47 protein-coding genes and 2 pseudogenes (1 of these 49 only partly in view) are annotated in these 57,671 nt (G+C 71.2%); 27 read left to right on the top strand and 22 right to left on the bottom strand.

Features of this window, described 5'->3' with window-relative positions:
* Positions 1–21 precede the first annotated feature (21 nt).
* From ACIBAF_RS01050 to ACIBAF_RS01070, 5 genes are all read right to left on the bottom strand, one after another.
* Positions 22–2,253, bottom strand: coding sequence for a PQQ-binding-like beta-propeller repeat protein (locus tag ACIBAF_RS01050; protein ID WP_399460973.1), 2,232 nt, complete (start codon positions 2,251–2,253; stop codon positions 22–24).
* A 153-nt stretch (positions 2,254–2,406) separates the two neighbouring features.
* Entirely contained in the window at positions 2,407–3,093 is a 687-nt protein-coding gene (locus ACIBAF_RS01055; RefSeq protein WP_399460974.1) for a response regulator, read from the bottom strand.
* Positions 3,090–4,313: a sensor histidine kinase gene (locus ACIBAF_RS01060; protein WP_399460975.1), complete on the bottom strand. Its 1,224-nt coding sequence runs from the start codon at positions 4,311–4,313 to the stop codon at positions 3,090–3,092. Before ACIBAF_RS01060 ends, ACIBAF_RS01055 begins: the two co-directional genes overlap by 4 nt.
* Before the next feature lie 110 nt (positions 4,314–4,423).
* The gene (locus ACIBAF_RS01065) at positions 4,424–4,702 is read right to left on the bottom strand and encodes a hypothetical protein (protein WP_399460976.1); all 279 of its coding nucleotides are present in this window, start codon (positions 4,700–4,702) and stop codon (positions 4,424–4,426) included.
* Between the two features lie 32 nt (positions 4,703–4,734).
* Positions 4,735–5,532 (bottom strand): PspA/IM30 family protein, encoded by a 798-nt coding sequence (locus ACIBAF_RS01070; protein ID WP_079662831.1) that lies wholly within the window; start codon positions 5,530–5,532, stop codon positions 4,735–4,737.
* A gap of 297 nt (positions 5,533–5,829) precedes the next feature.
* On the opposite strand from ACIBAF_RS01070, the gene ACIBAF_RS01075 reads away from it, so the two are divergent.
* Together ACIBAF_RS01075 and ACIBAF_RS01080 are read left to right on the top strand one after the other, a co-directional pair.
* Entirely contained in the window at positions 5,830–6,423 is a 594-nt protein-coding gene (locus ACIBAF_RS01075) for a DUF3043 domain-containing protein (RefSeq protein WP_399460977.1), read from the top strand.
* Positions 6,424–6,506: 83 nt separating this feature from the next.
* Complete coding sequence (locus ACIBAF_RS01080) at positions 6,507–7,244, top strand: methyltransferase domain-containing protein (RefSeq protein ID WP_399460978.1); 738 nt, start codon at positions 6,507–6,509, stop codon at positions 7,242–7,244.
* Between the two features lie 117 nt (positions 7,245–7,361).
* Here ACIBAF_RS01080 and ACIBAF_RS01085 read toward each other — a convergent pair whose 3' ends face one another.
* Positions 7,362–7,574, bottom strand: coding sequence for a hypothetical protein (locus tag ACIBAF_RS01085; RefSeq protein WP_319346498.1), 213 nt, complete (start codon positions 7,572–7,574; stop codon positions 7,362–7,364).
* A gap of 114 nt (positions 7,575–7,688) precedes the next feature.
* Here ACIBAF_RS01085 and ACIBAF_RS01090 point away from each other — a divergent pair, with 114 nt between their 5' ends.
* Complete coding sequence (locus tag ACIBAF_RS01090) at positions 7,689–8,897, top strand: bifunctional adenosylcobinamide kinase/adenosylcobinamide-phosphate guanylyltransferase (RefSeq protein ID WP_399460979.1); 1,209 nt, start codon at positions 7,689–7,691, stop codon at positions 8,895–8,897.
* A gap of 27 nt (positions 8,898–8,924) precedes the next feature.
* On the opposite strand, the gene ACIBAF_RS01095 is transcribed toward ACIBAF_RS01090, so the two are convergent.
* On the bottom strand, positions 8,925–9,824 hold the full coding sequence (locus tag ACIBAF_RS01095) for a class I SAM-dependent methyltransferase (RefSeq protein WP_399460980.1): 900 nt from the start codon (positions 9,822–9,824) through the stop codon (positions 8,925–8,927).
* A gap of 161 nt (positions 9,825–9,985) precedes the next feature.
* On the opposite strand from ACIBAF_RS01095, the gene cobT reads away from it, so the two are divergent.
* On the top strand, positions 9,986–11,083 hold the full coding sequence (cobT, locus tag ACIBAF_RS01100; RefSeq protein WP_399460981.1) for a nicotinate-nucleotide--dimethylbenzimidazole phosphoribosyltransferase: 1,098 nt from the start codon (positions 9,986–9,988) through the stop codon (positions 11,081–11,083).
* Positions 11,084–11,156: 73 nt separating this feature from the next.
* Complete coding sequence (locus tag ACIBAF_RS01105) at positions 11,157–12,884, top strand: phosphatidylglycerol lysyltransferase domain-containing protein (protein ID WP_399460982.1); 1,728 nt, start codon at positions 11,157–11,159, stop codon at positions 12,882–12,884.
* A 717-nt stretch (positions 12,885–13,601) separates the two neighbouring features.
* Here ACIBAF_RS01105 and ACIBAF_RS01110 read toward each other — a convergent pair.
* On the bottom strand, positions 13,602–14,366 hold the full coding sequence (locus tag ACIBAF_RS01110; protein WP_399460983.1) for a hypothetical protein: 765 nt from the start codon (positions 14,364–14,366) through the stop codon (positions 13,602–13,604).
* A gap of 179 nt (positions 14,367–14,545) precedes the next feature.
* On the opposite strand from ACIBAF_RS01110, the gene ACIBAF_RS01115 reads away from it, so the two are divergent.
* Positions 14,546–15,403: an adenosylcobinamide-GDP ribazoletransferase gene (locus ACIBAF_RS01115; RefSeq protein ID WP_399460984.1), complete on the top strand. Its 858-nt coding sequence runs from the start codon at positions 14,546–14,548 to the stop codon at positions 15,401–15,403.
* Here ACIBAF_RS01115 and ACIBAF_RS01120 read toward each other — a convergent pair.
* Entirely contained in the window at positions 15,400–16,224 is an 825-nt protein-coding gene (locus ACIBAF_RS01120; RefSeq protein WP_399460985.1) for an endo alpha-1,4 polygalactosaminidase, read from the bottom strand. The genes ACIBAF_RS01115 and ACIBAF_RS01120 overlap by 4 nt on opposite strands.
* 327 nt (positions 16,225–16,551) lie before the next feature.
* Here ACIBAF_RS01120 and ACIBAF_RS01125 point away from each other — a divergent pair, with 327 nt between their 5' ends.
* From ACIBAF_RS01125 to ACIBAF_RS01155, 7 genes are all read left to right on the top strand, one after another.
* Entirely contained in the window at positions 16,552–18,099 is a 1,548-nt protein-coding gene (locus tag ACIBAF_RS01125) for a leucyl aminopeptidase (protein WP_399460986.1), read from the top strand.
* A 269-nt stretch (positions 18,100–18,368) separates the two neighbouring features.
* Positions 18,369–19,757, top strand: coding sequence for a dihydrolipoyl dehydrogenase (lpdA, locus tag ACIBAF_RS01130; RefSeq protein WP_399460987.1), 1,389 nt, complete (start codon positions 18,369–18,371; stop codon positions 19,755–19,757).
* Positions 19,758–19,824: 67 nt separating this feature from the next.
* Complete coding sequence (gene sucB, locus ACIBAF_RS01135; protein WP_399460988.1) at positions 19,825–21,594, top strand: 2-oxoglutarate dehydrogenase, E2 component, dihydrolipoamide succinyltransferase; 1,770 nt, start codon at positions 19,825–19,827, stop codon at positions 21,592–21,594.
* A gap of 197 nt (positions 21,595–21,791) precedes the next feature.
* Complete coding sequence (locus ACIBAF_RS01140) at positions 21,792–22,415, top strand: GntR family transcriptional regulator (RefSeq protein ID WP_334580792.1); 624 nt, start codon at positions 21,792–21,794, stop codon at positions 22,413–22,415.
* A 287-nt stretch (positions 22,416–22,702) separates the two neighbouring features.
* Positions 22,703–25,408, top strand: coding sequence for a pyruvate dehydrogenase (acetyl-transferring), homodimeric type (gene aceE, locus ACIBAF_RS01145; protein ID WP_399460989.1), 2,706 nt, complete (start codon positions 22,703–22,705; stop codon positions 25,406–25,408).
* 183 nt (positions 25,409–25,591) lie between these two features.
* Positions 25,592–26,593: a helix-turn-helix transcriptional regulator gene (locus ACIBAF_RS01150; RefSeq protein WP_399460990.1), complete on the top strand. Its 1,002-nt coding sequence runs from the start codon at positions 25,592–25,594 to the stop codon at positions 26,591–26,593.
* A 56-nt stretch (positions 26,594–26,649) separates the two neighbouring features.
* The gene (locus ACIBAF_RS01155; protein WP_399461324.1) at positions 26,650–27,171 is read left to right on the top strand and encodes a DUF4240 domain-containing protein; all 522 of its coding nucleotides are present in this window, start codon (positions 26,650–26,652) and stop codon (positions 27,169–27,171) included.
* Between the two features lie 25 nt (positions 27,172–27,196).
* Here the strand turns inward: ACIBAF_RS01155 and ACIBAF_RS01160 are convergent, their stop codons facing one another.
* On the bottom strand, positions 27,197–27,508 hold the full coding sequence (locus tag ACIBAF_RS01160) for a hypothetical protein (protein WP_399461347.1): 312 nt from the start codon (positions 27,506–27,508) through the stop codon (positions 27,197–27,199).
* 72 nt (positions 27,509–27,580) lie between these two features.
* The gene (locus tag ACIBAF_RS01165; RefSeq protein ID WP_399461325.1) at positions 27,581–28,372 is read right to left on the bottom strand and encodes a peptidoglycan recognition protein; all 792 of its coding nucleotides are present in this window, start codon (positions 28,370–28,372) and stop codon (positions 27,581–27,583) included.
* Between the two features lie 280 nt (positions 28,373–28,652).
* Between ACIBAF_RS01165 and ACIBAF_RS01170 the strand changes: the two genes are divergently transcribed.
* A complete protein-coding gene (locus ACIBAF_RS01170) occupies positions 28,653–29,837 on the top strand; it encodes a MarP family serine protease (protein WP_399460991.1) in 1,185 nt (394 codons plus the stop codon).
* Between the two features lie 32 nt (positions 29,838–29,869).
* Here the strand turns inward: ACIBAF_RS01170 and ACIBAF_RS01175 are convergent, their stop codons facing one another.
* Positions 29,870–30,367, bottom strand: a complete 498-nt coding sequence (locus ACIBAF_RS01175) for a GNAT family N-acetyltransferase (RefSeq protein WP_399460992.1) — start codon at positions 30,365–30,367, stop codon at positions 29,870–29,872.
* Between the two features lie 71 nt (positions 30,368–30,438).
* On the opposite strand from ACIBAF_RS01175, the gene ACIBAF_RS01180 reads away from it, so the two are divergent.
* On the top strand, positions 30,439–31,332 hold the full coding sequence (locus ACIBAF_RS01180) for a TIGR01777 family oxidoreductase (RefSeq protein ID WP_399460993.1): 894 nt from the start codon (positions 30,439–30,441) through the stop codon (positions 31,330–31,332).
* A gap of 161 nt (positions 31,333–31,493) precedes the next feature.
* Complete coding sequence (locus tag ACIBAF_RS01185; RefSeq protein ID WP_399460994.1) at positions 31,494–32,882, top strand: NAD(P)/FAD-dependent oxidoreductase; 1,389 nt, start codon at positions 31,494–31,496, stop codon at positions 32,880–32,882.
* A 110-nt stretch (positions 32,883–32,992) separates the two neighbouring features.
* Here the strand turns inward: ACIBAF_RS01185 and ACIBAF_RS01190 are convergent, their stop codons facing one another.
* Positions 32,993–34,510, bottom strand: a complete 1,518-nt coding sequence (locus ACIBAF_RS01190) for a regulator (RefSeq protein ID WP_399460995.1) — start codon at positions 34,508–34,510, stop codon at positions 32,993–32,995.
* A 243-nt stretch (positions 34,511–34,753) separates the two neighbouring features.
* Between ACIBAF_RS01190 and lipB the strand changes: the two genes are divergently transcribed.
* From lipB to ACIBAF_RS01210, 4 genes are all read left to right on the top strand, one after another.
* A complete protein-coding gene (gene lipB / locus ACIBAF_RS01195) occupies positions 34,754–35,554 on the top strand; it encodes a lipoyl(octanoyl) transferase LipB (RefSeq protein ID WP_399460996.1) in 801 nt (266 codons plus the stop codon).
* Positions 35,555–35,627: 73 nt separating this feature from the next.
* The gene (gene lipA / locus ACIBAF_RS01200; RefSeq protein WP_399460997.1) at positions 35,628–36,593 is read left to right on the top strand and encodes a lipoyl synthase; all 966 of its coding nucleotides are present in this window, start codon (positions 35,628–35,630) and stop codon (positions 36,591–36,593) included.
* Between the two features lie 279 nt (positions 36,594–36,872).
* On the top strand, positions 36,873–37,085 hold the full coding sequence (locus tag ACIBAF_RS01205) for a hypothetical protein (RefSeq protein WP_399460998.1): 213 nt from the start codon (positions 36,873–36,875) through the stop codon (positions 37,083–37,085).
* Positions 37,086–37,158: 73 nt separating this feature from the next.
* The gene (locus ACIBAF_RS01210) at positions 37,159–37,860 is read left to right on the top strand and encodes a DUF4191 domain-containing protein (RefSeq protein ID WP_399460999.1); all 702 of its coding nucleotides are present in this window, start codon (positions 37,159–37,161) and stop codon (positions 37,858–37,860) included.
* Between the two features lie 109 nt (positions 37,861–37,969).
* Here ACIBAF_RS01210 and ACIBAF_RS01215 read toward each other — a convergent pair whose 3' ends face one another.
* Entirely contained in the window at positions 37,970–38,440 is a 471-nt protein-coding gene (locus tag ACIBAF_RS01215) for an RDD family protein (protein WP_399461000.1), read from the bottom strand.
* Positions 38,441–38,637: 197 nt separating this feature from the next.
* Between ACIBAF_RS01215 and glnA the strand changes: the two genes are divergently transcribed.
* The 6 genes from glnA (at position 38,638) to ACIBAF_RS01245 (ending at position 46,896) form a co-directional block, all read left to right on the top strand.
* Positions 38,638–40,047 carry a type I glutamate--ammonia ligase gene (gene glnA, locus ACIBAF_RS01220; RefSeq protein WP_399461001.1) on the top strand — a complete coding sequence of 470 codons (1,410 nt, stop codon included), beginning with the start codon at positions 38,638–38,640 and terminating at the stop codon, positions 40,045–40,047.
* Positions 40,048–40,169: 122 nt separating this feature from the next.
* Positions 40,170–40,427 carry a hypothetical protein gene (locus tag ACIBAF_RS01225; protein WP_079662803.1) on the top strand — a complete coding sequence of 86 codons (258 nt, stop codon included), beginning with the start codon at positions 40,170–40,172 and terminating at the stop codon, positions 40,425–40,427.
* A gap of 155 nt (positions 40,428–40,582) precedes the next feature.
* Positions 40,583–43,630 carry a substrate-binding domain-containing protein gene (locus ACIBAF_RS01230; protein ID WP_399461002.1) on the top strand — a complete coding sequence of 1,016 codons (3,048 nt, stop codon included), beginning with the start codon at positions 40,583–40,585 and terminating at the stop codon, positions 43,628–43,630.
* A gap of 117 nt (positions 43,631–43,747) precedes the next feature.
* Entirely contained in the window at positions 43,748–44,668 is a 921-nt protein-coding gene (htpX, locus tag ACIBAF_RS01235) for a zinc metalloprotease HtpX (protein ID WP_399461003.1), read from the top strand.
* A 5-nt stretch (positions 44,669–44,673) separates the two neighbouring features.
* Positions 44,674–45,291 carry a hypothetical protein gene (locus tag ACIBAF_RS01240; protein ID WP_399461004.1) on the top strand — a complete coding sequence of 206 codons (618 nt, stop codon included), beginning with the start codon at positions 44,674–44,676 and terminating at the stop codon, positions 45,289–45,291.
* Between the two features lie 48 nt (positions 45,292–45,339).
* Positions 45,340–46,896 carry a recombinase family protein gene (locus tag ACIBAF_RS01245; protein WP_399461005.1) on the top strand — a complete coding sequence of 519 codons (1,557 nt, stop codon included), beginning with the start codon at positions 45,340–45,342 and terminating at the stop codon, positions 46,894–46,896.
* On the opposite strand, the gene ACIBAF_RS01250 is transcribed toward ACIBAF_RS01245, so the two are convergent.
* The 3 genes and pseudogenes from ACIBAF_RS01250 to ACIBAF_RS01260 form a co-directional block, all read right to left on the bottom strand.
* Positions 46,886–47,290 (bottom strand): hypothetical protein, encoded by a 405-nt coding sequence (locus tag ACIBAF_RS01250; RefSeq protein ID WP_399461006.1) that lies wholly within the window; start codon positions 47,288–47,290, stop codon positions 46,886–46,888. The two genes, ACIBAF_RS01245 and ACIBAF_RS01250, sit on opposite strands and share 11 nt — an antisense overlap.
* A gap of 91 nt (positions 47,291–47,381) precedes the next feature.
* A complete protein-coding gene (locus tag ACIBAF_RS01255) occupies positions 47,382–47,768 on the bottom strand; it encodes a VOC family protein (RefSeq protein ID WP_399461007.1) in 387 nt (128 codons plus the stop codon).
* Positions 47,769–47,857: 89 nt separating this feature from the next.
* Positions 47,858–48,049 (bottom strand): annotated as a pseudogene (locus ACIBAF_RS01260) (IS256 family transposase); the annotation flags it as partial.
* Between the two features lie 1,206 nt (positions 48,050–49,255).
* Here ACIBAF_RS01260 and ACIBAF_RS01265 point away from each other — a divergent pair.
* Positions 49,256–49,366: pseudogene (locus ACIBAF_RS01265) on the top strand (hypothetical protein); the annotation flags it as partial.
* A 49-nt stretch (positions 49,367–49,415) separates the two neighbouring features.
* Here ACIBAF_RS01265 and upp read toward each other — a convergent pair.
* From upp to ACIBAF_RS01290, 5 genes are all read right to left on the bottom strand, one after another.
* Positions 49,416–50,126, bottom strand: a complete 711-nt coding sequence (gene upp, locus ACIBAF_RS01270; protein ID WP_399461008.1) for a uracil phosphoribosyltransferase — start codon at positions 50,124–50,126, stop codon at positions 49,416–49,418.
* Positions 50,127–50,155: 29 nt separating this feature from the next.
* Positions 50,156–52,039 (bottom strand): HAD-IA family hydrolase, encoded by a 1,884-nt coding sequence (locus tag ACIBAF_RS01275; RefSeq protein WP_399461009.1) that lies wholly within the window; start codon positions 52,037–52,039, stop codon positions 50,156–50,158.
* On the bottom strand, positions 52,036–53,025 hold the full coding sequence (locus ACIBAF_RS01280; protein WP_399461010.1) for a pseudouridine-5'-phosphate glycosidase: 990 nt from the start codon (positions 53,023–53,025) through the stop codon (positions 52,036–52,038). Before ACIBAF_RS01280 ends, ACIBAF_RS01275 begins: the two co-directional genes overlap by 4 nt.
* A 39-nt stretch (positions 53,026–53,064) precedes the next feature.
* Positions 53,065–57,159, bottom strand: a complete 4,095-nt coding sequence (locus ACIBAF_RS01285; RefSeq protein WP_399461011.1) for an amino acid adenylation domain-containing protein — start codon at positions 57,157–57,159, stop codon at positions 53,065–53,067.
* Positions 57,160–57,550: 391 nt separating this feature from the next.
* Positions 57,551–57,671 carry the 3' portion of a CynX/NimT family MFS transporter gene (locus ACIBAF_RS01290; protein WP_399461012.1) on the bottom strand. Its footprint extends 1,145 nt past the window's final position, so 121 of the gene's 1,266 nt are visible here — the last part of the coding sequence; the start codon falls outside the window, past its right edge — the gene reads right to left on this strand; the stop codon is at positions 57,551–57,553.

Genomic DNA, 57,671 nt, shown 5'->3' on the forward strand with positions numbered 1-57,671 from the left:
CCGAACCCCGCCGGCCCCGGATCACTCCGACAACGGTTTCTGGTCGGGGTGGCCCGGGTCCAGCGTGAAGACGGTCCCGTCGGGGCTCAGCACCGCCAGGGCGCCCTGGTCGAGGAACACCTGTGCCGTGGCGAAGCCGGCTCCGACGACCTGCTCGGCCCGCGCGGGGGACTCCCACAGCAGGCTGCCCGTCGCGATGTCGAGGGCGGCGGCCCGTCCGGAGGCGCTGGCCGCGAACACCGTTCGTCCCCGCCTGTCAGCGACGGGTGTGCCGGGCTGCTGGAGGGTCGTCGAGATCTGCCACAACCGCTCGCCCGTCTCGTGCGCGTGGGCGGTCATCCGTCCGCTGGAGGCGGCGAAGCAGAGCACCCCGCCCACCAGGGCCGCTTCGCCGCGCGGGCTGCCCGTCAGCTTCCTCTTGCGGACGGCGCCGGTGTCCGAGTCGATCAGCATGACCTCGCCGTACGCCGCCTCCTGTGGGCTTCGGGGGTCTTTCGGGACACGCACCAGGAAGACCAGGTCGCCGTCGGCGGCGCCGACGTACTCGGCATCGCCGTCCGGCACGCCGACCTTCCGGGTCGAGCCGTCGGCGGGGTCGACCGCGTAGAACACGGTGCGTGTCGGTGTACCCGCGTCGCTGCAGCCGACGTACGGGACACTGTCGATGTCGTGCAACGCGCAGTGATAGGTGGGCCCGGCGGACACGGTCGCCGTCCAGCGGACGGCTCCGTCGCGCGGCTCGCGGGCGGTCACACGGGAGCCCTCGGCGGTCATCAGCAGACCGCCCACGACCGCGGAGGCACCGGGACCTCCCTGGTTCGACGTGCGCGACCAGAGCCGCTTGCCGCTGGTGGCGTCCAGGGCCACGACGGTGAAGATCTGGCCGTCGCCCGCGCTGTTCAGAACGGCCTGGGAGACCAGCAGCACGCCGTCGTGCACCCCGAGGACCACACTGTCGTACGCCTCCCGCGCCACGCCCGAGGCCGGGGAGTCGGCACGCCAGGCGAGCCGACCCGTCGCCCCGTCGAACCGGACCGGGAGCGTGCCGTTGCCGCCGCAGTACAGCGCGCCCTCGCCCATGACGCAGGAGAGCCAGGCGCCGCTGCCCGGGGCCCCGCCGCCCAGCGGCTTCGTCACGCCTGTCTCGGCCTTGAACACCGAGGTCCGCCAGGGCTTCCAGCCGTCGGGCAGGGGATCCGGGGCAGGGAGCTTGGCGGTGGTGGTGTCGGACCCCGCCGGGGGGTCGTTCCCCTTGAAGGGGTCGAACAGGAGGTAGCCGGTGAGCGTCACGGCCAGCAGGCCCGCCACCCCGGCCAGGACCGGCCACCGGCGCGGCCGAGGACGGCGGCCCGGGCGGGGTGCGGCGGCGGGCCGGCCCAGTTCCTCGCTCGCAGCGGGCGGGGGCGGCACCCGCAGGGCCACGGTCTGCGCGTCGCCCGCCGCGGTTTCGGGCAACGCCTGCGCGAACTCCTCGGCCAGTTCGCCGAGTCCGGGCCGGTCGGCGGTGTCCTTTGCCAGGCAACGGGTCAGGACCGCGCGCAGCGGCTCGGCGACCGCGTCCACCGCCGGTTCCTCGTGCAACACCCGCCACGCCGTGAGGTAGGGGCTGTCGGCGTCGAAGGGTCCGCGGCCGGTCGCGGCGAACACCACCAGCGCGCCGAGGGAGAAGACGTCCGAGGCGGGCCCGACCGACCGGGCGTCCCTGAACTGCTCGGGGGACATGAAAGGCGGGGTGCCGATCATGTGGCCGGTCTCGGTGAGGGTCTGGTTCTCGGCGGCGCGAGAGATGCCGAAGTCGATGACCCGGGGGCCGTCCTCGGCCATCAGGACGTTGGCGGGCTTCAGGTCGCGGTGCACGACCCCGGCCCGGTGGATGTCCCTCAGCGCCTCCACGAGCCCCAGGGCCAGCCGCCGCAGCTCCGCCCCCTTCAGCGGGCCGGTGCCGCGGATCCGGGCGGAGAGCGCGGGCCCGGGCACGTACTGGGTGGCCATCCAGGGCCGGACGGCCTCCGGATCGGCGTCCACGACCGGGGCCGTGAAGGCCCCGCTCACCCTGCGGACGGCCTCGATCTCCTGCCGGAAGCGGGCCCGGAAGACCTTGTCCTCGGCGTACTGGGCGTGCACGACCTTGATGGCGGCCTCACGCCCGGAGCGGGACCGGCCCAGGTAGACGACGCCCATGCCCCCGGATCCGATGCGGTCCACGATCCGGTATCCGCCGAGCGCCTTCGGGTCGTCCTTGTGCAGCGGCAACGCCCCGGTCCCCTTCCCCCGCCGAGCAGTTCGAATTCACAGGATAGGGAACGCATACGGGGGAAGAAGAGCGGCGCGCTCCGCGGGCTGCCGCTCGGCGACGCGCTTTGCACGGTTGACGACCGCCGGGAGGCCTCACGGAAACGGCCGGGCTCACTCCACCCGCGGGCGGACCAGTCCCGACTCGTACGCGATGACCACGAGCTGCGCCCGGTCGCGTGCGCCCAGCTTGGCCATGGCCCGGTTGACGTGTGTCTTCACCGTCAGCGGGCTGACCTCCAGGCGCTCGGCGATCTCGTCGTTGGAGTGGCCGCCGGCGACCTGCACGAGGACCTCGCGCTCGCGCACGGTGAGCGCCTCCAGGCGGGCGGAGCCGGCGGGGGGGTCGTGCTCGTCGTCCGCCGCGCCGCCCTGGGCCAGGAATCGGGCGATCAGGCCCTTGGTGGCGGTCGGCGAGAGCAGGGCGTCCCCACCCGCGGCGACCCGGATCGCGCTCAGCAGTTCCTCGGGCTCGCTGCCCTTGCCGAGGAAGCCGGAGGCGCCGGCCCGCAGCGACTGCACCACGTAGTCGTCGACCTCGAAGGTCGTCAGGATGACCACCCTGACGTGCGCGAGGGTGGGATCGGCGCTGATCAGGCGGGTCGCGGCGAGACCGTCGACGCCGGGCATGCGGATGTCCATCAGGACGACGTCGGCGCGCTGCTCCTTCGCCAGCCGGACCGCCTCCGCGCCTTCGGACGCCTCGCCCACGACCTCCATGTCGGACTCGGAGTCGACGAGCACGCGGAACGCGCTGCGCAGCAGCGCCTGGTCGTCGGCGAGCAGGACACGGATGGTCATGCGCTCTCTCCCGTGGTGGCCGTGCGGGTCTTGATCGGCAGGATCGCATGGACGCGGAAGCCGCCTCCGTAGCGGGGGCCCGTGGTGAGGGTGCCGCGCAGGGCGGTGACGCGTTCGCGCATGCCGAGCAGGCCGTGACCGCCGCCTTCCCGAGGGGACTCCTCGCCCTCGGAGCGACCGTTGTCGAGGACGGTGACCTCGATGTTCGGCCCGACGCGCACGACGCTGACCTCGGCCTTCGCCTCCCCGCCGGCGTGTTTCTGCACATTGGTGAGGGCTTCCTGAATGACCCGGTAGGCGGCCAGGTCGACCGCGGCGGGGAGCTTGGTCTCGTGGTCGGTGCGGGCCACCTCGACGTGGAGGCCGGCGTTGCGGAAGGTGCCGGCGAGCTCGTCGAGGCGTTCCAGGCCGGGGGCGGGTTCGGTGGGGGCCTCGGGGTCGCCGGACTGGCGCAGCAGGCCGACGGTGGCCCGCAGTTCGTTGAGCGCGGAGCGGCTGGCCTCGCGGACGTGCGCGAGGGCCTCCTTGGCCTGGTCGGGCCGCTTGTCCATGACGTGGGCCGCGACGCCCGCCTGGACGTTGACCAGGGCGATGTGATGGGCGACGACGTCGTGCAGGTCGCGGGCGATGCGCAGGCGTTCCTCGGCGACCCGGCGGCGGGCCTCCTCCTCGCGGGTGCGTTCCGCGCGCTCGGCGCGGTCCCGGATGGCCTGGACGACGGCCCGACGACTGCGGACCGCGTCCCCCGCGGTGGCGCCGATGCCGGTCCAGGCGAGGATGCCCAGGTTTTCCTGCGCGTACCAGGGCAGCGGTCCGGCGAGCATGGCGGCGCCGGTGAGGACCGTCATGGTGAGCAGGCCGGCCCGCAGGGTGGTGGCGCGGTCGGTGCCGGCGGCGACGGTGAAGAGGGCGATGACGGCGGACATCGCGACGGGGGCGCGGGGGTCGCCGGTGACGGACTCGATCACGGAGGCGGCACCGGTGAGGGCGAGGACCGTCATGGGGGCGCTGCGGCGGAAGACGAGGGCGACGGCGCCGAGGGTCATCAGCAGCAGGCTGAGCGGGTCCGGGCTGTGGATGCTCCAGCTGACGCTGTGCTCTCCGTGCGGGTCGACGAAGGAGCCCGCCAGCATGCAGAGCAGGACGCCTGCGGCGAGCGAGGCGTCCAGGGCCAGGGGGTGGGCCTTGAGCTGGCACTCGGCCCGGGCAAGGAGGGTCACCTTCTCGTTACCGTCGCTTTCCTTGCCGTGGCTGGGGGCTGGCGCCCCCGGACCCCCGCTTCGGCCCTGAAGGGGCCTCGTCCTCGAACGCCGGACGGGTCAGAGGAAGATCACCCCGGGATCAGGCCGTCGTCGCTGAGCATCTCCCGGACCTGCTCCAGGCTCGCGTCCGGGGCCGGAAGGATGAGTTCCGAGGGTTCCAGGGCGTCGTCCGGCAGGGGGTCGCCGAGGCGGCGGACGGCGGCCAGGAGGGCGCCGAGGGTGCGGTGGAAGCCGTCCTCGTCGCCGCTCTCCATCTCGCCCAGCAGCTCGTCGTCCAGCTTGTTCAGTTCGACGAAGTGGGAGTCGGCCAGCGTCCACTGGCCCTCCCCCATGATCCGTACGATCATGTCGCCCTCCTCGGCTCCGGGCCCGGCGCCGGTTACTGCTTGTCGAAGCGCGGGGTGTCCTGCGGCTGCTGCTGGGACTGCGACTGGCTCGTGCCACCTTCGATGGCCTGCTGTCCGGAGGACGAGCCCCCGGCGAGCTCCGCCTTCATGCGCTGCAGTTCCAGCTCTACATCCGTACCACCGGAGAGGCGGTCCAGCTCGGCCTGGAGGTCGTCCTTCGCCATGCCCGTCGGGTCGTCCAGGGCGCCGGAGGCCATGAGTTCGTCGAGGGCACCGGCACGGGCCTGGAGCTGGGCGGTCTTGTCCTCCGCGCGCTGGATGGCCAGGCCGACGTCGCCCATCTCCTCGGAGATGCCGGAGAAGGCCTCGCCGATGCGGGTCTGGGCCTGGGCGGCGGTGTAGGTGGCCTTGATGGTCTCCTTCTTCGTACGGAAGGCGTCCACCTTGGCCTGGAGGCGCTGGGCCGCGAGGGTGAGCTTCTCCTCCTCGCCCTGGAGCGTGGCGTGCTGCGTCTCGAGGTCGGTGACCTGCTGCTGGAGGGCGGCGCGGCGGGAGAGCGCCTCGCGGGCGAGGTCCTCACGGCCGAGCGCTAGGGCCTTGCGGCCCTGGTCCTCCAGCTTGGTCGACTGCGACTGCAACTGGTTCAGCTGGAGTTCCAGACGCTTGCGCGAGGTGGCCACGTCGGCGACGCCGCGGCGGACCTTCTGGAGGAGCTCCAGCTGCTTCTGGTACGAGTAGTCGAGGGTCTCGCGCGGGTCCTCGGCCCGGTCAAGGGCCTTGTTCGCCTTCGCGCGGAAGATCATCCCCATACGCTTCATGACACCGCTCATGGGCTTCGCGCGCCCCCTTCTGACGTCCAGCCTGAACCTCTGCGACAGAACCCACAGTACGGGCCCTGCATCTATTGACGCACTGTTCGGGGACGGATGCGCTCATCCCCAAGGACGACTGACCGCGCTCCTGCTCCGGCGTGAGGAGTAGGTGGCCTTCAGGGTGAGCGACCGATCACCCTGTGCCCCTTCCGCCTCACTCCTGCCCGGTCTGTCCCCTCTACAGACGACTGGTGTTGCCGGATCGTTCCCCTCCGGGCTGGGGTCCATGCCCCGAAGCGCTTACCCTTGGGTTTTGTGTTCCGTAGCCGTGCCAAGGAAGAGAAGGCCCCCGCCGACGCGGTGGTGACCGACTCCAAGCAGACCCGCGACCCGCAGGCCCCCAAGGGCAGGCCCACGCCCAAGCGCAGTGAGGCCCAGTCCCAGCGCCGCAGCGTCGCCAACACCTCGACGTCGCGCAAGGACGCCGCCAAGCGTCAGCGCGAGGAGCGCCGTGCCCAGCTGGACCGCCAGCGCCAGGCGCTGGCCGGCGGTGACGAGCGTTACCTGCCGGTCCGTGACAAGGGCCCGGTGCGCAAGTACGCCCGGGACTTCATCGACTCGCGGTTCAACGTGGCGGAGTTCTTCCTGCCGATGGCCGTGGTCATCCTCGTGCTGAGCATGGTGCGGGTGGGCTCGCTGCAGACCATCGCGCTGCTGCTGTGGCTGGTCGTGATCGTGCTGATCGTGCTGGACTCGTTCGTCACCGCTTTCCGGCTGCGCAAGCAGCTGGCGGAGCGCTTCCCCCAGCAGAACCGGCGGGGCGCGGTGGCCTACGCGCTGATGCGCTCGCTGCAGATGCGTCGGCTCCGGCTGCCGAAGCCGCAGCTCAAGCGTGGAGCACGGCCCTGAGCGCTGCGGCTTTCTCCGGGGGAGCGGCCGAGGCCTGGCTGAGCAGGCTGGGCGGGCTGCGTGACGTCGTACGACAGGAGCTGGTGGCCCGGCAGCTCGACGAGCAGATAGCGGCGCGCTACCCGGTCGGGCAGCGGCTGCGGGTCCTCGACGTCGGCATGGGCCAGGGCACGCAGGCACTGCGGCTGGCCCGGCTCGGGCATCAGGTGACCGGTCTCGAGCAGGACGCGACGATGATCGCCGCGGCCCGTGAGGCGCTGTGCGGCGAGCCCGAGGGCATCCGGGAGCGGATGCGGATCATCGAGGGCGACGGCCGCGACACCGGCGTGCACTTCCTGCCCGGCAGTTTCGACGTGGTGCTGTGCCACGGCGTGCTCATGTACGTCGCGGAGCCGGACCCGCTGCTCGCGGGGCTCGCGCGGATGCTGGCGCCGGGCGGTCTGCTGTCGCTGCTGGTCAGGAACGCGGACGCGCTGGCCATGCGGCCGGGCCTGTCCGGCGACTGGGCGGGCGCGCTGGGCGCCTTCGACTCCGACGCCTACCTCCCCCATTCTCGAACAGACTCGAACGGGGGGACCCCCACCCGGCTGGGGCTCGACGTACGGGCGGACCGGTTGACGACGCTGACCGGCACGCTCGCCGGGATCGGCGCACCGCTGCAGGCCTGGTACGGCGTGCGGGTCTTCACGGACACGGCGGCGGACGGGGCGGAGATCCCGGGTGACGTCGAGACCCTGCTGTCCGCCGAGGAGCGGGCCGGGCGGACCGACCCCTACCGGCAGGTCGCGGCGCTGCTGCACCTGTGCGGGGTGCGCGGCTGAGCGGTCGCGCTCCGCTCGTTCGAGTGAACGGCATACGGAGTGAACGGCATACGGGGGTTACGGGGCGCCGGGTGGCGGCGTACGGGGTGGCCGTGGTGCGGCCACCCCGCTGTGCGGCTACGCCTCGTTCGCGTGCAGGCTCATCGGGCCGTAGATCTCGGTGGAGTCCTCGAACAGCCGCACCTGGTCCGCGCCGCCTTCGAGGAGGTCCTTCCACACTTCCCCGATCCAGGACTCGGCGTCCCCCTGCGTGGTGAACTCCTCGGGCTGGACCGCGGGTTGGACCTCCGTCCCGTCGGCCTTCTCGAACCGCCACGTCCATGCCGCCATGTACGCCTCCCAGATGTGACCACGTGCAGAGCAGAAGCCGGATCTTGGTCCGGCTCCTGCCGAGCAGCCTAGTCGGATGCGCAAGACCAGGTCAGACAGGCGAAAATCAGCTCCGTGGAAGTCACTCTGCTCGGTACCGGCGCCCCCGCGGGCCTGCCCCGCCCCGACTGTTCCTGCTCCGTGTGCGCGACCTCGCTCGGTCCGCACGCGCGCGCGGCGACCGCGTTGCTCGTGGACGGGACGCTGCTGCTCGATCTGACGCCGGGCGCCGCGTTCGCCGCCGCGCGCGCGGGTCATTCGCTGGGCGGGGTGCGCCAGGTGCTGCTGACGCATCCGCACGACGGGCCCCCGGTGGAGGTGGCGGCCGGGCTGCCGCAGCCCGGCCGGGTGCCGGACGGGCGGGAGTTGGCGCTGCTGACGGGGCATCGGGTGCGGGCCGTGGCCATGGACGCGCCGGGCACCGGGTACGCGGTCACCGGCCCGGACGGGCAACGGCTGCTGTACGCGCCGCCCGGGGGCGCGCCGGCCGGCCTGGAGGAGGGGTCGGGGCCCGCCGAGCGGTACGACATGGTCTGTGCGGATCTCCTGGGGCGGCCGGACGCGCTCGCGAAGCTGCGGGCGGTGGGCGCGGTGGGGCCGACGACGGACGTGGTCGCCGTCCACCTGGACCACGACGTGCCGCCGGGCGCGGAGCTCGCGCGGCGGCTCGCCGCGGCGGGGGCGCGGGCCGTGCCGGACGGGTCGACGCTGACGGTGGGGGTGTACGAGGAGGTGCCGGACGTGCCGAGGCGGACGCTGGTGCTGGGCGGGGCCCGGTCGGGGAAGTCGGTGGAGGCCGAGCGGCGGCTGGAGTCCTTCCCGGACGTGCTGTACGTCGCCACCGGGGGGACGCGCGGCGGCGACACCGAGTGGGCGTCGCGGGTCGCGGCGCACCAGGAGCGGCGGCCGGGGTCCTGGCGGACGAAGGAGACCTGCGACCTCGTGCCGCTGCTCGCGGCGGAGGGGGCGCCGCTGCTGATCGACTGTCTGTCGCTGTGGCTGACGGACGCCATGGACTCCGTCGGGGCGTGGGACGACGCGGTGTGGGCGGACGGCGGCGAGAAGGCGCTGCGCGCGCGGGTGACGGAGTTGGCGGAGGCCGTGCGCTCGGCGCGGCGGACCGTCGTGCTGGTGTCGAACGAGGTCGGCTCGGGGATCGTCCCGGCCACGGCGTCGGGCCGACGATACCGGGACGAGCTGGGGCGGCTGAACGCGGCGGTCGCAGCCGAGTGCGAGCAGGTCGTCCTGGTGGTCGCGGGCCAGTCACTGGTGCTGCGCGGCTGAGCAGCCGGTCGCCGAGTTCCTGGTCGCTCAGTTCTTGCGGGCGATGATGCGGTAGGTGTTTGAGAAGCGGGTGCGGCGTAGGGCCGGGGCCAGGAGGTGGTCGAGTGCGGCGGCCAGGGCGGTCAGGGGTCCGGCCGTGCGGCGCAGGCGGCTCCGGTCGAGGTAGAGCGAGGCCGCCGTCGCCAGGTCGTGCGGGATGTGCGCGGCCTTGCGGTCCGTCACGACGATCTCGCAGCCCTGGGCCCGGAGTTCCGTGCGCAGGTTGGCCAGGGGGATCAGGTGGAGATGGCGGGGCTGGTCGTGGGAGTGCCACCACTTGCCCAGGACGGCGGCGGACGCGCTGGAGGGGTCCGGGAGTTCCAGGAGGAGGTGGCCGCCGGGACGCAGGGCGGTCAGCGCCGCCGTGAGCTCCTTCCTCGGCTCCCGGGTGTGCTCCAGGTGATGGAGCATGCTGACCACGTCGTAGCGGCCCCGCACGCGGGACAGGACCTCCGGGGCCGTCAGATGGCCCACGTGGGCCTCCTCCAGGCGGCCCGCGGCTCTCGCCCGCTCCACCCTGGGGGTCGGGTCCACCCCGTCGAACGCCGTGTAGGCGAACAGTTCCCTCGCCGCGGCCGGGAAGGGCGCGTCCCCCGTCCCGACGTCCAGCCAGCTCTCCGGTTCGGGGAAGGGCAGCATCGCCCGCGCCGTGGCCCTCAGCTGCCCGTGGCCGGCCCGCTGGTCGCCCTCCGAGCCGTACAGCTGGAGTCCCTCGGCGGTCAGGCGCGGGTTCTGGAAGGCGTGGGCGCAGTCCCGGCACTCGTCGACCACGAACGTGCCGGGTCTGCGGTGGCGCAGGTCCGGTGCGCGCAGCCGGGTGCGCAGGCGCTTCGAGCCGCACCAGGGGCAGTCGTCGCGGCGCGGCTCGTGGACGGGCCTGGGGGGCATGAGCGGCTCCGGGGGAGGACGGGATCAGCACACGACAGGGGAACGACAATTTGCAGCAAAACGGAACGTATGGGATACCGATCTCCGGTGCAATGACGTCACGGGGGCGTGGTGACGATGTAGCGCGGAACCGTTCGATCAGTGCCGGTACTGTTCGGCGAATGAGCTCGCTTAATCTCGACGACTTCACCGATCTGATCGAGCGCCCCGACGGCGGGGTGCGCCGCGACGCGGAGGCGCGCCGCGAACGTCAGGTCGTGCCGCCCGGATCGCTGGGGCGCCTGGACGACCTGGGTGAGTGGCTGGCGGCGGCGCAGGGCGCGGCGCCCGTGCGACCGGTCGAGCGGCCGCGGGTGGTGCTGTTCGCCGGCGACCACGGCATCGCCGAGCTCGGCGTCTCCGTCCGACCCGCGGGCAGCGCCGCGGAGTTGGTGCGGGAGGTCCTGGAGGGCGGCCGTCCGGTCTCCGTGCTCGCCCGCCGTCTCGGCGTGCCCGTGCGGGTCGTGGACATGGCCCTGGACTGCGACCCGGACCTGTTCCCCGAGGACGTCGTACGGCATCGGGTGCGGCGCGGCAGCGGCCGGATCGACATCGAGGACGCGCTGACGGTCGAGGAGGCGGAAGCCGCCTTCCGGGCGGGCGTGGCCGTCGCCGACGAGGAGGCCGACTCCGGCACGGATCTGGTCGTGCTCGGCGACGTCAGCGTCGGCGGGACGACGGCGGCGGGCGTGCTGGTCGCCGCGCTGTGCGGGACGGACGCGTCCGTGGTGACCGGGCGGGGCGGCGAGGCGATCGACGACCTGGCCTGGATGCGCAAGTGCGCCGCCATCCGGGACGCGTTGCGCCGGGCGCGGCCGGTGCTCGGCGAGCAGCTGCAGCTGCTGGCGACGGTGGGCGGCGCCGACCTCGCCGCCATGACGGGCTTTCTGCTCCAGTGCGCGGTGCGGAAGTTGCCGGTCGTCCTGGACGGGGTCGTGGCGGCGGCCTGCGCGCTCGTCGGGCAGCGGATCGCGTTCCGGGCGCCGGACTGGTGGCTGGCCGCACACAAGAGCGGTGAACCGGGGCAGGCGAAGGCACTCGATCGGATGGCTCTGGAACCGCTCCTTGACCAGGGCGTGAGGGTCGGCGAGGGCGCCGGCGCCCTGCTCGCACTGCCGTTGGTGCAGGCCGCGGCGGCACTGGCCGCGGAACTCCCCGAGAAACCCGAGGCGTCCGACGAGAAGACCGAGGGCTCCGAGGAGGAGCCGACGCAGGAGTAACCCCCCGGGGGAAAACGGACAGGCGGCACTAAAAGAGCGGTTTCCCGGAAGTGCACCCATATGATCACCGCTCATGGGCAACACCCGGGGCGCCGCCGCCTTCGCCGTCTGGTACCTGCGGGCCGTCGCGTTCGTCAACTTCCTCAGTGCGGTGTGGGTCTCCCTGGGGCAGGACGTGCGGCGGCACAACCAGGAGAACCTGTTCACGCCGTACCTGCTGACGGCCGGCTTCGCGTCCGGGGTCTTCACGGCGTTCCTGGCCGTCACCATGCGGCGGCGCAAACGGGCCGCGTGGATCCTCAACCTCGGTCTCAGCGGGGCGTTCCTGGGGCTGTTCTCGCTGGCCATGGCGTTCCCGGAGATCCGGCGCCGCCCGCAGAACTGGGTCTCGCTCGCGCTGACCGCCGCCTTCGTGGTGGCGCTGCTCGCCGGGCGGCGGGAGTTCTACGCCAAGGGCGACCGGTCCAACCCGAAGCTCGCCGCGGCCGTCGGCGTCGGCGGGCTGCTGGGCGCCTCGCTGCTGGCCGCCCTGCTGGTGACGGTCACCAACCGGGCCTCCACGCCCTCCACCTTCCTGGACCGCTGGCGCTACGGCACGCTGCGGCTGGTCTCCGTCGCCGCCGACGACTACCGCGTCCCCGGGATCGCCACGCCCACCTGGGTGGACGTCGCCGTCAACGTGCTGAGCACGGTCCTCGTCCTGGCCGTCCTGTACGCGGCGTTCCGCTCCCGGCGGGCCGTCGACCCGCTCACCGAGGACGATGAGAAACGGCTGCGGGAGCTCCTCGACCGGCACGGCGAGCGGGACTCGCTCGGCTATTTCGCGCTGCGCCGCGAGAAGAGCGTGTGCTTCTCGCCGACCGGGAAGGCGGCCGTCGCCTACCGCGTCGTCGGCGGGGTGTCGCTGGCGTCCGGGGATCCGCTCGGGGATCCGGAGGCGTGGCCGGGGGCGATCGAGCCGTGGCTCGCCGAGGCGCGGGCGCACGGGTGGATCCCGGCGGTGATGGGCGCGAGCGAGGAGGCCGGGACCGTGTACGCCCGGCACGGGCTGGACGCGCTGGAGCTCGGGGACGAGGCGATCGTCGAGGTCGCCGAGTTCACCCTCGAAGGGCGCGCCATGCGGACCGTCCGGCAGGCGTACAACCGGGTCCGCCGGGCCGGGTACACCGTGCGGGTACGGCGGCACGAGGACATCCCCGCCGACGAGATGACGTACCTGCTGCGGCGCGCCGACGACTGGCGCGACGGGGCCACCGAGCGCGGGTTCAGCATGGCGCTGGGGCGGCTCGGGGACCCGGAGGACGGCCGCTGCGTGATGCTGGAGTGCACCGACGCCGACGGTGAGCTGCGGGCCCTGCTCTCGTTCGTGCCGTGGGGGCCGCACGGCCTGTCCCTCGACCTGATGCGCCGGGACCGCGCCTGCGACAACGGCCTGATGGAGTTCGCGATCCTCGAACTCCTGCGCCGCGCCCGGGAGACGCGAGAAATCCGGATCACCCAGGTTTCGCTCAACTTCGCCGTGTTCCGGTCGGTCTTCGAAAGGGGCGCACGCCTCGGCGCCGGGCCGGTGCTGAGGCTGTGGCGGTCGCTGCTGAGCTTCTTCTCACGCTGGTGGCAGATCGAGTCGCTGTACCGCGCCAACGCCAAGTACCGGCCCATCTGGGAACCCCGCTTCCTGCTCTTCGAAAAGAGCGCGGACCTGCCGCGCATCGGCATCGCCGCGGCACGGGCGGAGGGGTTCCTGGAAGCGCCGGGGCTGCCGAAGTGGTTGCACCGCAAGCACCTGGAGACCCACCGATGAACCGGATCGCCCGCTGGGCCCACGCCGAATGGGGTGCGCTGTACCTGGCCGTGCGCGCTCCGTCGGTGCGGCGGCGCCGGGGGGCGGCACGTGTGAGCCTGGCGCCGATGACTCTCGCGCCGATGACCCTGGCGGCGGTGTGTCTGACGTCGGTGACGCAGATCGTGCAGAACCAGTCCTGGGGCTACCAGCCGGTCCAGAACATCGGTGCGGTGCGGGCGGAGGACCCGTTGTGGCTCGCCCTGCTCCGTACCCCGCTCTCGCTCTTCGTCCCCGCGCTGGACCTGCCGGTCTGGGGCGCCCTCGCGCAGCTTCTGCTGGTGTTCGGCGTCGCGGAGCTCTGCCTCGGCTGGTGGCGCACCCTCGTCATCGCCTACGCCGCCACCCTCGCCGGCACCCTGTACGCCCGCGTGGGCATCGCCCTGGGCCCCGACAGCCCCTTCGGCCTGCCGGTGGCCGACGCCCGCATCGTGGACACCGGCCCGTCGGCGGCCGTGGTCGGCCTCGCGGTGTTCCTGGGCTGGCGCCATCGCGCCCATGCGACGACGGCCGCGGTGATCGTCGCCATGGTCGTGGAGGTCCTGCTGAAGAACAACCTGGCAGGCAAGGAGCATCTGGCGGCGATCGGGGCGGTGGCGGCGCTGTGCGCGTGCCGGCGCAGGGCACGGCTCGGCGGCGCCCAGTCGGCCGACGCCCCTGCCCCGCCCTCCGGCGCCCTCACTCCCCCTCACGGGACCGGGCGAGCTCCGCGTCCGTCTTCCCGCCCAGCCAGTCCCCCACCATCCGCTGGGGCCCGGCCCACCGCCGGTCGTGGCGATACGCACGAAGCACGGCCCTGGCCCGCGCACGCGGACGACGCCCGTAGAACCTCCGGGCCCACGGCGACCCCGGCCGGGCCAGCCGAATGAACCCCACCAGCCCCACGAACGGCACGAACACGCTGAAGACCGCCATCTTGGCCTTGCCCTTCGCCAGCACGGCCAGCGCGAACAGGAAGTTCACGACGACGGTCGAGATGACGCCCCCCCGGTCCTGAAGCTCCTCGTCGCTCATGTCGTTGACGCCGAACGGCGAGAAGCCCACCAGCAGGAGTCCGACCAGGGCCACGGTCAGCACCACGGCCTCCACGCTCTTGCGGCCCGCCTCCGTCCAGTACACGTCGTCGAGGTGCAGGATCAGCGCGAACTCGTCGAGGACGAGGCCCGTGCCGATGCCGAAGACGATCGCGAAGGCGGCCGACCCGAAGCCCTGCCGGCCGCTCGCCACCGCGCCGAAGCCGCCCGCGACGGTCAGGGCCACGCCCGGCACCACGTGGTGGATGTGCACCCCGCCGGAGCTGATGTTGCCGAACGGGCCCTTGCCCGCCCGGATCAGACGCGTGATGACCCGAGTGATCAGGAACGTCAGCACGAACGCGGTCAGCGCGAGGAGCAGCGGGAGCTTGCCCGGTTCGACGATGTTGCGCTGCAGCCAGTCGCCCATGCCGCCAGTCTCCCGGCGGCGGGGGCGGGCTGCCTCGCGGGTGCGGCGTCCGGGCTACGGCCTGTCCGGCGGGCCAAGTCGCGGGACGGCAGCGGCGCCTGATCAGCGCAGGTGAACGACGGAGGGCGGGCCGTGCCCCGCGTCTGCGGCATCCGCCGGACAGGCCATAGGCTGCCGCGGTGTCCACCACCTCGCCGCTCGACGGCCTCCGCTTCGCCTTCGGCACCCTCAGCGTGCTCCCGGTCAGGGTGACCCGCTGGGACCGACAGGCCGCGCGCGGGGGCATGCTGAGCGCCCCTCTGGTCGGGCTGGTCGTCGGCGGCTGCGCGGCCGGGCTCGGACTGCTGCTGCTCCGGCTGGGCGCGAGCCCGATGCTGGCCGCCGTCGCCTCCGCCGCCGTGCCCGCCGTCCTCACCCGCGGTCTGCACCTCGACGGGCTGGCCGACACCGCGGACGGCCTCGGCAGCGGCAAGCCCGCCGAGGACGCGCTGCGGATCATGAAGCAGTCGGACATCGGCCCGTTCGGCGTGCTCACGCTCGTCGTCGTGCTGCTCGCCCAGGTGGCCGCGCTGACGCAGCTCTACGACGCCTCGTGGGCCCTGGGCGCGCTGGGCGCCGTCGTCTCGGCGGCGGCCGCCCGGCTCGCGCTGACCCTGGCGGCACGCGACGGGGTGCCGGCCGCGCGACCGGAGGGGCTCGGGGCGGCGGTCGCGGGCGTGGTCCCGGTCCGGGGCGCGGTGATCGCCGCCGTCGCGGTCACCCTGGCGGCGGCGGCCGCGGGTGCGTGGCTCGGGCCGTACGGGGGCGACGGCGTCGTGGTCGTCATCGGGCCGGTCGAGCCGGGTCCCCTTTTCGAGCCGTACGACGCCGTCCGCCCGGCCCTCGCGATCCTCGCCGCCCTCGCCGCCGCCGAACTCCTCCTACGGCACTGCACGCGCCGCTTCGGCGGGGTCACGGGGGATGTGTTCGGCGGCCTCGCGGAAACCGCGGCGACCACCGCGCTCGTGGTGTTCTGCCTGGGCTGCCAGGGGGCCTAACAGGCCTCGCGCCACGCGCCCAGTTCGTACTTCTTCAGCAGGGAACTCAGCCGCAGGCGGCGGGAGTCGGCGCAGAAGTCGCTGGTGGGGAGTTCGTACTCGACGTGGAAGACGGCCTTGCCCGCCTCGATGAACGGGGTCAGGTCCGCGCACTCGTCGTACTGGGCGCACTGTTCGTTGACGGCGAAGTCGAAGTCGTCGACGAGGGCGGGGATCTGGTCGAGGTCGTTCTTCAGGCCGACGGACATGCCCCGTTCGTGGGCGAGGCCGGCGATGAGACGGTTGTAGCGGAGCTGATCGGCGGCCTTGATCGGGAAGCCGGTGGTGTTCTTGTAGCCGTCCATGTTGTCCGGCTCGACCGCGTCGAAGCCCTTGGCCCGGCACATGTCGAGGCGGGCCGCCATCAGCGGTTCGAGGACGTCGGTCCGGCGGATGTCGAGCCAGCGTTCGCCTTCCCAGCCGTTGCCTTTGCCGATCACCGAGCTGGGGAACTTCCCGGCGTCGGGGCGCCAGTCCTCCCAGGCGCCGGTGGAGAGGTAGCAGATGACCTTGCGGCCGTCGTCGTGCAGCCCGGCGACCGCGTCCTTGGTCTGGTCGAAGCCGTCGACGTCGTAGACGGGCACGTCGACGGAGGTGTCGAGGCGTCCGCTGAGCTGCCACTGCCAGTCGATGCCGGGGGCGGGCCGCCAGACCTTCCGGCTCGCCGACGTCGCGCCCGATGACGAGCCGTCAGGCCGGTCCTGCGGTGGGTCGTTGGACGCGGAGGCGCAGCCCGCGAGCAGCAGGCCGAGAAGGGGCAGCAGAACGGTCGGGCGTCTCACCGGGCGGGCTCCAGAATGTGCGGCAGCGTACTCGACGATGATCGCCGTCTGACGCACCGGAACCCGATGGGTGTGACCCAGTTCATGGAGTGCGAGGATCGAGAAGTGGCTACGACGCCACCGACGGGCGAACACTCGCGTGCATGAGCGAACGCACACGCACGCGTACGCTCGTTCCGGGATGTGCCCCGCCGGTCCGCCGCGCCGGTGAGGCAGACCCCGGATACGACCGCACCCTCTGCCCGGCTCTAGGGTCGGCTGTCGGGCCTGGTCGACCCACACACTCCGGCCACAGCAACTCCACATCGGAAGCGAGATTTCACCACCGTGACTGCTCTCACTCTCAGCACCGCCGCGGCGCCCGGCCTCCGGGCCGACGCGATCGTGATCGGTGTCGCCAAGGGCGCCGCATCCAGGTCTGGCGACCTGATCGTTGCCCCAGGCGCCGAAGCCCTCGACAAGGCCTACGACGGCCGGCTCGCCGGCGTCCTGGAAACCCTCGGCGCCTCCGGGGCCGAGGGCGAGGTGACGAAGCTGCCCGCGCCGGCCGGCTTCAAGGCGCCGCTCGTGCTCGCGGTGGGGCTCGGAGCCGAGCCCGAGAAGGACGCCGGTTTCGACGCCGAGGCGCTGCGCAGGGCCGCCGGCGTGGCCGCCCGCGCCCTCGCCGGCTCCAAGAAGGCCGCGTTCGCCCTGCCGGTGACCGACGCCGCCGAGATCGGCGCGATCGCCGAGGGCGTGGTGCTCGGCGCGTACTCCTTCGACGCCTACAAGCAGACCGGCCAGGGCGGCAAGGACGCCAAGGCCAAGAACGGCAAGGCGCCGCTCGCCGAGGCCTCCCTGCTGGGCGGGAAGCCGCGCGACGCCGCCCACAAGGCCGCGCTGCTGCGTGCCGCCGCCGTCGGCGAGGAGCTCAACCGCGCCCGCGACCTGATCAACATGCCGCCGAACGACCTCGACCCGCAGGCGTTCGCCGCGCTCGCCCAGACGGCGGCCAAGGAGCACGGCATCAAGGTGCAGGTGCTCGACGACAAGGCCCTCGCCAAGGGCGGCTACGGCGGCATCCTGGGCGTCGGCTCCGGCTCGGCGGCCGCCCCGCGCCTGGTGAAGCTGTCGTACACCTCCGGCAAGGCGAAGAAGCACCTCGCCTTCGTCGGCAAGGGCATCACCTACGACTCGGGCGGCATCTCGCTGAAGCCGGCCGGGCACAACGAGACGATGAAGTGCGACATGAGCGGGGCGGCGGCGGTCTTCGCCGCGGTCGTCGCCGCCGCGCGGCTCGGGCTCGAGGTCAACGTCACCGGCTGGCTGGCGCTCGCCGAGAACATGCCGTCGGGTTCCGCCACCCGACCGGGTGACGTGCTGCGGATGTACAGCGGCAAGACCGTCGAGGTCCTCAACACCGACGCCGAGGGCCGGCTGGTCCTGGCGGACGCGCTGTGGGCGGCCTCCGAGGAGAAGCCGGACGCGATCGTCGACGTGGCGACCCTGACCGGCGCGATGATGCTGGCGCTGGGCAGCCGGACCTTCGGGGTCATGGCCAACGACGACGCGTTCCGCTCCGCGGTGCACGAGGCCGCCGAGGAGGTCGGCGAGCCGGCCTGGCCGATGCCGCTGCCGGAGCACCTGCGCAAGGGCATGGACTCCAGCGTCGCCGACATCGCGAACATGGGTGAGCGGATGGGCGGCGGGCTGGTGGCCGGGCTCTTCCTGCGGGAGTTCGTGGGCGAGGGGATCACCTGGGCGCACCTGGACATCGCCGGGCCCGCGTTCAACGAGGGGGGTCCCTTCGGGTACACGCCGAAGGGCGGTACCGGTACGGCGGTGCGGACGCTGGTGCGGCTCGCGGAGCTGACCGCCTCCGGCGATCTGGGCTGACGTTCGCCTGACAACTCGGTGCATTCCGTCACAGGGCGACCGCAGGGGCGTGGGGGCTGGTCGCGCAGTTCCCCGCGCCCCTTGGGGGCGCTCATCTGAACGTGGGACGTCTCACACCCCGGCCCCGTGTCTCGTCTGCCTCCGACAAGTGCGAGGATGGGGCTCGGCAGGACAGGGCCCCCACCACAGGGCCGATACAGAGCGGCCGGACACCAGCCGCCGACCGGTCACTGGAGACCGGCGTGGCGCACATGCATGGAGGACGTGACGTGGCGAACGACGCCAGCACCGTTTTCGACCTAGTGATCCTCGGCGGTGGTAGTGGCGGTTACGCCGCGGCCCTGCGCGGGGCGCAGCTGGGCCTGGACGTCGCCCTGATCGAGAAGGACAAGGTCGGCGGCACCTGCCTGCACCGGGGTTGCATCCCCACCAAGGCCCTGCTGCACGCGGGCGAGATCGCCGACCAGGCCCGCGAGAGCGAGCAGTTCGGCGTCAAGGCCACCTTCGAGGGCATCGACATCGCCGGGGTCCACAAGTACAAGGACGGCGTGATCTCCGGCCTGTACAAGGGCCTGCAGGGTCTCGTCGCCTCCCGGAAGGTGACGTACATCGAGGGTGAGGGCCGGCTGTCCTCCCCCACCTCCGTCGACGTGAACGGCCGGCGGATCCAGGGGCGCCACGTGCTCCTGGCGACCGGCTCCGTGCCGAAGTCGCTGCCGGGCCTGGAGATCGACGGCAACCGGATCATCTCCTCCGACCACGCCCTCGTCCTGGACCGCGTGCCGAAGTCCGCGATCATCCTGGGCGGCGGCGTCATCGGCGTCGAGTTCGCCTCGGCGTGGAAGTCCTTCGGCTCCGACGTGACGGTCATCGAGGGTCTGAAGCACCTCGTGCCGGTCGAGGACGAGAACTCCTCCAAGCTTCTTGAGCGCGCGTTCCGCAAGCGCGGCATCAAGTTCAACCTGGGCACCTTCTTCTCGAAGGCCGAGTACACCGCCGACGGCGTCAAGGTCACCCTGGCCGACGGCAAGGAGTTCGAGGCCGAGGTCCTGCTGGTCGCGGTGGGCCGCGGGCCCGTCTCCGCCGGTCTGGGCTACGAGGAGCAGGGCGTCGCGATGGACCGCGGCTACGTCCTGGTCGACGAGTACATGCGGACGAACGTGCCGACGATCTCCGCCGTCGGCGACCTGGTCCCGACGCTCCAGCTCGCGCACGTCGGCTTCGCCGAGGGCATCCTGGTGGCGGAGCGTCTGGCCGGTCTGAAGACCGTCCCGATCGACTACGACGGCGTGCCCCGGGTGACGTACTGCCACCCCGAGGTCGCCTCCGTGGGCATCACCGAGGCCAAGGCCAAGGAGATCTACGGCGCGGACAAGGTCGTCGCTCTGAAGTACAACCTCGCCGGCAACGGCAAGAGCAAGATCCTGAACACCTCGGGCGAGATCAAGCTCGTCCAGGTCAAGGACGGCGCAGTGGTCGGCGTCCACATGGTCGGCGACCGCATGGGCGAGCAGGTCGGCGAAGCCCAGCTGATCTACAACTGGGAGGCGCTGCCGGCCGAGGTCGCGCAGCTCGTCCACGCCCACCCGACGCAGAGCGAGGCGCTCGGCGAGGCCCACCTGGCCCTGGCCGGCAAGCCGCTCCACTCGCACGACTGACCCTCGGTCGAAACACGTCGAAGCGACGACTCAGACTTCCGCAATTTCGTAAGGAGCAACCGAAACCATGGCGGTTTCCGTAACCCTTCCGGCGCTCGGCGAGAGCGTCACCGAGGGCACTGTCACCCGCTGGCTGAAGGCCGAGGGTGAGCGCGTAGAGGCCGACGAGCCGCTGCTCGAGGTGTCGACCGACAAGGTCGACACCGAGATCCCCTCCCCCGCCGCCGGCATCCTGGCCTCCATCAAGGTCGCCGAGGACGAGACGGTCGAGGTCGGCGCCGAGCTGGCCGTCATCGACGACGGCACGGGCGCCCCGGCCGCTGCTCCGGCGCCGGCCGCCGAGCCCGTCGCGGCCCCGGCTCCCGAGCCGACCCCGGCCGCCCAGCCCTCCACCGAGCAGGCCGCTCCCGCCCCGGCGCCCACCGCCGAGGCCGCCGCCGGCGCCGGTTCCGCCCAGGGCACGGACGTGGTCCTGCCCGCGCTCGGCGAGTCCGTCACCGAGGGCACCGTCACCCGCTGGCTGAAGTCGGTCGGCGACAGCGTCGAGGCCGACGAGCCGCTGCTGGAGGTGTCGACCGACAAGGTGGACACCGAGATCCCGGCCCCCACCTCGGGTGTCCTGCTGGAGATCACCGTCGGTGAGGACGAGACCGCCGAGGTCGGCGCCAAGCTCGCCGTCATCGGCGCCCCGGGCGCAGCCCCCGCGGCTGCTCCGGCGCCCGCCGCCCCGGCCCCGGCGCCCGCCGCCGCTGCCCCGGCCCCGGCTCCGGCGCCCGCCCCGGTCGCCGCTGCTCCGGCGCCCGCCCCGGTCGCCGCTGCCCCGGCCCCGGCCGCTCCGGCCCCCGCGCCGGTCGCTCCGGCTCCGGTCACCCCGGCGCCCGCGCCCGCCGCGCAGCCCACCGACGAGGGTGCGTACGTGACCCCGCTGGTGCGCAAGCTCGCCGCCGAGAACGGCGTCGACCTGGCCGCCGTCAAGGGCACCGGCGTCGGCGGCCGGATCCGCAAGCAGGACGTCCTCGCCGCCGCCGAGGCCGCGAAGGCGGCCGCCGCCGCACCGGCCCCGGCCGCTGCCGCCCCCGCTGCCGCGAAGAAGGCCCCGAAGCTCGAGGCCTCCCCGCTGCGCGGCCAGACCGTCAAGATGCCGCGCATCCGCAAGGTCATCGGCGACAACATGGTCAAGGCGCTGCACGAGCAGGCGCAGCTGTCGTCGGTCGTCGAGGTCGACGTCACCCGCCTGATGCGGCTGCGCGCCCAGGCCAAGGACTCCTTCGCCGCGCGCGAGGGCGTCAAGCTCTCCCCGATGCCGTTCTTCGTGAAGGCGGCGGCCCAGGCGCTGAAGGCCCACCCGGCCGTCAACGCCCGGATCAACGTGGACGAGGGCACGATCACCTACTTCGACACCGAGAGCGTCGGTATCGCGGTGGACTCGGAGAAGGGCCTGATGACCCCGGTCATCAAGCACGCGGGCGACCTGAACATCGCCGGCATCGCCAAGGCCACCGCCGACCTGGCGGGCAAGGTCCGGGCGAACAAGATCACCCCGGACGAGCTGTCCGGCGCGACCTTCACCATCTCCAACACCGGCTCGCGCGGCGCGCTGTTCGACACGATCATCGTGCCGCCGAACCAGGTCGCGATCCTCGGCATCGGCGCCACGGTCAAGCGTCCGGCCGTCATCGAGACGGAAGAGGGCACGGTCATCGGCGTCCGCGACATGACGTACCTGACCCTGTCCTACGACCACCGTCTGGTCGACGGCGCCGACGCGGCCCGTTACCTGACGGCGGTCAAGGCGATCCTGGAGGCGGGCGAGTTCGAGGTCGAGCTCGGCCTGTAACCCCCAGGGTTCGACAGCGAGTGCCCCCGTCCGGAGTTTTCCGGGCGGGGGCACTCGTCGTTCGGGCACCATGTAAGTCTCGTCTCACCTGCGTAAAAGCACCCCCGCCCGCCCTTCTGGAAAGCGCTCACGGCCGTATTGTCTAAACGTCAAACGCCCCCGGGGCCGATGGGCGGCCCCTGCTCGAAGGAGCTCTCATGACCGCGCCCGTCGTCCACTCGCTGCGCGAACAGATCCGCGAGCACATCGTGGAGGGGATCGTCAGCGGGCGCTGGAAGCCGGGCGAGCGGATCGTGGAGCGGCGGATCGCGACCGAGCTGGAGGTCAGTCAGACGCCGGTGCGGGAGGCGCTGCGGGAGCTGGAGTCGCTGCGGTTGATCGAGTCCGCGCCGAACAAGGGGGTGCGGGTGCGCAACCTCACGGCCGCCGACCTGGAGGAGAGTTACCCCGTCCGGGCCGGTCTGGAGGCGATCGCGGCGGAGTTGGCCGCCCAGCGGCTCGCCGAGGACTGCTCGGCCCTGGAACCGCATGTCGTCGCCCTGTACGAGGCCGACCGCAACGCCGACGGGACCGGCCAGGTGCGGCACACCGTCGGCTTCCACCGGGAGCTGGTGCGGGCGGCCGGCAACTCGGTGCTGCTGCACACCTGGGAGGGGCTCGGCATCGAGGTGTTCACGGCGCTGTCCATCCGCTGGCTCGGCACCGTGCAGCAGTCGTACGCGGAGGAGCACGAGGAGCTGGTGGCCGCGTTCAAGCGGCGCGACCCCCGCATCGCGGAGTTGGTGAAGGCGCATGTGCTGGGCTGCGCGCCGAGGGCGTGACCCAGCCGACACCAGTCGAGCACCCCTGCGCTCACCTGCAGAAACGGCGGAAAATGCGCGGCACCCGGTGCCTGCCCGAAAGGCACCCCGTGCCGACTTTCTCGTAATCGAGAGGTTTTGCCCTTCAACCCTTTGATCGATCATCGATCAGGGAGTTACAGTCGCCGACGGGCCGAACGGCGCAGTCGCACACCGACACCGCACCCGAGCCCACGCCCTGTCCTGCCAAAGACCAAGGGCACCCCCCAACCCCATAGGGAACCCCTTCGACTGAGGAAGGCGGCGACATGACCGACCCCAAGGCCATCCAGCCGAGCGCGCTCGACCAGCTCCCCGACCGGGACCCGGAGGAGACCGCCGAATGGCAGGCCTCGCTGGACGCCGTCACCAAGGCGGCCGGGCCGCACCGTGCCGCGTACCTGATGCGGCGCACGCTGGAGCGTGCCGAGGGCAACGGCATCGCGCTGCCCAAGCTGCTCGAGACGGACTACGTCAACACCATCCCCACGGCCGCCGAGCCCTCCGCGCCCGGCGACCAGGAGATGGAGCGGAAGATCACCGCGTGGAACCGCTGGAACGCGGCCGCGATGGTGACCCGGGGCAGCAAACACGGCGTCGGCGGCCACATCGCCACCTTCGCCTCCGCCGCCTGGCTCTACGAGACCGGCTTCAACCACTTCTTCAAGGGCAAGGAGGCCGACGGCTCGGGCGACCAGCTCTACATCCAGGGCCACGCCTCCCCCGGCATCTACGCCCGCGCCTTCCTCGACGGCCGGCTGAACGAGTCCCACCTGGACAACTTCCGCCAGGAGGCCGGCGGCAACGGCCTCCCGTCGTACCCGCACCCGCGCCGTCTGCCCTGGCTGTGGGAGTTCCCGACCGTCTCCATGGGCCTCGGTCCGCTGTCCGCCATCTATCAGGCGCGCTTCAACCGCTATCTCACCAACCGCGGCATCAAGGACGTCTCCGCGTCCCACGTGTGGGCGTTCCTCGGTGACGGCGAGATGGACGAGCCCGAGTCGACCGCGGCACTCGCACTCGCCTCCCGCGAGGGCCTGGACAACCTGACCTTCGTCATCAACTGCAACCTGCAGCGCCTCGACGGCCCGGTCCGCGCCAATTTCAAGATCGTGCAGGAGCTGGAGGCCCAGTTCCGCGGCGCCGGCTGGAACGTCGTCAAGTCGCTGTGGGGCTCCGCCTGGGACGAGCTGTTCGCGCTCGACACCACCGGCGCGCTCGTCCGCCGCCTGCGCGAGGTGCCCGACGCCCAGGTGCAGACGTACCAGACGCGGGACGCCGCCTATATCCGCCAGGACTTCTTCGGCAAGGACCCGGCGCTCGTCGAGCTGGCGAAGCTGCTGTCCGACGACAAGATCCTCGAGTGTTTCCACCTCTCCCGCGGTGGTCACGAGGCGCGCAAGGTGTACGCCGCGTACAAGGCGGCCGTCGAGTTCAAGGGCGCGCCGACCGTCATCCTGGCCCAGACCGTCAAGGGCCACACCCTCGGCGAGGGCTTCGCGTCGAAGAACGCCAACCACCAGATGAAGAAGCTGACGGTGGACGAGTTCAAGACGATGCGCGACCTGCTGGAGCTGCCGATCTCCGACGCGCAGTTCGTCGACGGGGTCGTGCCCTACGGCCACCCCGGCGCCGACTCCCCCGAGGTCCGCTACCTCCAGGAGCGCCGCGCGGCCCTCGGCGGCCCGGCCCCGGCCCGCCGCACGCACGCGCCGGCCCCGCTGCCGGCCCCCGCCGAGAAGGCCTTCGCCTCCTTCGACAAGGGTTCCGGCTCCCAGAACGTGGCCACCACCATGGCCTTCGTCCGGCTGGTCAAGGACCTGGTCCGGGACAAGGAGACCGGCAAGCGCTGGGTGCCGATCGTCCCCGACGAGGCGCGCACCTTCGGCATGGAGAGCCTCTTCCCCTCCCTGGGCATCTACTCGCCCAAGGGCCAGACGTACGAGCCGGTCGACCGTGACCAGCTGATGTACTACAAGGAGGCCAAGAACGGCCAGATCCTCAACGAGGGGATCACCGAGGCCGGTTCGATGGCCGACTTCATCGCCGCGTCCACCGCGTACTCCACGCACGGTGAGGCGATGATCCCCTTCTACATCTTCTACTCGATGTTCGGCTGGCAGCGCACGGCCGACCAGATGTGGCAGCTCGGCGACCAGCTCGGCCGCGGCTTCCTCGTCGGCGCCACCGCGGGCCGTACGACGCTGACGGGTGAGGGTCTGCAGCACGCCGACGGCCACTCCCCGGTCATCGCCGCGACGAACCCGGCCGCCCTGTCCTACGACCCGGCGTTCGCGTACGAGATCGCGACGATCGTCAAGGACGGCCTGCGCCGGATGTACGGCGAGGCGGCCCCGGGTGAGGACCCGAACGTCTTCTACTACCTGACCGTCTACAACGAGCCGATGCCGCAGCCGGCCAAGCCGTCCGGCGCCGGCGTCGACGAGGGCATCGTCAAGGGCCTGTACCGCTTCAACACGGCGGAGTCGGCGGGCGTGGACGTGGCCGGGGCCAACGCCCCGCGCATCCAGCTGCTGGGCTCGGGCACGGCGATCCACTGGGTGCTGGCGGCGCAGAAGCTGCTCGCCGAGGAGTGGGGCGTGGCCTCCGACGTGTGGTCCGCGACCTCCTGGACCGAGCTGCGCCGGGACGCGCTGGAGGCCGACGCGGCGCTGCTGCGCGGCGAGGAGCGCGTGCCGTACGTCCGCCAGGCCCTGCAGGGCGCCGAGGGCCCGGTCCTCGCGGTCTCCGACTACATGCGTCAGGTCCCGGACCAGATCGCGCAGTGGGTCGAGCAGGACTACTCCTCGCTGGGCGCGGACGGCTTCGGTCTCTCCGACACCCGTGCGGCGGCCCGCCGCCACTTCGGCGTCGACGCGCAGTCGATCGTCGTGGCGGCCCTGGCCCAGCTCGCCCGGCGCGGCGAGGTCAAGGCGACGGCCGTGAAGGAGGCGCGCGAGCGCTACGGGCTGTAGGCCCGGGGTTTTCGGTCGGTGAAGGGGGCTCGGCGGCTGGATTGCGCCGGGCCCCTTCAGTGATTTCCGGTCATGTGTCGGCCGCGGGCCGGTGGGGGGCTGGTCGCGCAGTTCCCCGCGCCCCTTGAGAAGCAAGACCAGCCATATGCGGGCCCGCAGCCGAGGACGCACCATGATGACCTCATGCGCGCTGCCCGCCTCATCAAGATGGTGCTCCTCCTCCAGTCCCGGCCCACGATGACCGCCGCCGAACTGGCCCAAGAGCTGGAGGTGTCGGAGCGTACGGTCACGCGCGACGCGCAGGCGCTGTCGGAGGCCGGCGTGCCGGTGTACGCGGAGCGGGGCCGGGCCGGGGGCTACCGGCTGATCGGCGGGTACCGGACGCGGCTGACCGGGCTGGGGCGCGGCGAGGCCGAGGCGCTGTTCCTGAGCGGGGTGCCGGGGGCGCTGCGGGAGATGGGCCTGGAGGACGTCGCGTCGGCGGCGCGGCTGAAGGTGTCGGCGGCTCTGCTGCCCTCCCTGCGGGACGCCCCGCGGGCGGCGGCGCAGCGGTTTCATCTGGACGCGCCGGCGTGGTTCCGGGAGCCGGAGACTCCGGGGCTGCTGACGGTGATCGCGGACGCGGTGTGGGACGACCGGTGTGTGCGGGCGCGGTACCGGCGCGACGCCGGGCAGCGTCAGCGGGAGGTGGTGCGGGAGCTGGAGCCGTACGGGCTCGTGCTGAAGGCGGGGATCTGGTACCTGTGCGCCCGGGTGCGGGAGGAGGGCCGGGGCGGCGGGGCGTTCCGCACGTACCGCATCGACCGGTTCGTCGGCGTCGAAGGCCTGAAGGATCGTTTCAGCCGGGACGAGGAGTTCGACCTCTCCGGGTTCTGGGCCGAGCAGGCGGAGCGGTTCGCGCGTTCGATCCTGCGGGACGAGGTCGTGCTGCGGCTGTCGGAGGCGGGTCTGCGGGGGCTGGCGCACGCCGTGGACCCGGTGGCGGCCCGGGACGCGCTGGCGACGGCCGGGGAGGCGGACGGGCGGGGGTGGGTCACGGTCACGCTGCGGGTGGAGTCGCAGGACGTGGCGCACACACAACTCACGGCGCTGGGGGCGGAGGCAGAGGTGGTCTCCCCCGAGCCGCTGCGCAAGCGCTTCGCCGAGGACGCGGCCCGACTGGCGGAGCTGTACCGGCCGGGGTGAGAATCCCGGGCACTCCGGGTGCGTCCCGCACCCTGAGGCACGATGCTGGACGCGTGATGGACGAGACGGAGTTCTGGGAGCTGGTGGACGCCTCCCGCGAGGCAGCCGAGGGCGATCCCGAGGAGCAGGCCGACCTGCTCGTGGAACGGCTGCTCAGGCTGGACCCGGAGGCCGTTCTCGACTTCGCCCGGCACTTCGAGTCCCGTTACAACCGCGCCTACCGCTGGGACCTGTGGGGGGCGGCCTGGCTGTTGCTGGACGGGGCGAGCGACGACGCCTTCGACTTCTTCCGGTGCTGGCTGATCGGGCAGGGCCGCGAGGTCTTCGAGGGCGCCCTGCACAACGACCCGGACTCGCTCGCCGATCTGCTGGACGACTTCGACGAGGAGATCGACGGCGACGGCGAGGAACTCGGCTACGCGGCCGACGAGGCCTACGAGCAGCTCACCGGGACCGTCGCCCCGGACCTGGGCATCGCGCCCGCGCCCTCCGAACCCGAGGGCACACCGGTGAACTTCGAGAACGAGGGGGCGCTGGCCGAGCGGTATCCCCGGCTGTGGCAGCGCTTCAAGGAGTGAGCCTCGCGGCGGGGCGCGCCGGGGGTCACACCGCGAGCTTGCGGCGGGTGCTGTCGGTCGGAAGGTAGGCCTGCGCCTGGTCGACCCGCACGGCGTGGTGCATCGGCGCCCTGTTGGCCTGCTCCAGGGCGGACGCGGTGGCCGCGGCCGGGCCCAGGACGACCGCGGCGACGGCGCAGAACACGGTCCACGGACTGCGGGCGGCCCTGGCCCAGTCGGCGCCCTGCCGCGCGGTCCGCCGGCCCTCCTCGGCCTCCCCGGCCACCGTGGACTCCGTGGACTCCGTGGACTCCGTGGACTCCGTGGACTCCGTGGCCCGGGTACGGCTGCTGTTCATGATCCCCACCTCCGGTCGGCTTGTGTTGTGCATGACCGTAGGACGCCGGCATGGGAGAACCCTGAACGCCGTCTAAGGCGTTCCTGTGAGCGTCCGCGCGGCCGTTCCGCCCGGGAGGCGGCCCTGGAGACGGGCGGCCGTCTCGCGGATCTCCGGCAGCCGGGCGGTGAGGGCCCGGCCGGGGCAGCTCGTCATGTAGCCCTCGTTGTGGCCCGCCAGGGCGGGGAGGGCGGCGGTGGTTCCGGCGGCGTAGCGGCTGAGGCTGTTGCTGGAGGTGAGCCGGACTCTCGCCCGCGGGTCGATGCCGGACAGGCCGAGCTTCCAGGCGGTCAGGGCGGCGATCGCGTCGACCATCGCCTTCGGAACCGGCACTCCGGAGGTGAACGTGCCGAGTGCGGCGATGCCGGCCGTGCGGTGGTTGAAGCCCTGGGTGTGGGCGCCGGTGACCGGGCGGTCGACGCCGCCCGCGCGGCCCTCGTAGATCGTGCCGCAGCGGTCGACGAGGAAGTTGTAGCCGATGTCGTCCCAGCCCCGGGCGGCGGTCTGGCCCGTGTACAGGTAGCGGATGATGCGGGGCGCGTCGGCGCAGGCGTAGCCGTTGGGCGAGTCGGTGTGGTGGACGAAGACGGCGACGACCTTGTCGTCGTAGCGCGGGGGCGGCTGGGCGTGCCGGGCGAGGTCGTCCAGCCAGGCGGAGCGCGGCACGATCGGCGGCCGGGCCGCCTGGTGCGCGCCGGCGGGGAGGGCGGCGGCCTGACGGCCGGCGCGGGCGGCCGGGCCGGACGTGGCGGCGCGGTCGACGCCGCCCGCGCACAGCCCCAGGGCGGCGACCGCGGCGAGCCCCGGCAGGCAGCCCAGGAGCACGAGGAGCGGGCCCGGCCTGCGTGCCGGGAACCGCCCTCGCGTGGGCCGCGGTCCGCGGGCGGCCGCTCGAAGGGCGCACATGGACCCACTGTCGGCCGGTTCCGGTCCGTCCGCGATGTGTGCTGTGCCACCTGGTGGAACCATCCTCCCGGTGCACGCCGTTTTACGAGGTACACGCGCACGTGGCCGGTTCCGGATGTACGCGCGGGCGTGATCGATGGGTAGCTGATCACTGGGCCCTTCCCGCACGTACTAGGGGATCCGAGAGAAAGGGGGCCGTGTGGACCTGCTCGACATCCTGCTGACGCTGGTGGTGCTGGCCTACGCCGGCTCCGGTTACCGGCGCGGGCTGGTGGCCGGCTGTGTCTCGCTGGCCGGGTTCGTGGGCGGCGCGGTGATCGGCGTGTGGGTCCTGCCGTGGCTGATGGACCTGGTGACTCCGGGGACGACGGCGGCGACGGTGACCGCCGTGTTCACCGTCCTCGTCCCCGCGGTGGTGGGGCACGAGTTGGCGGGACGGCTGGCGCTGCAGCTGCGCCGGGAGCTGGACCGCGGTCCGCTCAGGGTGGCCGACGGGGTCGGCGGGGCGGCGGCGAACGCGGTGGCGGTGCTGATCGTGGCGTGGGTGGCGGCGAGCGTGCTGGGCGCGTCGTCGTCGCCGGTGGTCACGTCGTCGATACGGGACTCACGGCTGCTGGGGGCGGTGCAGGACGCCATGCCGGACACCACGCCCACCTGGTTCTCGCGGGCCACGTCGGCGCTGACCCAGGCGGGCTTCCCGCAGGTCTTCAACCCGTTCGAGAACGAGTCGACGGCCGAGGTCGCCAAGCCCACCGGCGACAGCGTCACGGCGAGCGCCACCAACGCGGCGAAGACGAGCACGGTGAAGATCGAGGGCGCCTCGGGCGACCAGGGCCGCGAGGGCAGCGGCTTCGTGTACGCGAGCGAGCATGTGATGACCAACGCGCACGTGGTGGCGGGCATCGACGACCCGACCGTGCGGATCGGCGGCGTGGGGCGGTCGTTCGAGGCGCGCGTGGTGCTCTTCGACCCGGACAAGGACGTGGCCGTGCTGTACGTGCCGGGCCTGAACGCCCCGGTGCTGGGCTTCGACGACGACGCCTCCCGCGGCGACTCGGCGGTCGTCGCCGGCTATCCGCAGGACGGCGACCTGAACCTCCAGGCGGCGACGGTCGCGAACCGGGTGAAGGCGACCGGCCGGAACATCTACAACGACGAGATCGTCACCCGCGAGATCTACTCGATCCGCTCCACCGTCCGCCCCGGCAACTCCGGCGGCCCGCTGCTGACCACCGACGGCCACGTCTTCGGCGTCGTCTTCGCCCGCTCCACCTCCGACGACGAGACGGGGTACGTGCTGACGGCGGCCGAGGTCGCCGACGACGCGAAGCAGGCGGCGACGGCGACCCGGCCGGTGGACACGGGCGACCTGGTCACCTCGTGAGTCCTGAGGAGTTCTGATGAGCTCTGAGGGGGCTACAGGGAGCGGCCCATGAACACGTCGTCCACGTACTTCCCGTCCAGCAGGAACTCCTCCGGCAGCACGCCCTCCACCACGAACCCCTCGGACTCGTAGAGCGCGCGGGCCGGGGCGTTGTGGCCGAGGACGCGCAGGGTGATGCGGCGGGCGCCCAGCCCGCGGGCCTCCTCGACGGCGGCGCGGATCAGCGCCCGTCCCACGCCCCGGCCACGCACCTCGTCGAGGACGGCGAGGCCCTGGATCTGCCGCACGTGCCGGTTGCAGTCGAGCTTGGTGGGGAACGCGAGGCGGAGGTAGCCGACCACGCGGTCGTCGAGTTCGGCGACCAGGATGTCCTCGGGCGGGTGACGCTCGTCGAAGAAGGGGTCGTAGGGCGGCTGCGGCTCGGGCATGACGGCGTGCAGCGGGGACCAGGTGAGACGGTCGACGAGACCCAGCGCCCCGTCGTCGGCGAGCACCGCGGTGCGTATGCGAAGTGCGGAAGGTTCGGGCATGGCCGCCACCCTAGAACGCGGGGGCGCCGACGAGACCGGGGTTTTATCCGCTCACCGGGCAGGATGGCGGCATGGAACGTACGCGAATCGCGGTGGCCGGTGCGTCCGGCCTGATCGGCAGCGCCCTGGTGCGGTCCCTGACCGCGGACGGGCACGAGGTGGTACGGCTGGTGCGCCATGCGCCCCGGGGCGCGGACGAGGTGCGCTGGGACCCGGAGCGGGGGCAGGTGGACACGGCCGGGCTCACCGGGTGCGACGCCGTGGTCAACCTGGCGGGGGCGGGGGTCGGCGACCGGCGCTGGAGCGAGGCGTACAAGAGGCGGATCCACGACAGCCGGGTGCACGGCACGGCCGCGCTGGCGCAGGCGCTCGCCTCGCTCGACGAACGGCCGCGGGTGTTCGTGAACGGCAGCGCGATGGGGCGGTACGGCGAGACGGGCGAGCGGATCGTGGACGAGAGCGCACCCGCCGGGAGCGGCTTCCTGCCGGAGCTGTGCGTGGAGTGGGAGGCGGCGGCCGCTCCGGCCGAGGAGGCGGGGATCCGTACGGTCTTCACCCGGACCGGGCTGGTCGTGGCGCGCGGGGGCGGGGCCTGGGGCAGGCTGTTCCCCCTCTTCAAGGCCGGGCTCGGGGGGCGGATGGGCGACGGCCGGCAGTACTGGTCGTACATCGCGCTGCACGACGAGGTGGCGGCGATCCGGCATCTGATCGACCGCGACGACCTGTCGGGGCCGTTCAACCTGACCGCGCCCGAGCCGCTGACCAACCGTGAGATCACCGCGGCGATGGGGCGGGTGCTGCACCGGCCGACGCTCTTCGCGGTGCCGGCGCCGGTGCTGCGGACGGTGCTGGGCGAGATGGCCGGGGACGTGCTGGGCAGCGCTCGGGTGGTGCCGAAGCGGCTGCTGGCGTCCGGGTTCACGTTCGCGTTTCCCGGGATCGAGGACGCGATCCGGGCCGCCTGAACCCCCGCGTGACCGCATGCGACCGCCGTGCGACCGTGCCCTGTCCATGCGCGACTGTTCCTGACCGATCACGGCCCTAACCTCGATCCGAACTCGGGCATCCCGGACGGCTGTTGGGGGCATGACGTCTCCACCGGCCGCGCAACCTCGAGGAGGGGCACGTGCTTGAGCCCGCGTACCAGGCAGACGTCGTCGTGGTGGGAGCCGGCATCGCCGGACTCTCCGCGGCGCATCGGCTGACCAGCGCAGGAGTAACGACCGCGGTCCTGGAGTCCGCCCCTTGGGTGGGCGGCCGCATGTCGACGGAGAAGGTCGACGGGTTCCGGCTCGACCGCATCGGGCAGCTGCTGTCCACGGCGTATCCCGAACTCGCCCTGACGCCCGGGCTGGACGCGCTCGTCCTGCGCCCGTTCGCGCCGGGCGTCCTGCTGCACAGCGACGGGCGACATCACCGCGCGGGTGCGCAGGCGGGCGCCGGGAGCGCAAGGGGCGCACTGCACGCCGTACGCGCCCTGGCGAGCGCTCCCCTGCCGGGTGCGCTGCCCAGGCCGCGCGCCGGCGGCCCCGTTCCCGTACGGGCGGGCGCTCCGCTGGGCAGCGCCGTGGACCAGGCCCGGCTGGGCGCGGCGCTCAGCCGGATCGCGGCCACCCCCGCCGAACGGCTGCTCCGCCGCCCGGAGTTGCCGGCCGCCCGGGCCCTCGCCGCCCGCGGGCTGCCGGCCCGCGCGATCGACGGCTTCCTGCGTCCGCTGCTCGCCGCGCTGCTGTGCGACCCGGAGCTCACCACGTCCAGCCGGTGCGCGGACCTCGCGCTGCGCGCCTTCGCGGCCGGGCGGCTGTCGCTGCCGGAGGGCGGGGCCGAGGTGCTGCCGGAGCTGCTCGCGCGGACGCTGCCGGCGGGCAGCGTGCACACCGGCGTGCGGGTCACGTCGGTCTCGACGACCTCGGTAACCACCGCCGAGCACGGCGAGTTCCGCTGCCGTGCCGTCCTGGTGGCCACCGACGCGCGCACCGCGGCGGAACTGCTGCCCGGGCTGCGGGTGCCCGACTTCCACCCGGTGACGGTCGTCCACCACACCACGGACGAGCCGCCGCAGACGGGCGCGTCGCTGCTCCTCGACGCCGATCGGGGCGGGCCGGTCGCGCACACGGCGGTGGTCAGCCGGGTGGACCCGAGCCGGGCGCCCGGGGGGCGGGCGCTGATCTCGTCCACGGTCCTCGGCACGCCGCCGCCGGGCGTCGACACCGCCGTGCGCATGCACCTGTCCCGGCTGTACGGGGTCTCGACCGCGCGGTGGGAGACGCTGGCCGTGCATCACACCGCCGAGGCCGTGCCGGCGATGCGTGCGCCGCACGACCTGCGGCGGCCGGTGCGGCTGCTGGCGGGGCTGTACGTGTGCGGGGACCATCGGGACACCAGCACCGTCCAGGGCGCGCTGCACTCCGCGCACCGGGCGGCGGCAGCGATCGTCTCCGACCTTCGCTCCGCCGGTTCCCTGAACCTGGCCGACCCCGCACCGACGCCCCGCCAGGAACAGGCAGCGGCCTGAACGGGCGGGCCGGGGTTGCACCTCACCCCCTGGGGCTCCGCCCCCAGACCCCCGGCCCATGCCCACCCACCACCGGACTCGGTGGGTCGGAAGGGACCGAAAAAAGACCCTCAGCCCAGGGCTGCCACCTTGTCCCGGTAGGTGCGGGCCGGCGTCGCGTCTCGATAGGGCTCCAGGCGGCGTTCGAAGTCGCGGACGTACTCCAGGGCGCGGACGGACCGCATCTCCGCCGCCTGGCCGGCGGCCTCCGCGGCGAGCTGGCAGGCCTGGTCGAGCTCGCCGAGGCCGAGGCGCGCCGAGGCCAGGACGACGCGGCAGAACACCCGGCTGCGTGCGTACGCGGCGGGACGCAGCTGGAGCGAGCGTTCGGCATGCTGCACGGCCGCCCGGAACTGCTGCAGGTCACGGTGGCAGTGCCCGAACTCGTCGGCCAGCTGCGCCTCGTCGAAGAAGCGCGCCCAGTACGGCACCTCGTCCCCGGCCTTGGCCGCCTCCAGCGCCCGCTCGGCCCGCACGAGCGCGGCGGTCGAGGCCCGCACCTCGCCCAGCACCCCGTGCCCGCGCGCCTCCGCCGAGTGCAGCAGCGCCTGCACGACGGGCGGGGCGCCCGTGCCGATCCCCTGCTGGGCCACCCGCGCGAGCTGCACCGCCTCGCGCCCATGCCCGAGATAGACGGCCTGACGGCTCATGGTGACCAGGACGAAGGAGCCGTACGCCCGGTCCGCGGCCGCCTGGGAGAGGCGCAGGGCCTGGACGAAGTAGCGCTGGGCCAGGCCGTGCGCGGCGATGTCGAAGGAGGTCCAGCCCGCGAGCCGGGTCAGGTCGGCCGCGGCGCCGAAGAGGCGCCGGCCGGTCTGCTCGCCGTAGGAGCCGCGCAGCATCGGCTCGCACTCGTGCTCCAGGTAGCGCACCAGGGCCTGCCGGGCGTGGCCGCCGCCGTACCTGTCGTCGAGGGTGCGGAAGAGCTCACCGACCGAGCGCAGTGCGGAGATGTCGCCGCCGGTGACCCGTTGGCCGGGCCCGCGCTCGGTGACGTGACCGCGCTGCCGGGGGACGGCCGCCGGTGCGGGCGTGGCCTGGGCGGGCGCCGACGCGGGTGGGGACGAGGGGTGCTGGGGTGCGGCGGGCCTGGCGGGCGGGCGGCCCTGGACGGGCACCCGGGCGGGCGGCTCGCTGCGGGCGACCTTCTCGTCGGCCCGCCCGATCAGCCAGTCGCGGCTCGGCACGACGAGGCCCGCCGGTGTGAAGGCGATCTTGCGGAGCTCGGCGTGGCTGCCGGAGTCCTTGCGCCAGAGCCCGCCGACGATGTCGATGGCCTCCTCGGGGGTGCCGGCGAACTCCAGGCCCGCGTAGACGGGGGCGCAGGCGTCCAGACCGAGGTCCTGGGCGGTGAGCCGACGGCCCAGCCGCCGGGTGAAGACCTCGGCGATGAGGGCGGGGGTGGTGCCCCGGGGCTGCTGCCCGCGCAGCCACCGGGTGACGGACGTCTTGTCGTATCGGAGGTCCAGCCCGTGTTCGAGGCCGAGCTGATCGACGCGACGGGCCAGTCCCGCGTTGGAGAAGCCCGCTTCTGCGATGAGCGCGGCGAGCTGACGGTTGGGAGTGCGCTGCGCGGGTCGTTCCGTCATCTGCGGTGCGGTCTCCTGCCTCCCGGGCCTGTGACGTGCCCGGATGAAGTGCGCTGATGCTGTGATCAGCCCTTTTGGCCTCTGAACGGCGCGAATGTAGCGGAGAGTAAGCAGCCGCTCGCACATCTCGGCGCTCATTCATCCGATCGTGTGAGGATTGGCCGCGCGGCTGACGCGGAGGGCGCGGACGTACAGTGGCTTGGGCGCGTGACGCGCCTGACGACTTTCAGGGAGGCGCTTGCCGTGAGCGAGTTGCGGTTCGTCCGGATGGGGTTCGGCGGGGACGCCGTCGAGTACCGGGAGGCGTGGGACGAGCAACGCCGGGTGCACGCGGCCCGGTTCGCCGACGAGGTCCCGGACACCGTGCTGCTCCTGGAGCACCCGCCCGTCTACACGGCCGGCCGGCGCACCGCCGACGACGAGCGCCCCCTGGACGGCACCCCGGTGGTCGACGTGGACCGCGGCGGCAAGATCACCTGGCACGGGCCGGGCCAGCTGGTGGGCTACCCGATCCTCAAACTGCCGCGTCCGGTGGACGTCGTCGCCCATGTGCGGCGTCTGGAGGACGCCCTGATCCGCACGTGCGCGGAGTTCGGCGTGGAGACCTCCCGGGTCGAGGGCAGGAGCGGGGTGTGGGTGCTCGGCGATCCGGTGGAGCAGCGCCCCTCGCTCGGCGGTCTGTCGCTGGACTTCGACCCCCGGCTCACCGACGAGGAGTTCGACCCCCGACTGAACGGGCCGGAGTACGCGCCGTCCAACGCCGGTCAGCGGCGGGAGGACCGGAAGGTGGGCGCGATCGGCATCCGGGTCGCCAAGGGCGTCACCATGCACGGCTTCTCGTTCAACGTGAACCCGGACAACAAGTGGTTCGACCGGATCATCCCGTGCGGCATCCGGGACGCGGGCGTCGCCTCCCTCGCGAACGAGCTGGGCCGCGACGTCACGATCGAGGAGGTCCTGCCGGTGGTGGAACGGCACCTGAGGGACGTCCTGGAGAACGCGGAGCCGAAGCCGCGGGAGATCGAGAGAACACCGGCAGCCTGACGCCGCAGCGGGCTTTCAAATCCACGGGCGTACCCTGGGGGACGCCGAAGAATCAAACGCTAGGGAGCCGGTCGTGTCCGCAGTCGCACCCGACGGACGCAAGATGCTGCGCCTGGAGGTCCGCAACAGCCAGACCCCCATCGAGCGCAAGCCCGAGTGGATCAAGACCCGGGCGAAAATGGGCCCCGAGTACACGAAGATGCAGAACCTCGTGAAGAGCGAGGGGCTGCACACCGTCTGCCAGGAAGCCGGCTGCCCGAACATCTACGAGTGCTGGGAGGACCGCGAGGCCACCTTCCTCATCGGCGGCGACCAGTGCACCCGGCGCTGCGACTTCTGCCAGATCGACACCGGCAAGCCCGAGGCGCTGGACCGCGACGAGCCGCGGCGCGTCGGTGAGTCCGTCGTCACGATGGACCTGAACTACGCCACCATCACCGGCGTCGCGCGCGACGACCTGGCGGACGGCGGGGCGTGGCTCTACGCCGAGACCGTCCGGCAGATCCACGCGCAGACCGCCGAGCGCACGGCCGGCCGCACCAAGGTCGAGCTCCTCGCGCCCGACTTCAACGCCGTCCCGGAGCAGCTCGCGGAGGTCTTCTCCTCGCGGCCCGAGGTCTTCGCGCACAACGTGGAGACGGTCCCGCGGATCTTCAAGCGGATCCGGCCCGGCTTCCGCTACGAGCGTTCGCTGAACGTCATCACGGCCGCCCGCGACTACGGCCTCGTCACCAAGTCGAACCTGATCCTCGGCATGGGCGAGACCCGCGAGGAGGTCAGCGACGCGCTCCGGCAGCTGCACGAGGCCGGCTGCGAGCTGGTCACCATCACGCAGTACCTGCGGCCCTCCGTGCGCCACCACCCCGTCGAGCGCTGGGTCAAGCCGCACGAGTTCGTCGAGCTGAAGGAGGAGGCCGAGCAGATCGGCTTCTCCGGCGTGATGTCGGGTCCGCTGGTACGGTCCTCCTACCGTGCCGGACGCCTCTACCAGATGGCCGTCGAGAAGCGCGGTTCCTTCATCGCCACCCAGGCTGTCTGACGCGACGTCACCTCCCTTGCGCCGTCTGGCCGGAAGCCGAGTGTGTGAATTCGCGCACAAGCCCCTACTCGCCAGTAGCGACCGATATGACGCGGTCCCGGCCGTCCTCGCAGATGAGGGCGTCGTCGGGGCCGCGTCAGCATTTCGGCCCTGCGCATCAAGGCTTCATTCGTGTTTGACCGGTCGGTCACGCCCTGGTAACACCAATCAGTGACGCTCGTATCACATCACGTGCACCACCCCGCCCTTACCCGAAGCCGTCCGAGGGGGACCTCCACCATGCAGGCCGCGCCCGTTCGCGCCACCGCGATCCCGACCTTCACCGACGCACTGCGTGCCGTCGAGTCGCTGCTCATGAGCAGCGGCCAGCGCACCGCCCGTCGCAACGCCTGGACCTCCGTGCTGGAGGACCGCCGTCGCGCCAAGGACCGGGTCGAGGCGCAGCGCGTCCTCGAGGCGGTCACCGCACCCCTGACCTCCACCCACCCCTGATCCCCTGATCCCCCGCTCCACAGCTCCCCTCCTGCCGTCGTAGGCGCTTGAGAGGCCACGTAGACTTCGTGGCATGGCGAGAAGTGACAGCGCGGCGGACGCCGCTAACCCCGGGCGACTGAAGCAGATCGCCCTGACGTACAAGATGACCCGCAAGGCCGACAAGACGATCGGCCTGGTACTCGCGGGCGTCTTCCTCCTCATCTTCGGTGTCTTTCTCGCGATCGGTTTCCTGATCGGCCACCCGGTCTACCTCGGCATCCTGGGCTTCCTGCTCGCCTTCCTCGGGACGGCGATCGTGTTCGGGCGCCGGGCCGAGCGGGCCGCCTTCGGTCAGATGGAGGGACAGCCCGGCGCGGCCGCGGCCGTCCTCGACAACATCGGCCGGGGGTGGACGACGACCCCCGCGGTGGCGATGAACCGCAGCCAGGACGTGGTGCACCGGGCCGTCGGCAAGGCCGGCATCGTCCTGGTCGCCGAGGGCAACCCGAACCGGGTGAAGAGCCTGCTGGCCGCCGAGAAGAAGAAGATGAACCGCGTCGTCGCGGACGTCCCGGTGCACGACGTGATCGTCGGCACGGGCGAGGGTCAGGTCGAGCTGAAGAAGCTGCGCACCACCCTGCTGAAGTTCCCGCGCGTCCTGGCGGGCCCGCAGGTGACGGCCACCAACGACCGGCTGCGCGCCATGGGCGACCTGATGAGCAACATGCCGCTGCCGAAGGGGCCGATGCCCAAGGGCATGCGGCTGCCGAAGGGCGGCGGCAAGGCCCGCTGAGTCCCACGGCTTTCCTGGCGGTACGAGTACGCGGAACGAGTACGAGGAAGGGGCGCCCGGATCACTCCGGGCGCCCCTTCCTCGTACTCGTTCCGCGTACTCGAAACGTTCAGATCCGTACTTCCACCGTGCGGGCCAGTCGGTCGTGCAGGCCGCGGCCGTCGCGGTCCCAGACCAAGGCGGGGACGGCCAGGCAGAGCAGGACCGTGCGTGCCACGGAGCGCAGCGGGCTGACGGCCCCGGTGTCGGCGGAGACCACGCGCAGCCCGAAGAGGCGCTTGCCCGGAGTGAAGCCGACCGTGCCGACCGTCAGGACGCTCATCACCAGGAAGACGAGCAGCGCCCAGTTGCTAGTGGCGGCGGGCCGATAGCCGTCCGTGATCAAGCTGTATGCGATCAAGACGCTGAAGCCCCAGTCCACGGCCAGGGCGCCGAGCCGCCGCCCGGGGCGGGCGATCGAGCCCGGCCCCTCCTCCGGCAGACCGAGCTGCTCGCCCCGGTATCCGAAGTCGGCGCCCGCGTCTTCCATGGCCGCGCGGGGTCCGGAGAGCCACGAGCCGATTGCATCCCTGTTGTCCACGCGTCCACGGTACTGCGCCCGTTTCGCGATACGGACAGGTGGGGTACACCGGGCAGGGTCCGGTTAACTTGTGCGAAACAAATGGGTCACGCTGGAGAAATCACGCGTCCCTAGGGTCGACGACAGCGTGTGCCACCGCACTGGCCGCACGAACGAACTACCACCCCGGCTCGACGGCCGGGAGTAGGAGGAGCTGGATGTTCCAGAACGCCGACGAGGCCAAGAAGTTCATCGCGGACGAGGACGTCAAGTTCATCGACGTCCGCTTCTGCGACCTGCCGGGCGTCATGCAGCACTTCACGCTGCCCGTCGAGGCGTTCGACCCGGACGAGGAGCTCGCCTTCGACGGTTCGTCGATCCGCGGCTTCCAGGCCATCCACGAGTCCGACATGGCGCTGCGCGCCGACCTGTCGACCGCGCGCGTGGACCCCTTCCGCCGTGACAAGACGGTGAACATCAACTTCTTCATCCACGACCCGATCACGGGCGAGCAGTACTCCCGTGACCCGCGCAACGTGGCGAAGAAGGCGGAGGCCTACCTGGCGTCGACCGGGATCGCCGACACCGCGTACTTCGGCCCCGAGGCCGAGTTCTACGTCTTCGACTCGGTCCGCTTCCAGACCTCCGCGAACGAGTCCTTCTACCACATCGACTCCGAGGCCGGCGCCTGGAACACCGGTGCGCTGGAGAACAACCGCGGCTACAAGGTCCGCTACAAGGGCGGCTACTTCCCGACCCCGCCGGTCGACCACTTCGCCGACCTGCGCGCGGAGATCTCCCTGGAGCTTGCCGCGTCCGGCCTGCAGGTCGAGCGCCAGCACCACGAGGTGGGCACCGCCGGCCAGGCCGAGATCAACTACAAGTTCAACACGCTGCTCGCCGCGGCCGACGACCTCCAGCTCTTCAAGTACATCGTGAAGAACGTGGCCTGGCGCAACGGCAAGACCGCCACCTTCATGCCGAAGCCGATCTTCGGCGACAACGGCTCGGGCATGCACGTCCACCAGTCGCTGTGGAGCGGCGGCTCCCCGCTGTTCTACGACGAGGCCGGCTACGCGGGCCTGTCGGACATGGCCCGCTACTACATCGGCGGCATCCTCAAGCACGCCCCGTCGCTGCTGGCCTTCACCAACCCGACGGTGAACTCCTACCACCGTCTGGTCCCGGGCTTCGAGGCTCCGGTGAACCTGGTCTACTCGCAGCGCAACCGCTCCGCGGCCATGCGCATCCCGATCACGGGCTCCAACCCGAAGGCCAAGCGCGTCGAGTTCCGCGCGCCCGACTCCTCCGGCAACCCGTACCTCGCCTTCTCGGCCCTGCTGCTCGCGGGTCTCGACGGCATCAAGAACAAGATCGAGCCGGCCGAGCCGATCGACAAGGACCTCTACGAGCTGGCCCCCGAGGAGCACGCGGGCGTCGCGCAGGTCCCGACCTCGCTCCCGGCCGTCCTCGACCGCCTCGAGGCCGACCACGAGTTCCTGCTCGCCGGTGACGTCTTCACGTCCGACCTGATCGAGACGTGGATCGACTACAAGCGCGCGAACGAGATCGCCCCGCTGCAGCTGCGTCCGCACCCGCACGAGTTCGAGCTGTATTTCGACGTGTGATCGGACCGCGCGTGCACCACGCGTGAGCCGTCCGGCGCCCCCGCTCTGTTTCACAGGGCGGGGGCGCCGTCGTATGGTTTCTGGCACTGCTGTTCGAGAACGGGGTACGGGGAGATACGGGGATGCCCGAACACGACGACGCGGAGCGGGAGTTCGACCTCCGGTGGGCGGACGACGCGACGCACAAGGAACCCTCCGCGCGGGCCCGCATGCTGGCCGCCCGCTGGAAGGAGAACCCGCCTGAGCCGGTCCCGTTCCGCGGGGACCCCGGGCCGGTCACACCGCGCCGTTCGTCCTGGGCGTCGACGGCGCTCGTGCTCGGCTGTGTGATCGCGGCGATCCTGCTGCTGGGGTACCTGCGGTTCCGGGCACCGTATTAGAACGGGGCCGAACAGCGGGCAATCCGCCTTACTGCCAGGGCTGTTGGGCGACACGGTGCTACTTTGTGCCTCTTGGTTCACCGTCGGTATCCAGGTCGGCATCAAGAACGGTTGGTCCGGTGACAACAGCCCGCCCTTCGCGTACCGCCGTCGTCGTGACAGCGCTTCCCGTCGAGTTCTCCCCGTTGCTGGACCGGCTCCGGTCCGAGCACGCCCGGCCCAAGGGGCAGCGGAGAGTCAGCTCCACCGTGGTGCAGACCTTCGAGCTCGACGGCGTCTACGCCTCGTGGACCGTGCACCTGGCCCAGGTGGGCGTGACGAACGTCGTCGCCGCGCTGGGAACGCACGGTCTGCTGGAGGTGCTGCGGCCGGACGTCGCGCTCCTGGTCGGGATCGCGGGCAGCCTCAAGGACGACATCCCGCCGGGGGACGTCGTGGTCGCCACCAAGGTGTACGAGATCCACGGGGCCAAGGTGTCGGCCGACGGGCGCGGCGCCCGTCCCGACGCCGTGGACACCTCGCTCTCCCTGTGGCAGACGGCGCTGTACGCGGACGTCCGCAGCAAGTGCCACTTCAAGCCGATCGCCTCCGGCGACGTCGTCCTCGACGCCAAGTCCGGTGACATCCGGAGCCGGCTGAGCAGCACCTACCAGGATGCGGCCGCCCTGGAGATGGAGGGCTTCGGCTTCTGCAAGGCGGCGCAGCGCCACCGTACGGAGGCCCTTGTCGTCCGCGGGATCAGCGACCGCGCGGACGGCGAGAAGGGCGCGGCGGACGCCGTGGGCGGCCAGCAGCGGGCGGCCGCCAACGCGGCGGAGGTCGCCGTCGCCGTGCTCCTCCAGCACCAGCCCGAAAGCACCGGCGCCTACATGTCGACGCCGGGGACTTCGGAGACGCCGGGGACTTCGGAGATGGGGGCTCCGGGAACGCCGGGGGCTCCGGGGACGTCGGGCGCTTCTGGGATCTCCGGGGCTTCCGGGACGTCGGAGGTTTCTGGGATCTCCGGGGCTTCCGGGACGTCGGAGGTTTCTGGGATCTCCGGGGCTTCCGGGACGTCGGAGGTTTCTGGGATCTCGGGGACTTCCGGGGCGTTGGGGGCGTCGGGAGCTTCCGGGACGTCGGAGGCTTCTGGGATCTCGGGGACTTCCGGGGCGTTGGGGGCGTCGGGGGCTTTAGGGACCTCCGAGACGTCGGGGAGTTCGGGGCTGACCTCCGTGGGTCCTCCGGGGCAGTCGGGGCAGCCGGGGTCGCCAGGAGGGCAGGGCGGCGGCCGCACCTCGCGTCGGCGGCCGTTTGCGGCGCCGTGGCGTAGCGGGACGCGCGGCTGGAAGGGGCGGGCGACGGTCTGGGTGCCGCTCACCGCGGCGGCGGTGGCCCTCGGGGTCGTCCTGCAGTCGTGCGGCAGCGGGGAGACCGACGGCAAGGACGCCAAGACGCTCTCCGGCCCCGTCTCCCCCAGCCTGGCGGCCTGCGAGCAGGCGGACGCCGCGCCCCTGACCATCGCCGCCTCCGTCGACAAGTCGGAGCCGCTGCGGCGGGCGGCCGAGGCCTACGGCACCCGGTCCGCGGGCGGGAAGTGCCTGGCGATCAAGGTCGAGGACAAGAACTCGGGCGACGGGATGCGCGCCCTGGTCGCGGGCTGGGGCGAGTCCGACGGGGCGAAGCCGGACGTGTGGGCCCCGGCCGGCGGCACCTGGCTCTCGCTGGCCAGGGCCGAGGCCAAGGGGGAGAACGCGCGGCAGTTCCCGCAGCAGGCGGAGTCGATCGTGCAGAGCCCGCTGACCATCGCTATGCCGAAGCCGATGGCCGAGGCGCTGAACTGGCCCGAGCGACGGTTCACCTGGAAGCAGCTGGCCGAGTGGGCGAAGAACGCGGACGGCTTCTGGGCGGCGCACAAGAAGCCCGAGTGGGGCGCCTTCAAGCTCGGCAAGACCAACCCGCGCTACTCCACGTCCGGGCTGAACGCGACCGTCGCCGCCTTCTACGCCAAGACGGGCACCAGCGGTGAGCTGGGCATCCCGCACATCGACAACCTCGACAACCGCGCGTTCGTCAAGAGCATCGAGCAGGCCGCGGTCCACTACGGCGACACCACCCTGACCTTCCTCTCGAACCTGCGCGAGGCCGACCGGAGCAGCCCCCAGAAGGCCATGTCGTACATCTCCGCCGTCACGCTGGAGGAGAGCAGCGTGGTGGCCTACAACGCGGGCTACCCGTGCGGCGCACTCAACACGGACCCCGACTGCAAGAAGACCGCCCTGCCCGACACCCCGCTGGTCTCGTTCTATCCGAAGGACGGCGTGCCGTTCTCCGACCACCCGTACATCGAGCTGAACGGGATGAGCTCCGCCAAGAAGGCGGTGGCCGACGACTTCCTCCGGTATCTGCACACCCCTGAGGTCTACGGCGAGCAGTTCGCCCCTTACGGCTTCCGCACCCACGAGGGCAAGATCCCCAAGGGGTCCACGCAGCTCGTCCAGGCCGGCGGAGTCCTGCCCGAGGCGCAGTTCACCCGCATGCCGATGCCCCGGGGCGACGTCCTCGGCCGCCTGCTGGAGATCTGGCCCGCGCTGCGCCGCCGCGCCAACGTGCGCATCGTCATCGACACGTCGGAGTCGATGAACGACGTGATCCCCGGGATCGGCGACACCAAGATGGAGCGGCTGAAGCAGGCCGAGTCCAAGCTGTTCGGCGAGTTCGTCGGCACCGACCGGGTCGGTCTGTGGAAGTTCTCCGACGCCTCCACGCTCCAGAGCGAGCACGACTACAAGGAACTGGTTCCGCTCGGCCCGTACGACCAGAAGCTGGCCGGCGGCACCCGGGCCGGCCTGCTGGCGGACAACGTCAAGAACCTGGTGGCGGAGGGCGCGACCGGTCTCAACGACACCCTGGACGCCGCGACCGAGGCCATGCGGCACGACTACGACCCCCAGGCGATCAACGCGATCGTGCTGCTCACCGACGGCCACAACGAGGACAGCGGGAGCCTGACGCAGGCGGAGCTGCTGAAACGGATCGGCGACCCGGCTCAGCACCAGATCCGGATCTTCACCATCGCCTACGGGAGCGAGGCCGACGAGGACGACGCCAACGGCAGGAGCGCGCTCGAGGACATCGCGGACGCGAGTGGCGGCAAGGACTACGACGCCAGGAAGGCCGAGACGATCGAGCAGGTCATCACCAGCGTGATCTCCAACTTCTGACCCCTGGTGCCCTGGTTCTGTTCCTTTACCCTCCGCAGGGCCGATCTCGATCTGTCCATGGGAGGGGCGGGCGCACAATGGGCAGTGGGACGAGTGCCTGACTGCGGGGTGATGCAGATGCAGAGCCGTTTCCGGAGCGATCCGCGGCTGACCGTGCGGATGACGGTCACGATGTTCCTGCTCGGGTTGCTGTACGTGGCCTTCGTCGCCGCGTTGATCGTGTTGCTGAAGTCATGGCTGCTGGTCGTCGCCCTGGTGGCGGCGATGTTCGTCGCACAGTTCTGGTTCTCCGACCGGATCGCGATGTTCGCGATGCGCGGGCGGGTCGTGGAGCGCGAGGAATATCCCCAGCTGCACGCCGTGATCGACCGGCTGTGCGCGATCGCCGACATGCCGAAGCCGGTGGTCGCCGTCTCCGAGATGGGCATGCCGAACGCGTTCGCGACCGGGCGCGATCCCGACCACGCGGTGGTGTGCGTGACGACGGGCCTGCTGGGGCGGCTGGAGCCGGCCGAGCTGGAGGGCGTGCTCGCGCACGAGCTGTCGCACGTGGCGCACAAGGACGTGGCCGTGATCACGATCGCTTCGTTCCTCGGTGTGATCGCCGGGCTGATCGTGCGGTTCGCGTTCTACTCGCAGGTGTTCGGCGGCGGGCGCAGGGACCAGAACACCGCCGTCGTCTTCGCCGCCGTGATGGGTGTCTCCGCGGCCGTGTACGCGCTCAGCTTCCTGCTCATCCGGGCGCTGTCGCGGTACCGGGAGCTGGCGGCCGACCGGGCGGCGGCGCACCTGACCGGCCGTCCCTCGGCGCTGGCCTCCGCGCTGACGAAGGTCTCCGGCGACATCGCCCGTATCCCGACGAAGGACCTGCGCACGGCTCAGGCCTTCAACGCCTTCTACTTCACCCCGGCGACGGGCCGGGAGCCCGGCATCGAGCGGTACTTCTCCACCCACCCGAGCCTGGAGCAGCGGCTCGAACAGCTGGGGCGGATCTCCGCCGAGCTGGGCGAGGCGGCCGCTCCGGGGAAGGCGGGCTGAAGCGCATGGGGCTGCTGGACATCCTGCTCGGCCGGACCAAGCCGGTCGTGCCCGACCTCGATCAGCTGTTCGCGCTGCCGTCCGCGGCGGTGACGCTGGAGGCGGCGACCGGCTTCACCCCGACGGGGCAGGGCGCCGTGTGCTTCGCGACCGTCGAAGGCTCGGCCTTCGAGCAGACGCACCGCGAGGTACAGGCGCTCCTCGACGCGGACACCGACCGCACCGGCCCCCCGGTGCGGCTGGTGCGCGACGACTACGGCTACTCCTGGCTGGTCTCGCAACGCTCCCCCGACGAGCTGTCGCTCCTGGTCAACGACCTGCACGCGGTGAACAGCGCCATGGAGGTCAACGGCTTCGGCCCGCAGCTCCTGTGCTCTCTCGCCGGCTTCGAGGAACCGACGAACGGGCCGGAAGAGCCGGTGACCGAGAGCGGGCGTCGGCTGGCGCTCGTGTATTTGTACAAACGGGGCACCTTCTATCCACTGTGCACACGCTCTGACCAGCACAGACGCGACAACGCGCTTGAGCTACAGGTAGCCGCGCTACTCGCAGACGATCTACGCATCGAGAAGGACACATCGCGCTGGTTCCCGCTCTGGGACGCACCTGGACTGTCCGGCTGAGCTGTCTACCGGCCACGGATCACAGGCCTGGATGCAGCCGCGCCAGTCGTGGACACCTTCGGGCGCTCGAAGCCCGTCAGGGTGCTCATAGCCCTCCGCATCAGCTACCTCACCGACGAGTCCACCAGTCTTGAGCGACAGCTCTTCGACGCACGCGACTACATAGGCAAGAAGGTCGCTCAGGGGCTCAACTGGGTCGAGGTCGGCGTAGCCCGAGACGCGCACGTGTCGGCCACGAAGCAGAGCCCTTTCGAGCGCGCCGAGCTGGGCCACTGGATCAACGAGCGCGCCCCCGAATTCGACCTGATCTTGTTCTGGAAGCTGGACCGCTTCATTCGCAAGGTCATGGACATGCAAGACATGCTCCGGTGGGCGGATGACCATGGGAACAAGGCTTTCGCATCCATCACTGAGCCGATCTTCGACATGACCGGCCCATTCCGCGACGTGATCATCTCCCTCTTCTCCGCCCTCGCTGAGATGGAAGCCAGCAACACTTCTATGCGAGTCAAGAGCTTCCGAGAGAGCGTTCGGGAGCAGCAGCGTTGGCCAGGCGGGATGCCCGCGTACGGCTTCGAGGTCTACAAAGGGGAGGACGGTGCCGCCTACCTCCGCCAAAACCCATATCAGGTCAAGGTCATTCGGGAGATCGTCAGCCGACTCCTGGACAAAAGGAACCCGGAGACTCCCGCCGAGGTAGCCGACGAGTTGAACGCCCGGAAGGAACCCACCCCGCGAGGAACCCGCCCGTCCAAGCGCATCGAGGATTCCGGGCGCGAGTACAAGTGGGCCGCGGCTGGCATCCGCAAGATGCTCAAGAGTGAGGCCCTGATGGGCTGGAAGATGGAGAGCCGACCAGTCCCCGGCAAGAAGTACTACGAGACCATCCCTGTCATCGACCAGAGCGGCAACAAGATCCGCATGGCGGAGCCGATCTTCGATGACGAAGAGTGGACAACACTCCAAGCCCACCTGACTGAGCGGTCATTCTCGGTCTCCTCCCCCACCAACGTCACTCCGTTCCTCGACGTGATCCTCTGCGGGTACTGCAAGGGCAAGATGCGCTTGCACGTCTCGCGCAGGCAGAAGAGGGACGGGACACAGGCCGAGTACCCGAAGTTCCGATGCGTCAGCCCGCGCATGATCGATGGCCGGACGCGCTACGGCTGCGAAGACCAGGTGTCATGGGAGCCCGGCAGGCTGCTCGCCACCTTCGAACACCACCTCATGATCCAGTTCGGCGATCTGGAAGTGGAAGAGCGGATCTACGTCGTAGGCGAGGACAACGAGACTCGTATGCGAGCGATTGAAGAGCTGGTGCCCGTCATCATGACGGACATGGAGCCGGGTCGACGCTACGGGACAGCCCTCACGCGCCCGCAGGCCGAAAAGATGCTCGACAAGCTGAATGCCGAATACGAGGCCCTGGGCAAGGCCGCGACTGGCGACCGGTGGGAGTACCGCAGCCTCGGGAAGACTTGGCGTCAGCTCTGGGAGACAGCCGACGTACCCGAGCTGGAGAAGCTGATGCGCAAGAACGGCGTTCAGTTTCTCTGCTACAAGGACTCGTTCGAGCTGTTCATCCCTGAACGCCTCAAGGTCTGAGCACGGCACCCCCCTGGTCTAGAGGGGAGGTGCCGCAGCGGCAGCCTAGATGGCAGAAGGCCACCTCCGCAGGGAGGTGGCCTTCGAATGTTGCCCGAGACAATGGCGTCCCGTACCAGCCCGCCGAGTCCCACACCACTCGCGCGATGCCCACACCAGTGATCAGCTTCGAGCAGTCACCGCAGGGCTTGAACGTGACGTACAGCGTGGCTCCGGGCCTGTCCTCCGGGCGGCTCCAGAAGATCGCGTTCCATTCGGCGTGGGTACTCAAGGCAGCCTTCGCATGAGGACCCCGAGGGGGTGTCTCCAGCGCATCGTTCGCACTCCCCTGCAAGGCAGCTCTTACCGCCTGATGCCGAGCCGTTGTAGCCCATACTGACGATCCGGTGGTCACGGGGAGTAATTGTCAATTCGTGTGGATCAGTTGAGTCGATCATGTCGCGAGGGCGGTGGAGCCTTCGATGAGGTTGAAGGCTGGCCCCCGCTCACGAGCGCATGACGCAGAACTCGTTGCCATCGGGGTCCTGCATCGTGATCCAGTCCTCGCGCTCGGCCTGAACCGTTGCCCCGAGTGCGCATAGCCGCTTGACCTCTGCGGCTGCATCGGTCGTGCTCAGGTCGAGATGGACCCGGTTCTTCACCTGCTTGGCCTCTGGCACCAGCTGAAAGAAGACACGAGGCAACCTGCCGTCTGTGCCGACGAGCAGGACAGTAGGGTCGTCCTCCGGGTCGTTGATGCCCAATGAACGCAGCCGGGTCAGCTCCGCTTCGTCGTATGGCGCGATTTCGTAATCGTCCAGGGCTTGCGCCCAGAATCGGGCGACCGACGCCGGATGAGGGCTGTCGAAGACGATGTCCTTGATGGATGCCACAGGACTCCCTTGAGAAACGGATGTCAGCGAGATGATTCGTGCCGTCTGTGGTGAGTAACTGTCAAGAACTGTAGATCAGTTGATGTGGCTCAGGCCGCGCTGAGCTCGGGTCGTTCGACTAGCTGGCCGCGTTCGAAACGGGCGCTGGCACGGACGAGGGCGACGAGGTGGGGCGCGTTCACGGCCCGCCACCGCTGCTGGGCGGACTCGACGAGTTTGAAGACCATCGCGAGGGCGGCAGCACGGGAGCCGGCCCCGCGGGTGACCTTGGTCCGTCGGCGGCGGTGCCGTCGGCGTTCACTACGCTGAGCACGGGCGTGCCCCTTCCTTACCCGCGCGGCAACGCGGGGCCTACTCAGGCAATCGATCACTCGGGTAGGTACGCCGTCTGCGTGTGCCCTCCCGAGCCGATCCACAGGTAATGAGCATTGCCCCCTGTACGACGCGCACCATGATTGCGGGTACCCGTCGAACCATCGCACCTTCGATGAGTGGAAGTCTTCGGGGCAGATCAGTGCGGAAAACTGGCTCCTCGCGCACTACTGGAACGGGTCTCAGGTGTTCGTGCACTTCCCGCCGTGGCGCGAGTCCATGAGGAGGCCAACCGCGCATCCCCTTATCCCCGTTAGCATGACCATTGACGACGGCCAGGCCCCGAGGACGTCTTCCACGCGGTATTCCTCTGTCGCTCTGGCGCCTGGGTGCCTTCCTGGTGCGACGAATCGTTCGGCAAGTTCCTGGCTGCATGTCCCGTCGGTCGAAGAGTTGAGATCCCCCAGAACCAGTGGAACCAACCGCGCCTGGACGTAGTGCGCATGGTCGAGCTGGAAGACCAGATGCGGCCCCTGTGAATGAATGAATTAAGCTGCTCACGGCCTCCGGGCCGCAGCGGAACCCCTGTGGCGTCAACACGGGGGTTCTTCTGTTTTGGCATATGCCGACCGGGTACGCGACTGGTACCAGCGTTGCAGTGGTCTCCCCCCGAGCGCTGCTCGCTGGTGGGCCCCGGTCGTTTCTCCCCCGAGTCGACCGGGGCCGCTCCATGTCTGCACGCGTTACAGGCCCCCCTGTGCGCCCTTCCGGACCGTCGCGGGCGCTTCGCGCCGTTCCCTGGAAAGTCACCCCTCGCTCCGCCTAGTATCCGAAACGATCTTCGCGCCGGATCGAGAGGAGGAGACGAAGGGGGGTGAGATTTTGCTACCGAATCCCCAAGAGGTACCTGACGTGCTTATGGAGGTCATCTTCCAGTCAGGCGTTACCCCTGAGCAGCTACAGGAAGCAGTGTCGCTGTTGACCGCGCGCCCCGCGCCGGTTCCACAGGCGACGAACGCGGGTCCCAGGAGACTGCCGACACGGCGTTCTGAGGCCCCTTACGGAGGGACCACCACTGTGAGGGTGGTCACACAGATCCTCTAGGCTCGACGGCTAGTGAGTGTCTTTGACGCAGACACTGACGGCGGCGCGAGCGGGTAGGAGACACGTCTGCATACCCGTTCGCGCCGCTGGAGCTTCAGGTGAAGGCCGCCCTCACGAACGACCTGCGGATCGAGCAGGACCTGAGCCGCTGGTTCCCGGTGTGGGGAGCCCCCGGCCTCTGACCCGCCCGTGCTTCTCCTTCTCCGCCGGTTCGTGTCTGCCGGTTCTTCTCTACCGGTCCGTGCCGAAGTAGCGGTCGCCGAAGTCGCCGATGCCGGGGACCATGTACGCGTTCTCGTTGAGGCGTTCCTCGATGGCGGAGGTCACGATCCGCACCCCGGGGTAGCGCTCGCAGACGGCGGTGATGCCCTCGGGGACGGTGATGAAGTTGACGAAGACGATGTGCTCCTCCGGTACGCCGAGTTCCCGTAGAACCTCGATGGCGGCGAGCGCGGTGCCGCCCGTCGCGAGCATCGGGTCGAGCAGGAGGACGTGGCGGTCGGCGATGTCGTCGGGGAGCGCCGTGTAGTACAGGTGGGGTTGCTTGGTCGTCTTGTCCCGCTGGATGAGGATCTTGCCGATCCTGATGCCGGGGACCACCGCGCGCAGTTCGGCCTCCATGCTCTCACCGGCGCGGATGATCGGCACCCCGCACAGTTTCCGCGTGCAGCGCAGGCCCCGGTAGGTGCTGCCGACGGGGGTGGTGACGTCGTACGGCTCGAAGGGCAGGAGGTCCAGGGCCGCCTCGGTCAGCAGGCGGATGATGCGGCCGGCGTGGAAGACGAAGTCCTTGCGGCGTGCGTCGCGGTCGCGGACGACGGTGTGCAGGGCGCGGAGCTGGTCGGTCTGCGGGAGCAGGTGGACGTTGCGGTCGAGGTACGTCGCGAGCGTCGGCGCGGTCGTCGGTGCGGTGGTGGTCGCGGTGGTCGTCGCGGTGGTCATGCGGGGCTCCTCGTGGCAGGTGGGGGCGGTCAGTCGACGGGGGGCTGTTCGAACGTGGAGGGGAGTTCCGGGGTCGCGGTGAACTGGCCGGCGGCGACGCGGTAGATCGACCTGCCTCCGGTGCGGCGCCACATCTCGCGCATGACGTAGACGAGCTTCGGGTTGTGCTCTTCCTCCTCCTCCACGGCCCGGGCGACGAGCCACTCCCACTCGCGGGCCCAGCGCGGATCGGCGACGTCGTCCAGGGCGGTGTCGAAGAGGCCGTGGAGCGCGGTCAGCTTCGCGGGCCGGGAGAAGTGGCCGCGGGAGAACAGCACGCCGAGGATGCCCGTCCAGTAGCACCGGACCGCTTCGGGGCGCTGTTCGGCGGGGAGGGCGTCCGCGATGTGCCGCATCGCGTGCAGCGCGGTCATCAGGTGCAGCAGCAGGAAGTCGCCCGGTTCCGCCAGGTACAGCAGGGTGACCAGGTAGGTGAGCTGGTCCCAACTGGCGTCCGGGTCCTGCTCGGTGACCCAGGCGGGGGTGTCGTGGATCAGCGGGTGGCCCTCGCCGAGCATCCGGGCGATCCGGTACTGCAGTCCGGACCTGAGGAGTTCGGGGTGGATGTCGGCCGTCGTGTCGTCGACCAGGTTCTGCACCCAGGCGCCGAGGTCTCGTCGGTTGTCCTCCCAGAAGCCGGCGATGCGCAGCAGCGAGTCCACCGGCAGCTCGGCGCCGTGCGCGCCCGAGGGAACGCCTCGCTCGGGGTGGCAGTCGACGTGGGCGAAGGCCAGGTAGGAGATGCCCTCGACGGCCATCCGGCGGTTGCCGGCGTCCAGGGCCCAGCCCAGGTGGATGGTGGCGTGCTGGAGGGCTCCGGCCCAGCCCGGAAGCAGGTGCGGGAGGTAGCGCCGCAGGAGTTCCGGCATCCCGAGTTCCCGCTCGCGACGGTCGAAGAACGCGCAGTAGGCGGCGAAGTCCTCGCGTTTGCCGAGGAGTTCGAGCCAGTTGTCGTCGTCGATGACGCGCTGGGGCGCCCTGGCCGGTTCCACGGCGCAGCCGTACGGCGTGAGCGTGATGTAGTTGTCGTGGTAGGCCTGGATGCGCTGCGGGTCGACGCCGAGGCCGGCGAGGGCGACGACGGCGTGCTTGACGTGGTTGGTCAGATGGCCGTTGAACTCGATGTGGTACGTGCGGTCGTCCAGCAGCCGCCGGACGGTGTCGTCGGTCGGGGCGCCGTCGTCGAGGAGGTCGATGACGTGGGCGACGACCTCGGGGAAGGTCTCGGCGACGTGCGTCGGGCGGGCCGCTTCCAGTTCCGGCCGATGGTGCACTCCGTAGGTGACGGCGACCGAGGCGATGCCGGCCGCTTCGGCCATCCTCAGGTCGTGGGTGGTGTCGCCGACCATCACGGCGTGCTCGGGGCGGGCCTCCAGCCGTTCGAGGATCAGCAGCCCCGACTCGGGGTGCGGCTTGGGGTGGGTGACGTCGTCGGCGCCGATCAGGACGGTGATGTGGTCGCGCAGTCCCGCCGCCGTCAGCAGGGCGTCGGCGCTGGCGTGGAACTTGCTGGTGGCCACGGTCAGCACGATGCCCCGGCGGCGCAGTTCGGCGAGGCCTTCGGCGACGCCCGGGAAGACCAGCGAGCGGGCCCGGGGCAGGATGACCGTGCGGAACGCCTTCTGGTACTGCGCGACGCCCTCGGCGACCCGGGGGTCGTCCTGCGGCGCCCCCAGCAGCTTGCCGAACGCCTGCTCCAGCGGCAGGCCGATGGTGGCCCGGACGTCCGCCGGGTCGCGGGGGTCGGCGCCCATCGCGTCGAAGGCGACGGCGAACGCCTCGACGATCGCCCTCGGGGAGTCGACGAGCGTGCCGTCCAGGTCGAACATCGCCACACGGGTCACGGCTGCCTCCTGGGCCTGGGCCGGGTTCACTGGTTCTCCTCGCGTCGCAGGCGGGCGTGGGCGGCGGCGAGCCGGCCGCCGATCTCCGCGGTGTGGATGAGGACGGCCATGTTGGCCGTGGCGGACCGTCCCTCGGTGGCGCGGTCCACGGCGCGCATGACGTACTTCGTGACGGCGCCGCCCCGGACGCCGTCCCGCTCGGCGCCGCGGAGCGCTTCGCCGATGGCCGCCTCGATGTCCTGTCCGTCGATCGCGTCCTCCTCCCGGGTGGGGCTGGTGACGAGGAGGCCGCCCGGGTTGCCCAGGGCCCAGTGGGCGTCGACGGCCCGGGCGATCTGCGTCGCGTCGTCCAGCCGGTGCGGGGCGCGCAGTCCGCTGGAGCGGCAGTAGAAGGCGGGGAAGTCGTCGTAGCCGTAGGAGATGACGGGGACGCAGTGGGTCTCCAGGAACTCCATGGTCAGGCCGAGGTCGAGGATCTTCTTGGCGCCGGCGCAGACGACGGCGACCTTCGACCGGGTGAACTGGATCAGGTCGGAGGAGATGTCCATGGTGGTCTCGGCGCCGCGGTGGACGCCGCCGATGCCGGCGGAGGAGAAGAAGGCGATGCCGGCGAGCTCCGCCGCGACCAGCGAGGAGGCGACGGTGGTGGCGCCGAGGCCGCCCGAGGCGAGGACGACGGGCAGGTCCCTGCTGCTCACCTTGGGGATGCCGGGGGTGGCGGCGAAGCGCTCGATGTCCGCGTCGGTCATCCCGACCAGGATGCGGCCGCCTTCGATGCCGATGGTGGCGGGCACCGCGCCGCCGGCCCGTACCGCTTCCTCGACCTTGCGGGCGGTGGCGGCGTTGTCGGGGTAGGGCAGTCCGTGGGTGATGACGTTCGACTCCAGGGCCACCACGGGGTCGCCGTCGGCGAGCGCCGCGGACACCTCGTCGGTGAGGACCAGGGGCACGGAGCGGTGTCCGCGGGCGGGCGCGGGCGCGGGTACGGGAGCCGGGTGCGTCGTGGGGTGTGTCATGAGGGGTCTCCTTCCGGAACCTTCAGGTGCGGCGGGGGCTCAGTAGTTGGGCGTCTTGCGGAGCAGGTCCTGGCGGCGGATGATCTCCGGCACGTAGACCCGCTCGTTCCACGCCTCCTGCTCGACCGGCTCGATGGCGATGGAGACGACGTCCTCCTTGCAGCCGAAGGCGTTCTGCACGGCGGCGGTGACCGCGGCGACGAGTTCCAGTTCCTGCGCCTCGGTGATGGGCACGGGGAAGTGCTTGATGTTGATGTGGGGCACTCCGACCTCCTGGGAGACGGCGCGGGGCGCGTGGCCCGGGCGCGGGGACTGGGTGCGGCTGCGGAGCCGGTCGTTGACGAGGGCGGCGAGTTCGGCGACATGCGGCTCGCGCAGCAGTTCGTAGTGGCCGGCTTGTGACTGGTGGACGACGGGGGGCCGGGCGGACCAGCCGCCCTGGCGCTCGATGAAGGAGTAGTTGTCGTCGCTCGCCTTGACGAGCGTCACCGGCGCGTCCAGGCGCCGTCCGGTCAGCTCGTGGAACTCGTAGGTGAAGGAGTAGGTGCGCTGGACGATGCCCGTGACGGCCCGCACCAGTTCCTCGCCGAGGCCGGGGAAGCGGCCGGTGACGAAGGCGACGAAGGCGTCCTCGTCGTCGACGGTGCGCAGGCACTCGTCGAGCAGGGGGCCGCTGAGCGTGCCGGCGAACACGGAGAAGAGGAGGGCGAGGAAGGCCCGGTCGCCGAAGTCCGCCTGCCCGCTGCTGCCGGCCTTGTCCTCGGCGCGCAGCCGCGGCGCGCCCGGGGCGAGGAGGAACAGGTGCTCCACGCGTTCGCCGGCCTGCTCCAGCTGGTACGCCGTCTCGAAGGCGACCCGGGCGCCGAACGAGTAACCGCACAGGATGTAGGGGCCGTGCGGCTGGACGCCGCGGATCGCCTCGACGTCGGCCGTCGCCATCTCGCGGACCGTGGCGTAGGGGGTCTCGCCGCGGTTGATGCCGTGCGCCTGCACGCCGTGGACGGGCCGGTCGGCGCCCAGGGCGGCGGCCAGCGGGCGCAGGTTCATCGGGTAGCCGCCGAGGCCGGGCCAGCAGTGGATCGGGGTGCCCGTGCCGAGGGGCTGGAGGGGGACGAGCCGGGTGAGGGGCGCGGACGAGTCGGCGTCCAGCCGGGCGGCGAGCTTCTCGACGGTCGGGGCCTCGAACAGCACCTGGAGCGGGATCGTGCCGCCGAAGGCGCGGTTCAGCCGGCTGACGAGGGCCACGGCGAGCAGGGAGTTGCCGCCGAGTTCGAAGAAGTCGTCGGTGACGGAGACCTGTTCGTGTTTCAGCACCGCCTGCCAGACGTCGCGGACCCGGCGCTCGGTGCGGGTGCGGGGGGCGACGAACGTCCGCTCGGACAGGGACAGTTCGGCCTGCTGGGTGGCCTCCAGCGCCTTGCTGTCGATCTTTCCGTTGGCGGTCAGCGGCAGCCGGTCGAGGACGACGATCCGGTTGGGCAGCATGTAGCGGGGCAGCAGTCCGGCCAGGTCCTCCTTGATCAGCTCGGCCGGGCCCTGCATGTGGACCACGTCCTCCTTCATGTCCTCGCCGCGCAGCTGCTCGTCGCTGACCCGCCCGCCGACGAAGAAGTACGACGGTCCCGTGGGCAGCCCGCAGTCGGTGAGGATCCGGTTGAGCCGCTTGGCCGAGGGCAGGTCGTTGCCGGTCCGGGAGCTGTAGCCGGAGGACATGAAGCCGAGGTTCAGGTCGTTCATCTGCAGGCGTTGCAGGGTGCGGCCCAGGTCGAGGTAGCGCCGCCAGGCGTCGGGGCTGGTCGCGACGAGGCTGACGGCGAAGCCGGAGCGCTCGTAGACCCGCTGGTTGATGGCGATGACGTGCTTCTTGAGGACGACGTCGTCGCTGATGCGGACGAGAGAGCCGTCGGCGTACCGGTACTGGCCGGCCGGGAGTCCGTCGACGCGGCCGGAGTGGGCCTGCACGTAGATGTCGAAGGCGTCCGGGTCTCCGGCGGCGTCCCGGGAGCGGAGTTCGAACGTGCCCAGGTAGTGGTCGTCCTCGGCGCAGTCGAGGCGGTCCTTGACGGCCGTACGGTACTCCGCGGCCGTGAGGCGGAGGCCGTGGGCCGGCAGCACCTGCTCGAACAGGCCGACCATGTGCCCGGCCTCGATCTCGAGGACCTCGCGGATGTTGTTGCGGTAGACCGGTTCGATCGCCCGGTGCTTGCCGAGGAAGTGGATCCGCGCGCCGGGCTCCGACGAGGCCGGCCCGACGAGCACCAGGTGGTGGTGGAGCGGGTGGTAGTAGTACAGGCCCGCGGGCGCCTCGCCCACGACGCCGTCGAGTTCGAGGTACAGCTGGGTGGCGTAGAGGGAGCCGGGCGAGGCGTAGGCGTACTTGGGGAGCAGCCGCTCGTCGCTGAGGTGGCGGCCGAAGTTGCGCAGGACGGCGCCGAGTTCGGCCCGGGTCAGGTCGGCGGGGGTGCGTGCCGGGGGCTGCGGCCGGGTGCGCGGGGCCAGCAGCCGCAGGATGTCGTCCCGGCCGACGGGGCCGCCCTCGTAGAAGCGGTACGTCTTGCGGGCGAAGGCGAGGGCGCGCTGCTCGGGGGTGGCTTCGGCGCCGGGGAGTTCGACCACGGGCCGGCCGTCGAGTTCGGCGGCGTCGCGGCAGCCGGGGTGCGACAGCTGGGCCCTGACCTGGAGCCTGCTGCGCTTGGACTGGTGGTGGGAGCCGTGGTTGCCCTGGTCCATCAGGGCGGCTTCCTTGGGGTTGAGTTCGACGAAGGCGACGAGGTTCTGAAAGCCGGTGGTGGTGTCGTCCCGGAGCAGGACGGCGGAGCTGCGGACCCAGTCGTGTGTCTCGATCGTCTGGCGGATCTCGTCCAGCTCGACCCGGTAGCCGCGCAGTTTGACCTGGTTGTCCGCGCGTCCGACGAACTGCACGGTGCCGTCGGCGTTGAAGTGGGCCAGGTCGCCGGTCCGGTACAGGCGGGAGCCTGCGGCGGCCGGGAAGGGGGCGTCCACGAACCGGTCGGCCGTGAGGTCGGGGCGGCCGAGGTAGCCACGGGCCACCTGGGTTCCGCCGATGTGCAGTTCGCCGACCTCGCCGATGGCCGCGGGCTGTCCGAGCGGGTCCAGGACGTGGAAGGAGGTCCCGTGGACGGGGGTGCCGATCGGCATGGTGCGGGGCCCGTCCGCCACGGCCGCACGGTCCACCGTGAAGGCGGAGGCGTTGATGGTGCACTCGGTGGGGCCGTAGAGGTTGACGAGCGTGCAGGACGGCATGGTGTCCAGGCACTGCTGGGCGAGGCTGCGGGAGAGCGCCTCACCGCCGCTGAACATCTGGCGCAGGGAGTGGGCGGCGGGCAGGTTCTCGGTGTCGAGGAGCGCCTGCAGGAGGGTGGGCACGCACTGCAGGGTCGTCACATCGTGTCGTACGACGGTGGCGATGATGGCCTCGGGGTCGCGGTAGATCCCGGGGGCGCCCATCACCACCTTGCTGCCGCAGGCGGGGGCGAGGATCTCCCACTGAGCGGCGTCGAAACTCATCGGGGTCTTCTGAAGAATCGTTTTGCTGTCGTCGATCCCGCAGGCCTCGCGCAGCCACCGCATCTGGTTCACGATGCTGCGGTGCTCGATCATCACCCCCTTCGGCTTTCCCGTGCTGCCGGAGGTGTATATGACGTAGGCGAGGTCTCCGGGCCGTATATCGGGGTCGGAATCCGGTTCCGCGGCGGGATCACCGGCCTTTGTCGAATGGAAAGCCTCTTCGAGGGTGACGGCGCGGACCCCGGCCGGTGACAGTTCATGGAGCCGGGGCCGGAGTAATTCCTGAGTGAGGACGATGCCCACTCCGGCGTCCGCCATCATGTAGGCGATGCGTTCTTCGGGGTATTCCGGGGAGAGCGGCACATAGGATCCGCCGGCCCAGAGGATTCCCCAGATGTTCGTCACCAGGTCGAGCGAGGGCTCCATGAACACGCCGACCCTGCTGTCCCTGGTCACCCCGGCGTCCCTCAGAAAGCGGCCCAGTGCCTGGCTGTGGTGCAGCAGTTGGGCGAAGGTCAGGCTCTGGTCCTCGTGGACGACGGCGGTCCGGTGGGGCGCGATCCGCGCCTGTTCGACGAGCAGGTCGGTCATCACGTGCGTGCTCATGGACCTCTCTTTTCCGCATGACAGGAGAACGGTGGTATTTCCTGGTCCGGTGTTCGGAATTCCTCGCCGGCCGGTGCGGGTGGCGGCTGCAGCAGCAGTGCCGGGTTCCTGCCGTTCGTCGATATTCGCCTGACGAACTCATGTGCTGGTGGCGCCTTCTGCTACTTGCTGATCAAAAGCCTAGGACGATCTTCACCGTGCGGTCAATGGGGCCCATGAACATTTCCGAGGAAAGCGAATTCCGGGCATGACGGAATTCCATAGGGCCGGATGGCGTGAATTTCGCCGTAAAAGGGAGGCGAAAGGTGAAGGCGGCGCGAAGGCAGGAGCGGGAGCGGGGAGGGGCGAGGCGGGGCAGGAGAACGGGAGCGCCGGAGCGAGAGGCCCCGGGTCAGCCGATCTGGCGGTTGCGGCCCGCGAGCAGGCCGGCGCCGATCTGGACCAGGGTGAGCAGCATGATGAAGACCAGCGGCACCCGCCAGCCGTCGCTGCGGTCGTACAGGACGCCCACG

It is taken from the genome of Streptomyces sp. NPDC051677 (genome assembly GCF_044453465.1).
Classification (GTDB): domain Bacteria; phylum Actinomycetota; class Actinomycetes; order Streptomycetales; family Streptomycetaceae; genus Streptomyces.

What these genes read in the sequence shown, in the direction of transcription:
- ACIBAF_RS01055 (WP_399460974.1), bottom strand. Translation starts at nt 3,093, where the DNA reads ATGACCATCCGTGTCCTGCTCGCCGACGACCAGGCGCTGCTGCGCAGC.
- ACIBAF_RS01065 (WP_399460976.1), bottom strand. Translation starts at nt 4,702, where the DNA reads ATGATCGTACGGATCATGGGGGAGGGCCAGTGGACGCTGGCCGACTCC.
- ACIBAF_RS01070 (WP_079662831.1), bottom strand. Translation starts at nt 5,532, where the DNA reads ATGAGCGGTGTCATGAAGCGTATGGGGATGATCTTCCGCGCGAAGGCG.
- ACIBAF_RS01085 (WP_319346498.1), bottom strand. Translation starts at nt 7,574, where the DNA reads ATGGCGGCATGGACGTGGCGGTTCGAGAAGGCCGACGGGACGGAGGTC.
- ACIBAF_RS01095 (WP_399460980.1), bottom strand. Translation starts at nt 9,824, where the DNA reads ATGCCCCCCAGGCCCGTCCACGAGCCGCGCCGCGACGACTGCCCCTGG.
- cobT (WP_399460981.1), top strand. Translation starts at nt 9,986, where the DNA reads ATGAGCTCGCTTAATCTCGACGACTTCACCGATCTGATCGAGCGCCCC.
- ACIBAF_RS01105 (WP_399460982.1), top strand. Translation starts at nt 11,157, where the DNA reads ATGGGCAACACCCGGGGCGCCGCCGCCTTCGCCGTCTGGTACCTGCGG.
- ACIBAF_RS01110 (WP_399460983.1), bottom strand. Translation starts at nt 14,366, where the DNA reads ATGGGCGACTGGCTGCAGCGCAACATCGTCGAACCGGGCAAGCTCCCG.
- sucB (WP_399460988.1), top strand. Translation starts at nt 19,825, where the DNA reads ATGGCGGTTTCCGTAACCCTTCCGGCGCTCGGCGAGAGCGTCACCGAG.
- ACIBAF_RS01140 (WP_334580792.1), top strand. Translation starts at nt 21,792, where the DNA reads ATGACCGCGCCCGTCGTCCACTCGCTGCGCGAACAGATCCGCGAGCAC.
- aceE (WP_399460989.1), top strand. Translation starts at nt 22,703, where the DNA reads ATGACCGACCCCAAGGCCATCCAGCCGAGCGCGCTCGACCAGCTCCCC.
- ACIBAF_RS01150 (WP_399460990.1), top strand. Translation starts at nt 25,592, where the DNA reads ATGCGCGCTGCCCGCCTCATCAAGATGGTGCTCCTCCTCCAGTCCCGG.
- ACIBAF_RS01155 (WP_399461324.1), top strand. Translation starts at nt 26,650, where the DNA reads ATGGACGAGACGGAGTTCTGGGAGCTGGTGGACGCCTCCCGCGAGGCA.
- ACIBAF_RS01160 (WP_399461347.1), bottom strand. Translation starts at nt 27,508, where the DNA reads ATGAACAGCAGCCGTACCCGGGCCACGGAGTCCACGGAGTCCACGGAG.
- ACIBAF_RS01175 (WP_399460992.1), bottom strand. Translation starts at nt 30,367, where the DNA reads ATGCCCGAACCTTCCGCACTTCGCATACGCACCGCGGTGCTCGCCGAC.
- ACIBAF_RS01180 (WP_399460993.1), top strand. Translation starts at nt 30,439, where the DNA reads ATGGAACGTACGCGAATCGCGGTGGCCGGTGCGTCCGGCCTGATCGGC.
- ACIBAF_RS01190 (WP_399460995.1), bottom strand. Translation starts at nt 34,510, where the DNA reads ATGACGGAACGACCCGCGCAGCGCACTCCCAACCGTCAGCTCGCCGCG.
- ACIBAF_RS01205 (WP_399460998.1), top strand. Translation starts at nt 36,873, where the DNA reads ATGCAGGCCGCGCCCGTTCGCGCCACCGCGATCCCGACCTTCACCGAC.
- ACIBAF_RS01210 (WP_399460999.1), top strand. Translation starts at nt 37,159, where the DNA reads ATGGCGAGAAGTGACAGCGCGGCGGACGCCGCTAACCCCGGGCGACTG.
- glnA (WP_399461001.1), top strand. Translation starts at nt 38,638, where the DNA reads ATGTTCCAGAACGCCGACGAGGCCAAGAAGTTCATCGCGGACGAGGAC.
- ACIBAF_RS01225 (WP_079662803.1), top strand. Translation starts at nt 40,170, where the DNA reads ATGCCCGAACACGACGACGCGGAGCGGGAGTTCGACCTCCGGTGGGCG.
- htpX (WP_399461003.1), top strand. Translation starts at nt 43,748, where the DNA reads ATGCAGAGCCGTTTCCGGAGCGATCCGCGGCTGACCGTGCGGATGACG.
- ACIBAF_RS01240 (WP_399461004.1), top strand. Translation starts at nt 44,674, where the DNA reads ATGGGGCTGCTGGACATCCTGCTCGGCCGGACCAAGCCGGTCGTGCCC.
- upp (WP_399461008.1), bottom strand. Translation starts at nt 50,126, where the DNA reads ATGACCACCGCGACGACCACCGCGACCACCACCGCACCGACGACCGCG.
- ACIBAF_RS01280 (WP_399461010.1), bottom strand. Translation starts at nt 53,025, where the DNA reads ATGACACACCCCACGACGCACCCGGCTCCCGTACCCGCGCCCGCGCCC.
- ACIBAF_RS01285 (WP_399461011.1), bottom strand. Translation starts at nt 57,159, where the DNA reads ATGAGCACGCACGTGATGACCGACCTGCTCGTCGAACAGGCGCGGATC.